A 56761-nucleotide genomic window follows, 5' to 3' on the forward strand; every position below is an offset into this window, starting at 1 on the left:
TCTCGCAGTGCAGACCTTGGTTCAACGCTCTGTTAACGACCGAATTCGGCCCTTAATGACGAATGCTGCGGTTGCGGGAAAGTCTCGAGCCAACTTCTAGCGAAGATGTCGCGAACGGCCCATTGCTGCCGTTCACGTCCACCTCTGAATGCTGCGGTGCGGCCTGCCGAAGCGGCCGCTCGTGCATCGCGCGGCATTTTGTAGGCTGAAACGTCGGCGTGCGGACAATGCACCATTTCGCTGCAGTTGCGCGCAGGTCTGTTTTCCTCCGCATTGTCGACCTTAACTATGGATTGCACATTTTCGGGCCACCCGCCCTTGATCCAGCAAGGTAGCCGTTCCATGACGCCAATGGTTCGAAAGTGGATCGTTGCCTGCGGGCCACGAATGGGTATTAACTCTCTGTTCTCGAGAGGACGGTTTTTTAATTATAACGCGACACCCAAAACTTCCCTCAAGCCTTACAAAAATGATCTGGAAAGAAAATGTTACATGGCTTCTCGAGATCAAAACTATGTTCTAACCTGATGGTTCATTTGAGCGAAAATGGCGTTCTCGGCATCGCGAAGTGCTTGTTGCGGCGGTTTCCCACCAAACACGGCATTGTGGACCTCTTGCCCGAGTGACTGCTCAATAATGCTGAACTGTGGGACAGGGGGCCGCGCCCAGGTCACCAGTTCATTCCGCCGCGCCATTCGATCTACCATACTTACAATAGGAGACGAGGCCAGCGCCTCAGGGTCCGCACAGACCGAGAAACGCGGTGCGACGGGAAACCCGTTCTTCACATGTGCCTTCATCGCTTCGGGAGAGACCATCCACGCAATTGCATTCATGATCTGGCGGCGGCGGGACGGCGCCACATTCGACGGAATTGTCATGAGAAACCCGCCGATCGGAGCCGAAATCCGCTGACCCCGGCGCGACGGCGGCGGCAAATATGCGACCCGCCGTGCGACTCGTGAACTCAGCTCGTGCTCGAACCGCGCGGCGCGCATCGTCCAGCAATAGGCAAGCCCGACACTTCCTGACATGAAATAGTTTATTCGCTTTTCCCAATCAACATTGGCGATGTCAGGGGGAGAATAGGCAACCAGTTGCTTCATATACTCGATGACCTCTACCGCATCTTCGGTGTTGATCTGTAGCTTTAGCTTCTCGAACTCATCGAAATGCCAGCTTTCCTGATTGTGCAGTGGCATGTCGATGATTGTCTTTTGACCGGCCGCGAGAAAAAACATGAAGGAATTGGCAATCGGCATGCCCCGTTGGCCGTTCCAGGCGATGCCGTAGAATTCGTTTGCCGGATCATGCAGCGCACGAGCGGCATTGATCGTCTCATCAAAGGTCTTGGGATAGCTCAGCCCTTTTTCTTCGAATAAATCACGCCGAGCGGCCAGAATTTCGATCGTGCAATAAAGCGGGATGCCGTATTGCGTGCCGTTCCAGTTGCCCGTCCCCCAGACAGACGGGTGGAAATCCAGGGCATTGATCGCGGCATCGTTAACCAAGTCGTCCAGCGGCGCGAGGTAGCCTTTCTCAGCAAGTTCTCCCAGCCATGGCATATTGATCGAGACAACGTCATACGCGGGTTTGGAGGCCGCAAATACCTTGCGCGAGTTTTTGTAAAGGTCCGGCAGGCGTTGCAATTCGAAACTGCTTTTGCGGCCAAGATCGTTGCGAAAATCCGACCACATATTGCGCATCGAGGTAAAATAGTTGTCGTCGTTCAACAGAAACTGAATGTCGCTCGGCACTTGATCATCGATGTCGTCGCTTTTGATCGGCGAGATAATCTGCGATGCGAAATAACTGCCGCCGAAATAATATTCATTTGCTTCAGACCCCCGACGCAACCCAAAGGTCTTGGCGAGGTGTTGTTTGACGTGGGTCGCATAGGCCATGAACGCAGCGAGTAGGTTGTCCGACGGTTCAAGAAAGTGCGTTTTGAGGCCGCCTCCGCGCGGCACCTGCCGGATCAGGACATCCTCTATCATCCGGGTGACCATGCGGTTGCCCGTGCTATAGGGAACGCCCGCTAACGCAATTAGACCTGACTTGTCGATGGGTTTGTGGCGCAGTTGTGCGTCGACGAGTTCGAGAACGATGTTCCAGTAAACATCAGGCTTTGCGGTCGGCAGTCCGGTATCAAAGGGAGTCCGAAGTTTTCGCAGGAAATCAACGATCCGAGACAACTCATGGCCCGTAATTTCTGATTTTCCGATCTGAGGCGGGTCCTTTGACAGCACGGTGATTTTCCTATTGCGATGACATGTTCGAATGCCATTTCACCAAAGCGAAGAAATCCGCATCTTTCAAGCCCGCATTAGCAGCGGCGCGATATTGTTCCAAAATAAGTCCCGTAGTGAGAAGCGGAACGCCATTTAAACGCGCGGCATCGCTGATCAGCGTGAAATCTTTGATCATCTGCAGAACGGTGAAGGCCGGGTTGAAATCGTCCGCCACAACCGTTTCAGTCTTGTATGTAAGAAGGGGCGAGGCTACCGCGCTTTCGCCAATCACCTCCATCATGCTGGCCCGTGTCAGGCCGCCGCTTCCCCCCAAAGACAAGGCCTCGGCAAGAAGCGCGGACAAGCCGCCCACTAGCGTATTGATCACCAATTTCATATAACGTGCTTCATCCTCAGCACCGAGGTAAAATTGACGTTTTGACATCATTTCAAGATAGGGGAGCACTGTCTGCCAAGCGTCCTCATCTCCTGACGCCAGAATGGTTAAAGTCGCATTTTCAGCCATCACAGTACTGCCGGACAGGGGTGCGCGAAGGTATGAAATCTTGGCTTTTTCAAGAATTTTTGCCACTTTAGAGGACACATCCGGCGATACGGTGCTCATATCCACAAAGATAGCCCCTTTGGCGAGAACATCAGCCAATCCCATTTTACTTGGCGTGCCGCTCACAACGCTCATGAGCGCCTGATCATTTGGGAGTGTCGAAAACACTATGTCCTTGCCAGCCATGTCGTCAAGCGACGCCCCAGCAGTTGCGCCTTTTCCGATTGCTGCAGCCACAGCGTCCGCGTCTGGATCGATAACGCAGACCTGCGCAGAGTTGCCCAAAAGGTTCTGAATCATGGGGCCACCCATCTTACCGGCACCAATCCAACCTATGTTGTGATTGCAGTTTCCAATGCCCATGATTTCCCTCCAATGGCGACGACTTCGCGACTATATCTAGCATCTCACTTCGGAGGCTCTGCTTGAAATTTATTCGAAGCGGAGAAATTAGGCCACAAACCGACAGTCATCATTGCTATGGTCTGGGAAAGGAAGCGTGAGTCTTGGGAGGGAAAAACATCATGACGCTGTCGTTTGACGCCAATGGTCGATCCGCCATAACGAGCGATCACAAACAAGCCCAAGTGCCCGAACGATGTGCGCCGCTTGCGCTCATTCCTACACATCAGACAACATTGAGGTCCAACTTATGAGAGCGGTTCGTTTCCACGCAGCAAAAGATATCCGTGTCGAAGATGTGCCAGAGCCATCGGGCAAACTGGCCGCTGATGACGTTTTGATTGCACCTTTCGTAACCGGTATTTGCGGGACAGACCTGCATGAATACCTTGCCGGTCCGATCGTGACGCCGGTTGAACCCCATATCTATACAGGTGTGACGAACCCCCAAATTCTGGGGCACGAGTTCTCCGCCAAAGTACTTGCCGTTGGCGATGCTGTGAGCCATGTCGCGGCGGGGGATCGCATATCGATCCAGCCACTTTTGTCGCCGCGCAATGACTATTACGGCAAGCGCGGGCTTTATCACCTGTCGCCCTCGATGGGCTGCGTTGGTCTCAGCTGGGCTTGGGGCGGGATGGCTGAAAAGGCCGTCATCAAAGATTACAATGCGCAGCCGATCCCCGATGGCATTACGAACGAACAGGCCGCGATGATCGAACCTGCTGCTGTGGCGCTTTATGGTGTAGACCGTGGCGGTGTGACCGCCGGATCAACCGTGCTTGTGTCGGGTGCCGGACCAATCGGCGCGCTGACTGTTCTGGCCGCGAAAGCGGCAGGCGCCGCGGTTATCATCGTGTCAGAACCAAACCCGAACCGCCGTCGGATCATCAAAAATATCGCCCCTTATGCGCATGTCATTGACCCCGTCGGTGGCGACATTCTGACAGCCGTCGCTGATCTGACCGAAGAAGGTGTCGGTGTTGATGTCGCACTGGAATGTGTCGGGCTGGAGGTGTCTTTGAACACCTGTGTTCAGGCAGTGCGCCGTCAGGGTAAGGTCGTTCAGGTCGGCCTGCACATGAAGCCCGCAAGTATCGACGCGATGCTTTGGGCGCTCAAAGACATCACGGTCGAGGCCACGTGGTGTTATCCGACACAAATCTGGCCACGCATCGCACGTATGATCGCGGCTGGTATTTTTCCCGTCGAAAAAGTGATTACCGCCCGCATCGACGCCAGCGACGTTGTGGAAAAGGGTTTTGAGGCCCTTCTTGATCCCGCAGGCGAACACCTAAAAATACTTGTGACCACATGAAATTGATACAGAAAAACGGAAGTTCAAACCTATGACCGCAAATAAAATCGCTCTCATCGTTGGCGCAACAGGCCTGTCAGGCAGCTATACGGGGCGCCTGCTCAAAGAGCATGGCTGGACGGTCGTGACCATGTCGCGCGGTGATGTTGATCTTGATTTCTCGGACCGGCACATCGCGGCCGACCTGAAGGATGCAGCAGGCACCAAGGCCGCATTGGCCGCAGCGCAGGACGTGACCCATGTGTTCTATTGCACATGGTCGCGCGAGGCCAACGAGGACGAAAACGTTCGCGTCAACGCTTTGATGATCCGCAATCTGTTCGAAGGCATCGCCGACGCGCCAATCAAACACGCCGCATTGGTCACCGGGTTGAAACACTACCTTGGGTCATTCGATGACTACGCCAAATTTACACCCTACACGCCCTTCCTAGAAAGCAGCCCGCGCCTTCCGGGGCCGAATTTCTACTATGCCCAAGAGGATGTTCTGTTTGAGATGGCCAAAAAGCAGGGCTTTAACTGGTCCGTCCACCGTCCGCATACCATGATCGGCCTTGTGATTGGCAACGCGATGAACATGGCCGTGACTTTGGCCGTTTATGCGTCGATCTGCAAACACACAGGCCAGCCTTTCGTATACCCTGGCTCGCCTGAGCAATATAACGCTGCCACAGATGTTTCAGACGCACGTGTCGTCGCCGCACAATTGATGTGGGCCGCTGACACACCTGAGGCTGCCAATACGCCGTTCAACACGGTGAATGGCGACATTTTCCGTTGGACGTGGCTGTGGAAGCAAATCGCGAATTATTTTGGTCTGGAAGCCGCCGAATACCCCGGCCACCCGACCCCGCTAGAGACGCAAATGGCCGATGGCCCCGCAATTTGGGCTGAGATCGTTGCCAAACACGGGCTTCAGGACATTCCCGTGGGCAAGCTTGCCTCTTGGTGGCACAGCGACGCGGACCTTGGTCGCGATATCGAATGTTTCACCGATATGACCAATAGCCGCGTGCTTGGCTATGACACCTATCAGCAGACGCCTGCCAGCTTCACGGACGTGTTCGACGAACTGCGCGCCCGCAAAATTATCCCTTCCTGAGTTAGCAAAAGGACAGGTTCCATGCATTACGTTATCCACTGCCTTGATCATGACGGTGCCGTCGAAAAACGGCTTGCCAACTACGAAGATCACAAGGCTTATCTTGGGTCTGCACCGGTGAAGACCGTGATTTCGGGCCCTCTTTTGGCCGATGATGAAGAAACGATGATTGGCAGCTGCTTTGTGATCGAGGCCGATACGCTAGCCGAGGTTGAGGCATTCAACGCCAACGACCCGTTCAAAAAGGTCGGGCTTTGGAAAAGCATCTCGATCCGGCCCTTCTCTAAACGTGTTGACAACCGCTGATGGCTGGTCCTGTCAAAATCGCCCTGATCGGCATGGGATGGTGGGGTCAGAAAATGCTGGCTGTGCTGTCGTCAGCACCCGATGACATTGCTGTCGTGCGGGCTGTTGAACCAAACCAAGAGACGGTGCGCGATCTGTGCGCCGCAAAAGGCATCCCGTTGTCGGCAGATTATGCCGATGCATTGAATGATCCAAATGTCGAAGCCGTGGTGCTTGCCACGCCCCATTCGCTGCACACTGATCAGATCAAGGCCGCTGTGGCCGCAGGTAAGCATATCTTTTGCGAAAAGCCGCTGGCCCTGACCAAAGCAGAGGCCGAGCAATCTGTGGCACTATGTGCCAATGAGGGACTGGTGCTCGGCATGGGTCATGAACGCCGTTTTGAACCGCCGATTGCCGATTTGCTTGCCAAGGCCGACGCCGGTGTCTTGGGCCGTATTCACCAGATCGAATCCAATTTCAGCCATGACAAATTCGTCTCGCTGGACAGAGATAACTGGCGGCTAAAAGCGGATCAGGCCCCCGCTGGTGGTATGACAGCGACGGGCATTCACTTGCTTGACCTGTCCGTGCGCCTGCTTGGCCCTGCGGAATCGGTGCTGTGCATTTGCGAGCAGTTGTCATCGGACCTGCCGCAAGGCGATACGGTTGCCGCATATGTGAAATTCAAAGGTGGTGGCACGTCGTATGTGTCAGCCTCGCTCGCCAACCCGTTCATATCCCGCTTTGCCGTCTTTGGCTCAAAGGGCTGGATCGATGTGCGCGACAAAGCCCATGTTGAGGCACCCGATGGCTGGATCGTGACCTCAGCCATGGCCGGTGGACCCATCGAAACCATTGAAATCGCCCCAGCTGAACCTGTGAAAGACAATCTTGTGTCCTTCGCCCGCGCCGTGCGCGGCACCGAGACCTATCCGATCACAGCAGACCACCTAGTCAACAACATCGCGCTTTTGGAAGCGGTGTTCAAATCTGCCCTGAGTGGCGCGATCGAAACTGTGGCCTGAGCGGCCAACTTCCGTAAGGAGAACACGATGAAAGCTTTGATTTTTGACGAACCCAACAAATTGGTAGTGGCCAATGTGCAGTCACCATCGATCACGGAACACGAGGTGATGATCCGCTCGACCCGTGTGGGCATCTGTCATTCGGATTACGAATTGCTGTCAGGCAACTACATCATCCCCATTTCATACCCCGTAACGCCTGGCCACGAATGGGTAGGCGAGGTTGTGGAAGTTGGCAAAAGCGTCAAGGGCTTTGCCGTCGGCGACCGTGTTGTTGGCGAATGCGTGATCAACACGCCAGAGCGAATTCACCATTTCGGATTTTCGATGGACGGCGCGGACCGTGAATTCTTTGCCGCGCGCCCCGAATGGTTGCACAAGCTGCCCGACGGTGTCGACGATTCCAAAGGCGCACTGATCGAGCCGTTTACCTGCGGCTACTATGCCGTGCTGCGCAATGGTGGTGTGGATGCGTCCCAGACGGTTGTCGTCTCGGGCGGCGGCACCATCGGTCTTGTCTCTGCCGCGGCAGCGATTGGCATGGGCGCGCGGGTAATCGTGGTTGATCCGGTGCCACTGCGCCGTGAAATCGCGATGAAACTGGGGGCTGATGCCACTGTTGACCCGACCGCTGGCAATCCGTCGGAAGCGATTGAAGAGATGACAAAAGGGGGCGCTGATCTGGTGGTCGAGGCCGCAGGTCATAGCGCATCCTTGACCCGTGTTTTCGACTATGCGCGCCCAGAAGGCTGCGTATCCATGGTGGGCATCAATATTGGTCAGTCCTTCCCGGTTGAACTTGGGAAAATCCAGATCAAGGACCTGACAGTGCGCGGTTGCATCGGGTCACCCGGTGTTTGGCCCGCAGCGATCCGGTTCCTTGAAAAGACCGGTATCGATCTGTCGCCGATCCAAACCCATAATTTCACGATTGATGATGCCAAGGCCGCCTATGATTTGGGCAAGCAGCCAGACAAAGCGGTGAAAGTAACCTTGGAAATCGCCTGAACCCATTGAGGCCAAGAGACAGAGACACGCAATTATGACGCACGCAAGCACCCAGACAGCACTGATCGACTATACCAAAGGGGACAAGTCCCTTCCGCTGACACGTGGGTTTATCACGGTTGTCGTGTCGACACTGGCGTTGATCGGCATGTGCTTGGTCTTTGCGCCCTCGGCGGTGTCCACGGGCGGATTGATGGGCAGCCTTCCCTTTGCGGCGATTATTGCCATCGTTGGGCTGGGGCAAATGTTGGTCGTGCAGCAAGGCGGCTTTGATCTGTCGCTTGCTGGCGGCGTATCTCTTGCCGTTGTCATCACGACCCACATGCCTGCGGGCAACGACGCGGACCTGTTGCCTGCCATACTGTTTGCAATCTGCTGTGCCGTCGCGGCAGGGGCAGTCAACGGCATACTTGTCGGCTTCATGCGCCTGAATGCAATCGTGGCCACCATCGGAGTCAATGCTCTGCTCTATGGGGCCGTCTTTGCAGTGTCAGGTGGTGTGCCCAAGATCACCACGCCATTGATGGCGAAAATCGCAGGCGGTAAGACGGCTGGCATCCCCAATTCTGTGCTGTTCGCGCTGGTGATCCTGATTATCGTCTCTTTCGTTCTCAAGAGAACCGTTGCAGGGCGCAAGTTTGAAACCATCGGGGCAAACCCGTTGGCGGCCCGTGCCGCTGGGCTTCGTGTGAGGCTCTATCAGTCGATGGCCTATGTCTTTGCGCAGCTACACTATTGCGTTGCGGGTATTCTGATTTCGGGCATCACCCGAGAACCAACAGCGTTTCAGGGCGATGCCCTTTTGTTGCCGTCAGTTGCTGTGGTGGTGCTGGCGGGAACATCGCTTTTGGGTGGCCGCGGCTTTCCGATTTCAACTGTGATCGCCGCCTTTTTTCTGAACCAGCTTAGCCAGTTTGCACTGGCTGTCGGTGTGCCGTTTTCGGCGCAGACCATCATCCAGGCGCTCGCCTTGGTGTTTGGCATCGGGGTCTATTCGATCCGCTGGAACAACAACAAGACCAAACGTGCTCATCAGTCCAATATGGAGGAAACGGACAATGATTAAGACTTTAAACATGAAGATGGCCCTATCGACAATGGCCGTCACACTAGCCGTCGCTGGATCATCGGCGATGGCAGAAACGCCGTCCTGGTGTGGCCCCAATGAGGCATCTCTTGCTTTGCTTGACGGCTTTGGCGGGAACAGTTGGCGTCTGGTGACAACGGCCTCTGGTGCCGAAGAAGCCGCGAAATGCCCGACCATCACGCAGTACGAATATGCAGATGGCCAAGGCGACACTCAAAAGGCGATCTCTGACATCAACGCGATGGCCGCACGCGGCATCGACGCAATGGTGGTCTTTGGGGATTCAGGTCCTGCTGTGCTGCCTGCGCTGACCAATGCCTATCGTTCAGGCACGATCGTTGTCCCTTACCGGGTGAACGTGGGCGGCGAAGCTGGAACAAACTACACAAAGTTCATCGGGTCGTCCTTCTTTGATGATGGTGCGAACTGGGGCAACTGGATCAAGAGCGTTCTGCCCGAAGGTGGTAACCTGTTGTTCCTGAGCGGCCCGGCTGGAAACAGTCAGGGTGTTGACGAACTGGCAGGTATGAAGTCGGTTTTGGATGACAGCTACGTGTTTATCAACCAAGCACCATTTGCCGTCACAAACTGGGATCCGTCACTTACACAACAAGTTCTGTCGGCTGAAATTGCCAAGAACGACAAGATCGATGTGATCGTGTCCGACTTTGGCCCATCTCTTGTTGGTGCGTTGCCCGTGTTCGGCGAATTCAACCGTTCGATCCCGGCCCTTGCAACATCCGACGGCAACTCGCTGTCTTGCTTCTGGGAAGAGAACCAAGCCGCAAACCCAGACTTCAAACTGTTCACAGTAGCCACAGGCAATGACAACGTCCGTCTGGCTGTGCAGTGGGCCGTTGCTGAAGCGACAGGTGGCACGCCACCAACAGCCGAAATCTTCAGCGCCCCTGTGTATGAGGACTCGGTTTCTGGATCACCAAACGCCGTCACATGCCGCGCTGATCTGCCCGGGTCGATCTATCTGTCCGCCGAAATGGACGATGACGCTCAGGCTGCAGCGGTTGGTCAATAACGAAACGGACGCACCCCCGGCACATACGTTTGCGCCGGGGGTACGTCACCCTTCTTCTTATAACGCTGTGCCAGATATGACGGGACTATGATGATGCTTGCCCCAGACAGACCCCACACCAGTATAGAATCCGTGTCAGCCCAACCGGCAGGCGATCCGACACTGCGTCTGACGGACATCACCAAGCTGTTTTCGGGCATTGCCGCTTTATCCGACGTGTCGGTCGATATTTATCCCGGCGAAGTTCATGCAATCTTGGGCGAAAATGGTGCCGGCAAGTCGACACTGATGAACTTGATTACCGGTGTGTTGCAGCCCCAGATTGGCAAAATCGCTTTTCAAGGCGAACAGATTTCACCCATGACCCCGGAAAAAGCGGTTTCACTTGGGATTTCAATTTCCTATCAGCATCCGGCAATCCTTGAAGACCTGTCTGTGCTTGAAAACCTGCGCGTGGCGCTGCCAGAGAAGGTATTCGATGGCCGCCCAGCCCAAGCGATCGCCAAAGATATGCTGGATGATGTGGGCCTTTTTGTCCCGCTGAACATGCGAGCAGCCGCGCTGACGGTCGCACAGAAACATCTGCTTGAGATTGCAAAGGCGTTGGCCCTGCAGCCCAAGGTTCTGATCTTGGATGAACCGACAGCCGCGCTGGACCAAGACGCGACTGATATGCTGTTCGGGCGTATCCGCGAAGTCGTGGCCAAGGGCACTGCGGTTATCTATATTACCCACCGCCTTGCCGAACTGCGTCAAATCGCTGATCGCGTGACAGTCCTGCGAGATGGCAAGATGCAAGGCACCGCAATGGTGCGTGAAATTTCAGACGATGAGCTGCTTGGCATGATCGTGGGGCGCACTCTTGCGTCGGCGTTTCCCCCAAAGTGCGAAGATCCGTCGCCCCAAGTCAATTTTGCGGTTTCGTCCCTTTCCGGCAAAGGGTTCAAGGATATCAGTTTCGTGGTCGGGCGCGGCCAGATCATTGGCGTTGCCGGAGTCGATGGAAACGGCCAAAGCGACCTAATGCGCGCACTGGCTGGCCTGTCGGCATGGTCAGGTGACGTTACACTGAACGGGGCAAACCTGTCGCACGCTGAACTTGCTCGCCAGACCGCCTTTATGCCGTCTGACCGACATGCTGAAGGTGTAGCACCGGATCTGACGGTACGCGAAAACGCCACCTTCACGGCCCTTAATAAGTTCAGCAATGCAGGCGTGCTGAGCAGGAAAAAAGAGGTGGCCGAAGTAAGCCGCGTTTTCAATTTGCTTTCCGTAAAAACGCCCGGCCTTGATGCCAACATCATGTCGCTGTCAGGCGGCAATCAGCAAAAGGTGGTCATGTCGCGGGCACTGATGTCGAAACCGGGTTTCATCATCGCCGATGAGCCAACGCAGGGCGTCGATGTCGGCGCGCGTTTTGAGATTTACCGCATCCTACGCGAGGTGTCGCAGTCCGGCACGCCGGTGATTGTGAATTCGTCCGATGCGGCTGAACTTGAAGGGTTGTGCGATGTTGTCATCGTGATGTCGCGCGGTCGTGTTGTGAAAACACTGCGCGGCGACGACATCACCGAACCCGCGATCGTGCAAGCCGCTGTCGGTGCTGAATCCCACGCAGAGGGTGTGGGCACCATCGTTAAAAGCAGAAAGGCCACAGGCAGTCGTCTGCGGCATTTCCTGCAATCGGATAATGCGACTGCGGTGCCGCTGGCAATCGTGATTGTGCTGCTTGCGCTTTATGTGTTTGGACAGAACGACAGATATTTGTCGTTCTTCAACATTTCCAACATTCTGATACTCGCTACGGCCCTTGGTTTCATTGCGATGGGTCAGACCGTTGCTCTTTTGATGGGCGGGATCGACCTTTCGGTGGGGCCGCTTGCAGGTTTTCTGGTGGTGGTCGCGTCATTCTTTGTGAATGATGGGCAGACGCCCGCGATGATTGCGCTTGGGTTTGTCCTGATATTCGCTGGTGGCATCGTTGTCGGATCCATCAACGGCGCGCTCATCAGGTTTGCGAATTTCACACCGATTGCGGCGACCCTAGCAATGTATATCGGCCTTCAGGGGATGAGTTTCGTGCTGCGTGACGGCCCGGGCGGCTATATCAAGTTTCCCGTTATGGATGTCATAACTCATAAAATCGGCCCCATTCCCGTGGCCTTTATTGTTTTGGTCGCCTTTGCGCTGATTGGCGAATATCTGTTGCGGTCCCGGCGTGTGGGTTGGACGCTTCGGGCAATCGGGTCTGACGAAGGCTCCGCCCGCCGGATGGGCATTCGTGTCGACCGCGCCTTTGTGCTTGGGTATATCGCTGTGTCTTTGCTCACGGCGTGCGGTGCCGTGATGTTGATGGCCCAGATCGGCGTCGGTGACCCTGCGCAAGGCGTCAGCTACACGCTGGCCAGTATCACCGCTGTAGTTCTGGGCGGCACCAGCCTGCGCGGCGGCCGTGGGACATTCATAGGCACAGTTCTTGGTGCGGTCTTGCTGACAGAAGTGCTAAACGCAGTGTCGTTTCTCGGGCTGTCACAGATGTATCAATATCTTTTCCAAGGTGGGCTGATCCTGACAGCGGCAGTAATCTATTCCACTGCCCGCGGACGCGCAGAAACGTAAAACCCCAGACCGCAGTAAGAAAAAAGGTTCCATCCATGACAACTCCTTTCGTCTATCAAAGTTCAGCTTCAAGGGTCATTTTTGGGGCTGGCACTGTGACACAGCTGGCGGCCGAACTTGAAACACTTGGATGTACCCGTGTTCTGGTTTTGTCGACCCCCTTCCAGAAGGGCGACGCAGAGCAGCTTGCCCGCGATATCGGCACGCTGGCGGCTGGCGTCTTTGCAGATGCCACGATGCATACCCCTGTTGACGTCACCGAGCTTGCCCTTGCGGCCTTTGAAGCGGCAGGCGCTGACGGCATTGTGTCCATTGGTGGCGGGTCGACCATCGGGTTGGGCAAGGCGATGTCGTGGCGCAACAAGGCACCGCATTTGGTGGTGGCCACCACCTATGCAGGATCAGAGGTCACAGATATTCTGGGGCAAACGGAAAACGGCGAAAAAACCACAATCCGCGATCCCGCGATCCGTCCCGAAACCGTCATTTATGATGCAAATCTGACTCTTGGTCTGCCTGTCTCCATGAGCGTTTCCAGCGGGCTAAACGCCATCGCTCATGCTATCGAAGGGCTATACGCGCAGGATCGCAACCCTGTGACCAGTTTGATGGCGGTCGAGGCGATCCGCGCCATGAAAAGTGCCCTGCCTCGGATCATCAAAACCCCTGAAGATGTCGCCGCACGGTCAGATGCTCTTTACGGCTCTTGGTTGTGCGGCGTCGTGTTGGGGTCGGTCGGCATGTCGCTGCATCACAAACTCTGCCACACGCTTGGCGGTACCTTTAACCTACTCCATGCCGAAACCCATGCGATCCTGCTTCCGCACACAGCGGCCTTTAACGCCGTTGCAGCAGGTGATGCACTCGCCCCTGCTGCGGCCCTTTTTGACGGCGATCTTTGCGGGGGGCTTTACGATTTTGCCGCAGAACTTGGCGCACCGCTGGCCCTGCGAGATTTGGGGGTCACACCGGATGATTTGGAAAAGGCGGCCGATCTCGCCGTAAAAAAACCCTATTGGAACCCGCGTGAGATCACGCGTTGCGGTATTCTAGACCTGCTCTCGAATGCCCTTAACGGGACGCGACCCCAGGCACATTGATGACAAAGGAAACCCAATGACCGAACATCCCAAAATAGATTATTTCACCGAAGACCGGTCTGTCGATGCGGTCACGTCCCGGGTCGGAGATGAAGCGGATGCGCGACTGGCGCATGTCATGAATCGCTTGGTGCACCACTTGCATGCCTTCGTCAAAGACGTGGAGGTCTCCCAAGACGAATGGGGGCTGGCCATCGATTTTCTCAACCGAACCGGTCAGATCAGTGACGACAACCGTCAGGAATTTATACTTCTATCCGATGTGCTTGGCGTCTCCATGCTGGTCGATGCAATTAACAACCGCAGGCCGGGCGGAGCCACCGAAAACACCGTACTCGGCCCGTTCCATATTGATGGTGTGCCAGAATCTGCCATGGGCGCAAACATAACCAAACAAGGCGGGGTCGAGACCTGCTTGTTTGAAGGCACTATCATCGACTTGAACGGAGCGCCGATAGAAGGCGCTCGGATCGATGTGTGGTCCGACAACGAAGACGGGTACTACGATGTGCAGCAACCAGACATTCAACCGCAACATAACAATCGTGGCGTCTTCATAACTGGCACGGACGGACGATATTGGTTTGAAGGGATCAAACCTGTCTCCTATCCAATCCCCGATGACGGGCCTGTTGGTCAGTTATTAGCACAGCTCGGCCGCCACCCTAACCGACCAGCGCATATGCACTTTATCATCAGCGCTGAGGGCTATGATCGTGTCACAACACATACTTTCGTTGAAGGTGATCCCTATCTCCAATCGGATGCAGTGTTCGGTGTAAAGGCTTCGCTCATTACAGGGTTCGAGCCAGTGATTGATGGGTCGACCAAGTGGCGCTCGACCTATGATTTCAGGCTGCACAAGATCACCTGATCAGAAGCCTGTGGAAGGGGATACCAGATGACGTCGGGCAATATGGGCGGCGAGGTCGTCACTGGGGCAGCGCGCCGAGTCGGCCTTGCAAAGCCTGAGAATCGACGGACGGCGGCATGATCATGCAAAGAAGTCGCAAAGCGTACCGATCTACCTGAACTGGAGAAAAAATGACGACACCGTTTAAGAAAAACCCTCGCATCGCCTTTATCGGGACCGGTGCACAAGGTGCGTCAATCGCGGCGGATTTCACGCTCGCGGGTCTTGATGTGACCTTCATCGACCAATGGCCTGCCCATGTTGAGGCAATGCGCACCAATGGCCTGACGGTGAACATGCCGAACCGTGTGTTGCATACACCGGTAAAGGCGCTGCATCTGTGCGAGATAGCCGAGATCAAGGAGCCCTTTGACCTCGTTTTCATGGTGGTAAAGGCCTATGACACCCGTTGGGCGGCTGAAATCATCAAGCCGGTTCTGGCGCAGGATGGTTTCATTGTCGCCTTGCAAAACGGCATGACCCACGAAGACATTGCCAATATTGTTGGTGCCCATCGCACAATCGGCGCGGTGATCCAGATCGCTTCGAATATGTGGGAACCGGGGATCACCAACCGCCAGAACGACACTGATACATCATGGTTTGCCTTGGGCGCGGTTGATCCCACACAGCATCACCGCGTCGAAGGGGTCGCCGCTCTGCTGCGAAACTCTGGAACGGTCGAAGTTGTGCACGACATCCATTCGACTAAATGGATGAAATTGATCGTCAATGCTGCCGAGTTGATCCCGTCAGCCATCATTAACGCAGCCCTGCGCGACGCTGCAGAGGATAAGGCGTTTCTCGAGGTGATGCGCCTTGCAGGATATGAGGCTATGGCGGCGGCTTTGGCAGATGGTGCGACAATCATGCCCATAATCGGCATGCCACCCAGCATGAGCAATGACCCCAATACCTACGTTGACCAGATATTCGATAAGGTCCTGTCAACGTATTCACGTGACGATACGCTGACCTGCTCGCTTCAGGATTGGCGCAAGGGCCGCCGCGCCGAAATCGACGAGGTCAACGGAATTGTCATCGAAAAGCTCAAAGCCGCTGGAAAAGATGCGCCAATGAATGCCCGTGTCGTTGAAATGGCGTTTCAGATCGAGGCAGGATTATTGCCGCTCTCCAAAGACAACGCCGCCGCTTTGATCGGCACCCACAAAGCGCTGACCTCAAAGACATAGACAATCGACACACTTTTGATCGGAGGAACGACCATGACTGAACAACTCACCGTAGTCGCACATTTGCGTGCCCTCGACGGACAAATCGAAGAGACAAAGGCCTTTCTGAGCGGCCTTATCGAACCCACCCGCGCTGAGCCCGGGTGCATTGAATACTGGTTGCATCAGGATGACGAAGACCCTGCCGAATTTACCTTCTACGAAAACTGGACCAGTCGCGCCGAGTGGGACAAGCATATGGAGATGCCGCATCTTCAAGCCTTCGCAGACGTCAAGGACAAGGTGTTTGAGCTGCAAAAACTGCGCCTGATGAGCATGATCAGCGATGCTGTGAGCACAAGATGACAGGCGGTCTTCCGGGGCTGGCAGGCAGCGATCATGTCGGATTCACTGTACCCGATATTAACGAAGCGACGCGGTTCTTCGTGGATGTGATTGGCTGCGAAGTGGTTTTTGAAATTGGTCCTTTTGTCGCTGACGATGATTGGATGGCGGTGCATCTGGGCGTGCATCCCCGCGCCATTATTAAGACCCTTCGCATGTTGAAATGCAAAAACGGACCCGCGTTTGAACTCTTCGAATATGATCTGAAAGGTGCGGCACAAACCCCGCCAGCCAACAGCGATGTGGGTGCCGCCCATCTTGGATTTGTTGTCCAAGATATCGACGTGGCAGTGGCATATCTCAAAGAACATGGCGTCGACGTACAAGGCGCGCCCACCCATATGACCGAGGGCCCCTCAGCAGGGTTGCGTTGGGTCTACTTCCGCGCACCATGGGGGATGCAGCTTGAGCTGGTCAGCTATCCCGATGGCATGGCCGTAACCCGCGCCAATCCGTCCGCACTTTGGTCCCCAGCAGAAAGCTAGGTCTTATGCCCAATGTTAAAATTTACGTGGACGAGGACATCCTCGGAGAACACAAGGCTGCTTTGAGGCAAATTCTTGAGCCACTTCGTGAAATCGTTGCACAGCATCTCGATGTGCCCCACTCCGCATGTCAGTTGGCGTTACTTCCGGTTATTGCAATCAAAGATCAGCCCGCAATGAACGTCGAGATTCACATCATGCCTCGCGTAGGCCGAACCCAAAAGGCCCTGGAGGCAATGGGGGCTGAGATTCAGCAAACATTGCACGATGTGACAGGTAGGCAAGTTGCGTTTCGATGCTCGCAGCTTGATCCAACAACCTACGTGACGCTCAAATAGCAACTTTGACGGCTTGGACCACCCAATTATACCTAGACAGCATTCTTCGTCAGCGTGCTGAGTTTAAGAGATCAGAGGCTTATATGACCAATCCTTGCATTATCTGTGTTGCTATCACTGGGTCCTTACCCAACAAAGACAACAATCCGGCTGTGCCCATTTCGATCGAAGAACAGATAGAAAGCACACACCAAGCATTCGAGGCGGGGGCGACAATCGCACATTGCCATGTGCGTGACGATGAGGGCAAACCGACGTCTGACCCAGAGCGATTTGCGCGGCTCAAAGAAGGGCTTGAGCGTCATTGCCCAGGCATGATTGTTCAACTGTCGACTGGCGGGCGTTCCGGTGCGGGGCGTGATCGTGGTGGGATGCTGTCGCTTTCACCCGACATGGCGTCCCTGTCTGTCGGGTCAAACAACTTCCCCACTCGGGTCTATGAAAACAGCCCCGATCTGGTTGATTGGCTGGCGTCCGAGATGCTCTTGCACGACGTGAAGCCGGAAATAGAAGCATTTGACCTTGGACATATCGTTCAGGCCACCCGCATGGCGGCTGATGGGCGGCTTCGAGGGCCATTGTACGTTCAGTTCGTCATGGGAGTGCAGAACTCCATGCCAGCTGATGAGCCAATTTTCGATTTTTACATCAAAACCCTCAAACGCCTCGCACCCGACGCGCAATGGTGCGCTGCAGGCATCGGTCCGGCACAGTTGACCATCAATGAATGGGCGATCTCCAAGGGAGGCCATACACGGACTGGGCTTGAAGATAATGTGCGGCTGGACCGCGAGCGCCTCGCGCCATCCAACGCTGCGCTTGTCCAACGAGCGATTGATCTTTGTGAAAAGTATGAGCGCCCGGTCGCAACATGGCGACAAGCCCGCGATTTGCTCGGACTACGAATGATCACGGTGTAACCAGACCTAGGTGCATATTCCAGTATCCGGTAGTTTGGGCTCGGAGCCGCCATTACCTGCGTTTGCACAACTGAAAAAAACTGGCTGATGCCCTGAGCGTCCGCTTTCTTCGCACTGCCCTTTCGATTTCGCACTTGCAGCGAAGGTCGGCTCTCCGCCCTTATTGTCAAAATGTGCATGGTGCAGAAATTGACCACATTACTCTCGCCCATGGTTGCCGTGAACGGCCCAAAGCTGACCTTGGCACCTTGCGAAACGAATGGCAGGCCTGAGTCCTAAACGTTTATCGGCGAGATGCTCGTTTAGGAGTTGTTAACTTTATTTTAATATTAACGATCTGCGTAATAGCAGGCTTCTTTTGGTTTAAATGTGGTTTGTTATTCAAACTTTGACATCCGCTGGGGTTGGGCTTGTACATCAAATCAACGGGGTGCCGCAATTGGGAATGACAAAAGGCGACGTATTACTGCGCAACAATGTCACTGTGATTGGATCGGGAGAGCACACGCTTCTCATGGCGCATGGCTTCGGTTGCGACCAGACTATGTGGCGTTTTCTAACACCGGAACTCTCTAAACATTTCCGAATAGTTCTGTTTGACTATGTGGGGAACGGAAAATCAGATATATCGGCATTTAATGCAAAGAAATATAGCGCTTTGGAAGGCTACGCCGAAGATGTGACAGATATCTGTGATGCCTTGGATCTCAAAAAAGCGACACTCATCGGTCATTCAGTTAGCTCAATGATCGGATTGATTGCGTCCCTACAGTCTCCGGAATACTTCAAAAACCTTGTTATGGTATGCCCGTCACCGTGTTTCTTGAACCTCCCGCCTGACTATTTTGGAGGATTTGATCGCGCCGACTTGGAAGAGCTTATCGACCTAATGGACAAAAATTACATCGGTTGGGCGAACTACCTCGCTCCCCTAGTTATGGGTGCGGACAAGGGGTCGGAATTAGTCGGAGAGCTTTCGGACAGCTTTTGCTCAACAGACCCTGTCATCGCCAAAACGTTTGCCAAGGCGACGTTCTTTTCGGACCTAAGGCACCTGCTACCTGAAGCGATGCACCCAGTTCTTATCCTCCAAAGTAGTGTTGATGCGCTCGCGGGAACTTCAATCGGCGAGTTCGTTAAAAAGGAAATTCCCAAGGCGACACTGAAGGTCATTGAGGCCGAAGGCCATTGCCTGCACATGACTCACCCAAAAGAAGTCGGTCAGAATGTGACGGAATTTCTTAGAGTTTCGACCTGATGACGGACCTGACAAGTGTCGAACTGGATGATCTGCCTTTTGGGTGTATTGTCTCAAACAATCATCGCAGAATCATTTTTTCAAATCGGTATATCACCGATGAGTTGGGATGGCCTGTCGAGCAAGTTGTCGGCCAGGCTTCTACCACCATTATGTCGCCTGCTTCTCGGCTTTTCTGCGAGAGCTATGTTTACCCGATGCTTCTCGAAAGTGGCGAATGCCTTGAAATACAACTGACATTCTTAAGCAAGGACGGCGCTCGTCTACCAGTGATTGCAAATGCTAAGACCCGCAAGGATGGAACAATCATCTGGGGGTTCTTTTTGGCCGTCAACAGAGACAAACTATATCACGAGTTGGTTCAAGCCAGAAGCACGCTGGAGGAGCAATCGATCCGCCTTGCAGAAATGGCCACAATAGATGAGCTAACCAGCCTCATGAATCGTCGGGCTTTCAATCTAGAAATTGAACACCAATTCGCCGCCTGCGAGCGAAGTGGTGATTCATTGTCGCTTCTGATCCTTGATATAGACGACTTCAAAAGGATTAATGACACCTACGGTCACAGCCACGGCGACAATGTGTTGCAAGCCTTGGGTTTATGCCTTTCAAAGGCTTGCCGAGAAACAGAAACAGCAGCGCGCTTCGGTGGCGAAGAGTTCATTTTTACGCTAAATGGTACCGACAGCGAGGGAGCATTTTCATTTGCTCAACGCATACACGATCAAATTGCCAATGATGCAAATCAACTGCGTTCCATTACCGTTAGCATTGGGATTGCAACCCGAATTGGGCACTTCGGCCCCTCATATCTTGACTTGTTGAAGCAAGCGGACGCGGCCCTATATCGAGCAAAAGCACTCGGAAAAAACCGGACTGTCAATGGTGGGAATTTCCCCTCGTCACGATTATATTCGACGGGCGCTGAAAAAGGGAGTTGTTGATCTCATAGTTGGAGGATCACTAAGTAAACCTCTGCAGTTGCAGTAAATGACGGCAAAGCCTCACCCATCAATGCCGACCTTGCCGCCTTGCGCGACGAAGCACCACTACGAGCCCATATTCTTAGATGCTGCGGAGTGATTGAACGTTGGCTTTCGTGACCAGAGCCAAGAACTTGAAAAAGTCGCACGCAGTATTACGAAGGGTTTTGGTGTAAATTAAGTGGCTTGGATTAGACATCTACAGCCTTCAGAAAAATTAGACGCCAAACCGTCTAATTGCTATTCAAGCTGGAATGCTACAGATTGCTCGAACGAGCTCTCGTAATTGTCGAGACGCCGTTCCAAACATAGAATATTCTTCCGGTTACGTTCAACGTTGAGGTTAAGATAATGGCTGTGATGATCCAGTTTGCTGCGAGTGAGCCATAAATGATTAAGTTGGCATGGGTTTTGCCCACAGTTCTTGCCGTGCTTGCGGTCGAGGTTTCCTTTCGCACAGGAATGGCAATTCCTATTCCGTTTCTCATCATCGTAGTCTGCGTGGTGATTGCTGGATCGATGGGCGGACAACGTTCTGGGTTGATTTCCGGACTGATTGCGTCCCTTTTTGTCTTTAATTCATACCTCGTTGGATTTGGACCTGCCACTTTGACAGGGAGTTTGCTGCAAGTTGCCCTTGGGTCGGTGTTATTCACGCTTCTGGGCACTTTACTTGGGCGCCTACGAGAACAACGCGATACAGGCATGCAAGCGCTGCGTGACAGAGAGAAGACCCTTGAAACTTCCCTGAACGAACAGACCGAGGAAAAGAACAAACAGGTCACCATTGTGGCTGAAAGTGAAGCGCGGCTAAAAACAGCAATCCGCATTGCGCGCATCGGCCTCTTTTCTTACGAAAAATCAACTGGAACTTGTACGTTCTGCTCAGAACAATACGCCGCACACTTTGGTTTGATGCCGGACGAATATATCACCAAAACTTCGGGGCACAGCCCAGATCTTAGCCATATACATGCGGATGATCTCCATATTATCGTAAGCGCAATCGCTCGATTGAATGACGGTGAAGACCAAGTTTATGAATACCGCGCTATGCATCCGGATCATGGGATTAGGTATATCTCCGAAATAGTAGAGCCCGTTGTTGATGGAAACGGCAAAGTACTCGCAAATATCGGCACAAGTATTGACGTGACCGAGCTGCGCCTGGCCGAAATGCGCCTGCGCCAGTCGCAGCGGATCGAAGCCGTTGGCACTTTAACCGGCGGTGTGGCGCATGATTTCAACAACCTACTTGCCATCATCCTTGGAAATCTGGAGTTGTGCCTTGAAACAGGTCGCAAAGACGATTGGAAAGCCCGCATCGAGACAGCTATTGATGCGACCAACCGTGGCGCGGGCCTGACCAAAAACCTGCTTAGTTTTTCGCGCCGCGCACATCTGAAGCCAACGCGACTTAATCTGAATCACAACGTGCAAAACACGATGTCCTGGTGCGCCCGCGTCTTGCCCAAAACGATAAACATCGAGACGTCGTTGCAGGCCGGACTATGGGATGTTGAAGTTGATGAAACATCTATAGAGACCTCGATTATCAACATCCTCTTAAATGCCCGAGATGCGATGCCTGAAGGCGGCAAGGTGACAATCGAAACCGCAAACATGCGGATTGGCGAAGAATATATGTTAGAGCGGGGTGAGGATATTGAACCGGGTCGTTATGTCATGTTGGCAATTAGCGATACCGGCCACGGCATCCCTGCCGAAAAGCTAGAACATGTTTTTGAGCCTTTCTTCACCGACAAAGGCGTTGGCCGTGGATCTGGCTTAGGGCTTTCGATGGTACACGGTTTTATAAAACAATCCGGAGGTGCTATCCGCATTTATTCAGAAGTTGGTGTCGGGACAACATTCAAACTTTACTTTAAGGCTACAACTCAGGCTTTAGTTCCCCCCAAAAGAGAGCCGCACAAGCAGTTTCATATTCCCAGCGAGCGAGTTGAAATTCTCCTTGCAGAGGATGAAGAAGAAGTTCTGCTCATTCTGAAACGCATTTTGGCGAATGCGGGTTACTCAGTCACAACCGCAGCCACAGGCGACGAAGCTTTAGAAATTTTCAATACTGACCTTCGGTTTGACCTTCTTTTGACAGACATCGTGATGCCAGGGAGCCTTCAAGGTCCTGCATTGGCTAAAGCCATTCGATTGATTGATCCCAATTTACCCTGTATCTTCTTGTCAGGCTATGCCTCTGAGGCGACGGTGCACGGCAACGGGCTTAAGCCGTCTGATATCCGCCTAATGAAACCCGTAAGCCGACAAGAACTCCTCAGTGCGGTGTCCAAAACGCTAAGCTCTGTCGACCAGAGCAATTGAATTAAATTGGGGTTGGGGGGAATCGGCCGTTTTTGTCGATCTCCTGAAAGCAATAATTGGCGCAGGCCTCATAAAGGTTCATTTATCCACATAGCAGACCTTCGTGCATTCCGCAGCAAAAGTCCGGTTTCCGCACTTAGTTCCAATGCCGCACTTGAAAAATGAGTCCGCTTCCGTCCCTCAGCCTCGCAGATGCTGCGGCGCAGCTTTCGCATTGCGGCCATTGGTGCATCGCGCATCATTTCAATTCAACTCCTATAGTCTTTCGGCGACCATCGCTTCCGTTGTGATTTTACCACTCCAGCGATTTGGTCGCCATTTTTATCGCCTTACGTCACTTTTTACCTGTGATTGATATTGCAGGTTTCCCGTTCTGGGAACCCGCAGTTGCAGAGACTTTCTGCTTCTCTTTTTTGGGTTTTTTGGTCTCTTTTTTGCTGTTTTTACCTTTGGCCATCGTCTGCCCTTTCAATGTGCAGCAATCCGATGCCGTAATGGCTTGGGTTTTACTGCGGTCGTTCACTAATTGTCTGTTTGAGGCACTCGGTTGTGCCTTATGTGATTGCCTACGTTGCGGTTATCGCATTCTTTATTTCGCTCTCCAAGCTGCGGTGCCGATTGTGGCGTGCAACTGCAATTGTAGCAACAAGTTTGAGTTTCTATCGGCCCGAAGCCGACCTTCACGACAATCTCAAATGCTGCGGCGCAGTCCACCGAAGCGGACATTGATGCGTTGTCGCAGCATTATTAAGGCTCTAAGTTCTGCTAAGCGGACAAAGCACCATTTCGTTGCGCTTGCGCCAATGACCGCTCTTCCGCCGAAAGTTCTCACCGCCGCAAAAAAATCCATTAGGATTGCGGACACCCTCTGTCTTGTTCCTTCGGTTGTCGGAACTGATCTTGACGCTCCAGCTAAAAAAGGTCGATTGATCCAATAGATTCACCCCGTCCCTAACGCACAATGTTCATTGCGCCTGCAGCGGCACGACCATCCTGAAAATTGCTCACGACCTGACCAGCCAATTGGGCGACGGCACCTGCATTGAGCGCGCTATCCCATTCTTCTGGAGTGGCTTGTGTCCAATCATCGGCCGTCACCGCGAGCGCAATCAGGGTTGTCACAGCGCCAAAAGTATCTGTCATGACTTGGTTGCCGCGTTGGGTGCGGGCGAATTGCTGCAAGGTTGGGGCTTTCCACGCACTTGTTGGGTTGCCGTCAGGACCTCTTACACGGGCCAACGCCTGTGGGAGCTGGTTAGGTAAATGGGGGTTAGTATTGTGTCGGCGCATATAGTCGTAAACAGCGCGGCCCGGAGTTTTACCTCCTCTGATGGATTGCAGCATGGCATCCCGGTGGAGCGCCCATAAATTTCGCGCCACATTCCATTGTTCCTGAGGATGTCGAGCCATATCGAAATAGAGAAATGCATCTTGTTTGACTTGAACGCGTGGCATGTCATTTCCTGCCAAGGCTAACCTTCCGCCAAAACGTCGCAATAGATTTGGATGAAAATTTGAAGTGGCAGCTTCAAAATGTAAACGTTCCATCAACCTCAAATACTGGGAAAATCCATTTTTCTCTCCTGAAAGGTATTATAATTTAAAATTAAATCACATGAAAGTTGGTGTTGGGAACAGTAATTGTAAAACAGCATATTGCATACCCCCTCAGTTGGGGGAGGGAGACGACGGCCAATTTTCTGGCGACCTCGACGCGATTGTTCACACTCAGCTCGCGATAACCCTCGGCCTCTTTTACCTGAACATTCAGATAAGTCTTTGTAGAAATTTTGGTGCGCCAGGCCATCAAAGCCGACTTTGGTGTTTCATGCAGCAACTATAGAGAAGGGCTCTTTTCGGACTTTAGCTGCAAAATGAACCGAGGTCGGGTATGCGGGACTTAGTTGCCGTTGACACAAACCTCGCGCCACAAGTAGATGATCGAGTTCACACGGCTGTTAAGCCAATTCGAAAGAGAAACATTGAACCAAATATCAGCCATAATCTATCTTGCTATTTGCCTAGGCATAGTTGGATTTCAGGTCTGCATTATTGCAGGTGCACCTTGGGGAAGGCTTACCCAAGGTGGCTACCACCCTAAAAAACTCCCTACGCGAAACCGCGTTGGTGCGGGTTTCTCAATCATACTTATGATCTTTATGGGTTTGTCGATTCATTCGGCCGCAGGGTCTTGGCCAAACTGGCCTATCTGGTTGGGTTGGCTCACATTGGGAATTACCGTCGTCTCGGTCATCATGAACTTGATAACCCCATCTGCGCCAGAGCGGAAACTATGGGCCCCAGTTACGTTGGCGATGCTCAGTCTTGCTGTCTTTGTCATGTTTTCAAGTTGAAAAGAACCCTGAAATGACGAACCACAAAGGGCTCACTGCCGACCTTCGCTGCGTTTGCACATCGAAAAAAACTGGGTCGCAGCCCCGGGTGTCCGCTTTATTCAAGTTGCCCAATTTAGTTTGCGGGCGCAGCGAAAGTCCGGTTCCCGCCCACATTGTAGATCGACGCGAACGGCCCAAAGCCGCCGTTCGCCTGATTGCCCAACGCCGCAGTGCAGCTTCCGCATTGCGGACATTGGCAATTGCAAAGGGGCGCACTACTATGCCTTGAGTAGTCATGAGGGTATTGATGGAACGAGAACCAAACTTGATCATTTCGGGTGCGTCGCAACGCATCATTGAAGACGGCGTCTCCTTTAAGGTGGACATTTACAAATTCGAAGGCGGGGATGGCTGGTCGCTGGAAGTTGTCACAGAGGACGGAACTTCGATTGTCTGGGACGATTTATTCGAAGACGATCAGGCTGCGCTTGAGGAAGCAGCAACAACTATTCGTAAAGAAGGCGCTGTGGCATTCGTCAACGGCGGATCGAACGTCATTCCTTTCAAACATTGAGCCGCGTACGAACGGCCCTTAGCTGCCGTTCGCGACATCTATGCTATGCTGCGGTGCGGCCCATCAGACCGGACCTTCGCCGCAACTGCAAAATCAGATGAAAGGTGAATTCACAGTTCGCGGAACAAAGCTGCCCTTGGGTAGTCTGAGATTGATGTCCGCTGATAAAAAGTCGTACCACAATAAACGCTTAGCTTTCAGAATGACCAATTGCGATAAGCCTGCGAAACGGCGTATTCAACGATCCGACTATGACGCATCCGTACATTGTCTTGAAACCCGTACCCCATAAAGCGAGCTGTTGTGATTTCTTCGTTGTTGTTGCCACCGTAACGCAATTTGAAAATACCTTGGCAGCTATCATCCGCGGGTTGGTCAAGGATCGTGCCGTGATAGGCGTAGTTAACGGGAAGAGATTTCTCGCGGGCTTGTCACCAAGCAATCGCTTCGTTCAATCGCGCAAAACCTGAACCGCTCGCCTTCAACGCGAATTGACGGTGCGTAAGCTGGGCAAGACCAGGCTGCATCGAAAGCTTCAACGGCAAGCTGAGGGACGAATGCATAAATGAGATATTGGTTGGCACATAGCGCGATGCCAGCAAAACACTGAAAAAATGGCAAGAGAATTACAACTAGTGCAGGCCCCACTCAGCTTTGGCAACCATGACTCCAATGGAATTCTTGCAGAGAAAGATGATGGACAAGATGGCCACGTGAGGTCAAAGATTTAACGCCAAGAACTCCGCGCAAGCTGGAGGGAACTTGGGGCGCAGGTCAGCGTCAGTCAAAAGTCTTCGATTACAGAATTAGATTTATGTTTCAGCAGTCTTTGTTTTAACGCCATTTCTCTAAGTGGCTGCTGAAGTTCCTTCTTTTTGCGACGTGCTTCCAGCAATCGCGTGGCTCGTTCGAAATCTGGGGAACCCTTGGTCAACTCATGTTCGTGGTAAAGCAGCAAGAGTTCTGCATCCTCGCTACTCGCTTCGTCAGCCTGCCCAAAAGCATCGAAAATCTCAGAAATCCTAAGTGCCGGAATTTTACTATAGTACTTTTGCGTCACGGCTAGGTCGTCATGCCCCATATTTAGTGACCAAGCCTTCTGCTGCTCTAGCGTTCTACAATGCATCCAGCTTAGTTGACCAACGCAGTATTTCGCGAAATGTGGCGATAAACGCATATCAATAAAATCACCGGCTAACTTAAACGATTTGGAAACGGCATGTATGGATTTCATCACAGTTATGCTCGCAAGGTTAAATGGACGAACCGGTGCAGCAAGGTGTCTTTGATCGGGAAACAGCGCGTCGTCCTCAAGATACCCAAGACCAGTCAACTCATTCTTCCATTCTACCCCGGTTTGCAGAAAAATAGGAGGAAATGGAAAGAATTTAATTCGCAGGCTCTTCCCGTTTTTGGTCCTCGAAACACCGGCATCTTGGACGATTTCTCCTGTTTCAGGTAAGAAGTGCTTGATCCGTAGAGAGGTTACGGTGTCAGCTCTCAACGCCCCCAAAAATGCTATGGCAAGCATTGCACGATCACGGCGCTCTTTTCGCGAGCCATGCGGCATCGACTCTACCATTATCGTCGCGTCTTCTAAGCTCGGCACTGCCTCGCCTTCATCTGTACTTACAGTTGCCTTGAATTTTTTAGGGAGTTCGAAGTAGTTCGGCAGAGTGCGGTCCAAACGACTGCAACCCTTTTGGGACAACAGCCAGTTGCCGAAAGATTTGACATGTGACGCACGGTGCCTAACAGTAGAAGCGCTCAATCGACCATCCTGTGCCTGTGACTTGAGATGTTCGCGATAATCTGACGCGTCGGATATAGTCAAACGGGAAAACTCCTTTCCCACTAAGAAAGCCTCAAAGTCTCGTATTGCTGAAAGGTGTGCGTTGACGGTCTTTGCATCATATCGGCCAGCGTACTGAAGCCATGCTGAGATGATGCGGTCATTTTGGCAATACAAAGGCGATCCGTCATTCCCAATACCACCTAAGGCCTTTGCATTATCTTCGTCTAACGATGCCAAGGTCGTATTGGTATCGGCGCAGGCCAAAATTCGTGCGGTGTCTTCTTGATTTAGGCGTTTATAAACTTTCCTTTCGCAGTCAGGGCACGTGCCTGACAGGGCAACTCCTGACTGGGTCTCATCTTGCTTACATACCGAGCTGGGGACAGGGAAAACTCTTCCTTTGCAAGAAAAACACTTAAATTGGCCTACGCGAAGCTTTGAACTGGTAGTTAATAGTCGAGAGGAAATGAACCGGCCAACTTCTTTGCCATTAAAGACTTGCGGGGTTTCGGAATCTGATGGCTTCAGCCCCTCCTTGACGAAATTTGATACCGTATTCCGGCAAATACCGAATAATTCCATGAGCTCAATTACCGTATAAACATGATGTTTTTTCGGCCTGACGTTTTTGTAGTTGCGGCTCATTTAGCTGCACCGAAAATTGGAAAATGGCATCTTTTTGGGGCCAAGGTTTCGTTGGGCTGCTGGCAGCGACCAAGAGGCGATTTCAATTAGCCACTTTTGCGTCTTTCGCCAGCTCACCAAGCGATTTCTGCGAACATCGGTCTTTAATCGCGGCGCGTTCATATTTCAAAATCATACAGCGCACGGATGTCCTCAACTTTCCACACCGTCGTTCGAGGACCTAGCTTGTACGATTGCGGAAAACGACCGTCTTTGACGCCCTGCCACCATGTAGATTTGGACACGGGGATTGGCCCGTTAGGTGCGAGAATTTGGGACAGCCGGACAAAACCTGCGCTCGGAAAGCCATTTACGTGTTTCATGATCAATCTCCATCTATTGTGATGGAACCAAGATCATTGCAGTCCGGTTTCTTTTGGTATGATCGAAAAAAATAAAATAAGCTTTTGAAAGCAAAAGATAATACTAATTTTGATCGTATATTCTCAACATTTCCGCTTTTACATCATCGTCGAGTTGCGAAAATCCCGCACGGATGAGCTTAGTTAGGTTTTGGGCATCAATGCTGAAACCAACAAAGTCACCAGCCTCAACAATGGCTTTGGCAGCTTTAGCTGCATCCTTAGGGGTCTTGAGGCCATAATGATCAATCGCGACCACAAGCAAAACTTTCTGAAACAGTGCTCGAGTGTTCCCGTGCAACGGCTTGTCGTCAGTGTTTTTTACTTGCTTAGATTTTTCATTAGGAATGCCTGTCAAACGGCGCTTGATGACCTCGCTCAATTGGTCAGAAACGCTCAAGTTTTTATCACGGACCCACGCACAAAGGTCAGCGAGCTTGATCGAAATCGGGCCGTCTTCTGGATCCCCAAAGTTTCGTACAAGAAGCTCAAAACGGTCTTCCAGGAATTGAAGAATTTCATCGATTCTATTGTCTATTCCGTACGCCCCAAAGAGGGCGTCATAATCCGTTTTCCTTGGGTCAACACCAACCAATAGCAGAGCGGCTTCATTAATTGTTACGACATGTGCTGCCATCCAATATTCGATATCAAAAAGGTGATTTCTCTCACTCCAACCTGAACCGAACCAAGGTGGGCGGCACTTTTTGAGCTGTTCCAGGTTATAGTAAAGCTCAAAATGCAAGCTCTGAGGACTGGTCAGGGGGTTAAGGATGCTCTCACCGTTTTTTAGATAAACGGCTCGAAGCTCATCAATAGGTTTGTTTTCCAACATAGAGCTGACCTTGACGCAGTATGATTTTAGTCGTTTCTCAAAGTCAAAGTGCACTTGAGGATATTGGGGGCCGACCCCCGGCATAAGTTCGGCAGGATGCCAATCGGAAAGGTTGCCGAGAGCACGCTTAAGAATTTCTGCTATCAGTTCTTTCTGCTTTTGTTCACTTATAGTCATGTGCCCATGGTCCCTGAATAGATTGATAGCTGATCAACCCACCAATCGACCACACCGCCCTTGATAACCTCTTTTTGGCCCGCAGTTTTATTCTTAGACCCAAGAATAAAATCGCGCCCATTCTTGATCGAGCAACCTATCAATGAAAAGCAGGGATAACTCGCGAGAACCATCTCAAAGTCCCCCATTTGTCCCCTACAGCAGAAATAGGGCCGCAAATCCAGAGAGGACGCAGCATGAACTTTCGACCAAGCGATTGAAACTGAAATAGAAAAAATGGTGCCCCCACACGGACTCGAACCGCGGACCTACTGATTACAAATGCCTTGGGGGAGAATGTAACCGGGTTGAAAACTAAGTATAAATCGCAGGCATCAAATCGCGTTACAAGGATGTCACAAGGTTCGCTTAGAGTATTGTTTTCTCGAGGTTGTCTCAAAAAATCGATCTTGCAAACGGTACATCACGCTTGGCTTAACGGTAAGGTAGCAACTTCCTGAACACACATTCATGTCCGAAAAAGGCAAGTTTTCGGTTGATTGGGCAACATAAAATTGCAATTTTTTGGTTAGCTCAACCGAACCGTGCACCTCAACTGCCTATGAGCGAACTAGCCAGCTCCTCGCCGTTTTGCTTTTATTGGAGTGTTTATCTAGCCACTGCAGTGTCTGTTTGTCTTTAGAAAATTGACGGACCAATAAGTAATACAAAACCGCTCTATCAATGTGTTTATCTGATCGCCCATGCTGGTCGATGACCGAGTGGATCGTAGTCATTAAATTCGGATTGTCTGGCAATCCCAACGACTTGATCAAGAATTGGTTTTTTACTTTCTCGAGATCTGTGGATATGTTTGTTGTGATAGTTGCTAATCTTCTATTATAGATGCTAGGGCCGCAAGCGATTGTCACCCTTTTAAGAAGGTCTATATCTGGCTCGAAACCAACTTTTCTCCTCAAGTCTTTGGCATATTTTTCGATCAATTGATCGCGCTTACCTCCTGCGTACACACGTGTTCCTCCTCCCGTATAAACACGCGTTCTCGGCGTCCAGTCATCTGATTCAAATACCGTCGCAAATTTTTCGGGCAAGCCTTCAACAAATGGCTCCAGGCGTAAAAAATTACTGGTGTTAGCCACCAAAGTCAGTTGATCCAGAGTTATTTTGGACCAAACGTCCAACGCCGACAGCCGAGTGGCCAAAGACGTTATTTGGTCTTTCTCACCTTCGCCTCCCGTAAAGTTAGGCGAGAGATATTTTTGGAGTTTGGATAGAAATAAGTCGCGGCCTATATCGGAATCCAGAGTTGATAGCAGCCGACGCTCTTGGGACGGCCGCAATGTCATTAGGTCATATTCCATAATAGCCTCACTCATCATGACACAGATGGAATGTAATATACATCAACGGTGATCCCGTAGGCGGAAAATGCGTCTGCCACATTCTGCAGGTGTTTTTCAACTCGGTGCGAGCCATATCCAAATCGGCCTGAACTGTTGGTAATAACCCAACCGTCAACACCATACTCTGGGTCCGGGTCATATAGTATTTCGCCGCCAATTCGGGCTTTTTTGGTTTCACATTCGATTAGGGACGGATGCCCCAGTTTATAATAGCCGGTTGGCACTTGAATGCCTCTGGCCAATGGAAATTTTCTCCCACCAACCGTATCTTCATAAACCTCCTCGAGAGCCAGGTGAATTCGTCCTTGGCCATCCAAGACCCAAAGGATCGGCAACATTTCGTGCGCGACTTGGGCAATCCGGAGGCCGTCAGTAGCCGCGTTCATGTATTTCAAAAGGCTACCTGCTGACACATCAGAGAGTTCTGTAAGACTGGCCGGCCTCATCAACCGCTCAAACTCACCCACTTTGCCAGCAGCTTCCAGTAGATCGCCAAAAAAATCATCAAGAGGACACTTTGGGTTGTCCACGAAATTCTTCGGGTAATACGTACTTATAGTCTGATCTGGCAAACTCGGCTACCTATTTGGTTCGATACTAACGCATAGCTGCCAACATGAATCAAAAGTTTCACTTCCGCAATACTTTGCTCGACATAGAGCGATTGAACGGAGTGTAGAAGGGCGTAACATTGGAGCAGGTAGCGGGCATCGAGCCCACATCTCAGGCTTGGGAACTCGATAAACAACTTAAACGTTCACTCGGCCTCCTGCAAGCATTCGGTTTCGCGTCAACATCACCACTTGGCTCCAACTCATTGCGTTCTGGAAGTTTGCGTCCTTCGCGGTATAGCCTTTTGGACGCCTGTTCCGATGGAGCGACATGTGATCCCCAAAATCATGATCAATTGAGCCTCTCGAGAGTTTTGGGCGTGAGGCAGCCCGAAGAACTCGATGCGTTGGACGACAGATATCAGGAGGATTCAACTGGAAGGCCATCTTACCATCGGTTACCGTTCCAAAAATTTTGGAAAGGTATTTTCATGGCCAAGGTATCATCGATTTTTCAGCCGCTTACAGCTGCTGACGTCCATGCAATTCATGTTAATAAATTGCTCAGTAGTCCTTGGGCAAATCGTTTTACGCTTTCGTCTGCATTTTTGAACTCATCAGGTGTCCTTGCATTCTCTGCAAGTTTGTTGCCCGTTGCCCATTGTACGAGATTCTTTATCGGCATTCGGAATGGCTCTACAACCGCCCAAGGAATCTCTCAGTTGCTAAAGGCAGGAGCGGAAGTTTACGCGGTAGATACCGCAACAAAATACCGATTGTTTCATCCTAAGGCCTTTGTCGCCTCTGGCCCGGATTCTGCTCTTGCAATAGTCGGTAGCGCCAATCTTACACATGCTGGCCTACACAACAATATCGAGATCGGCGCACGTTTGGAACTCGATTTGAATAATCATGATGACGCGCTTTTCCATTCAACACTTTTGGACCAATTTGACGATTTACCAGTTAGCTTCCCGATGAATTGTTTCAAAATTTCGAGTGCCCGACAAATTGTTGAGCTTATGGGCAACGGCCATTTGGAAGACGAAAGAGACCAAACCACACAAACTGTTGTTGGAGTTGCTAAACACAAAGGTAAAATTTCGCCGAAACCCAAGATCAATCTGCCGTCAGTTCGGCCAGCCAAGCTCAAAATTCGCAGGAAGAAACATGTCATTGCTCCACCGCCTATCGCAGGTGTGGGAGCAACCAAAGCTGTGCCTCACTATGGTAATCTAGTTTGGGAGAAACCAAATATTCCGAGAGGTGACCTGCAATTACTCAATGTAGGTCACGGATCAGGTGTATTGCGCCTGACGCAGGCTCGTTTTGAAGTCAATGGAGCTCGGATCGATCAAACCACTTACTTTCGGAATAAGGTTTTTAGCAATTTGCCTTGGAGCGTTGATCCCGTTGATCCTGGGAAAGAAACAGCCTCCGCTACGTTCGCCTTGGTGGTTCAAGGAGTGTACGCAGGTGATTTTGAATTGCGTCTCAGCCACAAGCCTGCATGGGAAGCCGGGCAAGGGAACTATACCACTGGTTTGCATTGGGAAGACGCGAAGCCGGTAATTTCACGTCCGGGATTAATTGGCGGAACATTAAGGTTATTCAACCCAGCCATTGCTGGCGGAGCATTCATTATTGAGATTGATTGATTTCTAGTTTCTCTGACGACGGTTTTTTAAGCGTTTCCATGCAATGTGAAGTGTATCCTGCTCTTCTTGTGTCAGGCCAACTTCGGACAAGATGATGGCATCACGTTGTCTCATTATTTCGGTCGCTTTGATACCTTTACGGTACATTCCGTCCAGTTCTGACAAGGTATCCAAGGAATTTGTGGATACAGGAATGACTAACCTCTTGATTTCTGACGGAACAAGTTCAATGACGCCGCCTCCGTAGTGGCGACCTTCTAATTCTGCCGACAACGCAGTGAGTGAATTCACAAAGCTCGCAACTAAGCATTGGGCGGACACGACTTTCGGGTCTTTGATCGTGATCCTGTAGGCTGTGTCGGTTGTATACGCCCGCGCGTCATTCAGAATTATTCGAGGCGTGTCGTGCGCGCGCTTTAGCATTGCTACCTCAGCGGCCCAAACCGAAGGTACCACATACCACGGTTCACGAATTCGGCATTTAAAGCGCTTGTGCAGTTCATCTTTTTCGCCGGATTCAATATACCGCCTGACATTGAGCGGAAATTGGTCTTTTGAAATTTTTGGGAAATGGAGGAAGTTTGTTGGTAGACCAGCCCGAGCGTTTTCAACCAAATTCTCTTTCGCTATCACCACTCCTTTTACATGCGAACTCCTGCCAAACATAGGTTTTGAAAATTCATGGAGCCCATATTCCGTGACTGTCGCATCAGGCACCAGAAAGAACTTATTTGCACCAGTGACAATCCCTACCTCGGCCTTCGCTAATTCTGTAAAGCGGAATACTTGACTCAATTTCTGAGCCTTGGAATATACTTTTAATTCGTCTGGAGTAAGCAAACCTTCCATCCACTTTTCGCCCAGATCAATGGATGAAATATATGGGAGATTGTTTTGGAAAGCTGATGCACATCCGTTTACGAGATCGCCGCTCTTCGCACTAGGAAATGCAATATCCGCGCACTTCATGTCACTTTTTCCAGCTTTTGTAGCAAGTAGCAGAACAACGCCTTGGAGTACTTCGCTGGAAAAAAGTTCTTCTAAGTGAACCACCGCTACATTTTCACATTCCTTTCTGAGGAATGAACGGAGAGAACCGGCATGGATCACGTGCATTAATTCAGAAGGAATTACCATGCCGAGGCGCCCGCCACTGCGCAGCAATCGGATGCTTTGCACCACGAAGGGCACCCAAGCATTAGTGTGTTTCGTAAATTTCAGTCCTGCGTCTCGAAAGATCTCTTCGGTCGCAGCCTGATGCTCGGCATCAAGATACTGGTATCGAATAAACGGTGGGTTTCCCATGACGGCGTCAAATCGGGTACCCGTTTCGATTGCACCTTGAGAGAACGTCAAAAAATCCTGCTGCACACATTCGACTTTGAGTTGTCCAAATTGGCCACGCGAAGATTTTTCTCTGACTGACGCCAAAGCCACCGGATCAATATCGATTGCGGAAACTTTAGTGCTAGAAGACATCGAGCAAAGCGATGACAACGCTTCCATGAACGCTCCGTCTCCACAACTTGGTTCAAGGACTTTGTTTGGCTGAATATCTGCAACCCAGTTAGCCAGAAACGCAGCAATATTCTTGGGAGTGTAGTAGGCACCTGCCAACTTCTGTGCAGTTTCGTTTTCTTTGAAGTTCATAAAGTCCTGCTCGCGTCGACATCTGGGATGTGTGTTATGGGCTGTCACTACTGGTTGTAGTCTACAGCACAAAAATGGAAATATGAAGCAGCATATGGCGTTGGATTTCCCACGAAGGGCACCACAAACAGAACTAAAAAATCACTAGTGGTTGGGTTATCGAGAGCTATACCGTGGCTGGCAACGTTTCGCCCGTCAACGGGCAAAAGATCCCGAGACCCACGTCAGCATCGCCTAAAAACCGGGTCGCTCGTCAAACTTAAGGCACATCGACCCGGGCGATTGCAGCGAACGCGACGAGAGGGTGTGTTAGAACGGTGCTTTGCTGGTGTCTTCAGGTGGTGTGGGTGGATTGGGCTCCGGGGGCGGGTTCACCTCATCGACGAGCTTTTGCGGGACTTTCAATCCGAATTCTACCGCTTGCTGGACGATGCGCGTTTTTCTTGTGCCCCATTTTATTTGAGCTTTTTCCGACATGACTTTGCTTGGTGGAAACAACGTACCATAACCCAAGTCATGAAGGAGCTCCGCGAGTTCCTTCGCGACTTTCTTGTGCCGCTTCACCAGTGGGTTGTTGCTAGGTATGTTTTTGTTCTGTGCCATGCCCGCTGACTAGCAGGCAAGTTTGGCGATTCTATGGCATCACGCCCAGCCGAGCAGCCGATGTTCACCGCCCTGATACGTGTCGAGATGGGTTGCGCTGAGATAGGCCAAGGCTGTTGCAATCGCGCGGTCGGCGTGGTGTCCCCTGCCCCCGCCTTGCAGAACGAGATTGCCAGCGGAGGTTGACGCTAATTCGAACGAGGCGATTTCATTGAGCAAGTCTTGTTTGCCGTCGAGGTCGTGCGCGATAGTGAGAACGCCTGTTTCGAGTCCCACGGCCATGTTCTCGAGCAGGAGTGTTTTCGCGCATGTCACGTCTTTGCCTTTGCGTGACAAGCTCGTGCCAGCGGTCATGACGACGGCAAAATGCTCAATGCCTGCATTGTCCAATGTCGATGAGAATGGCGCGCCGAGACCCGACGCGTCAATGGCAAGTGACCAATTTGGGATTTGACTGAGGCGACGAACGAGGAAGTCAGCAAGGTCAGTGTAAGAGTACAGCTGAACCGTCTCCTGAAACACGACGGTGCAACGACGCTCACCCAATTCCTGTTCAAACCCGCGCCCTGTGAACTGCGGGAAACATTCGTCACGAATAGCGACAATGGCTGAGGGGTCATTGCGCCCAAGGTCCATGCCGACATGGTGACGAACCCAGCCGTTGACGGTCATACCAACGGCGGCGGGGTCCGCATTGGAGGGCAACACAACGCGGCCATCTAGGAGATGTTGATACTCGGTCATGTGAGCTCCAATGCTTTGACGTTCTGGTTGGATGCGTTCTCGAGCGTGTCCCAAGAGATCAGCGGTGTGCCTGAACCGACGAACTCGCAAAGGTGTTCACGCCGGAATGTGGTGTCAGACATCGTGGCCTTGTCGAATGCGACCTGCGATGCTCGGCGCGGTATGTCGATGGATCGCGCCGTAATGCGCTTCACCTGTTTGTTGCTCGTCCACGTCTCATAGAAATACCCCTGACGCAGGTTCGGTGTGGACAGCAGGAAAATGCGACCCGTCTCCTTCCGCATCGGGAAGAAGGCGGTCAGTGCGTTGTCGTCAAGAAAGCACGCCTCGTCGGCAATGATGGTGTCTGCGGTCATCCCGCGCGCCTGATCGGTTGCAGGCACAACTATGATCCGCCCGCCGTGCGATGGGTGCGCTTCCAATTCGGTCTGTGTCTGCCGCACGATTGGCGGGCAGAATGGGTCGGTGTTTTTGAATTCCAAGATGCGTCGGAATAACTCAGTTGATTGCCGCAGGGATGGTGCCGTCAAAATCACAGTCTTGCCGACCGAGAAATCGTCATACCCAAGACCACCCGCCGACGTCGACTTGCCCGACTGCCGACCGCACAACGCAAGGACCATTCGGTCCTCCTCGTTTAAACGCGGATCAGTTTTGAGCAAAGTCTGTTGCCAAGGATCGGGTTCGCCGATGGCGAGCCGAAACCGTTCGACCGGGTCAAGCGAGACAGTCAATCCTTGCAGGAAGGAAAGTAGGTGTGGGTCTTCAATCATGTCGGCGCGTCAATCACGTTTAGGACTTTCATCTCCTCCAAGAAGTCGGTCTTCGCTTCGGGATGTCGGGCAAGAACCGTCAGGATTATTTGACGCAGTTGGATGAATTGCGGGCTCTCGTTCAGGTTCAGATGGATGTCCATTTTCTTGTTTAATTTGCCATGCAGGTCGGCCAAAGCCATCAGGGATTGGCGCAATTCTTTCAGCGCACCGAGTTGCATCATGCGATCCTCATCACCCTTCGCACCTTCTAGTAGCGACTTGAGCTCGCGCAAAACCCATTTGAGATCGTGGTCAGTGTCCTCACCAAACTCGTTGACGATAGCTGCGTGCTGCATCGCCGTTTTGACTTTGGCATCGTGCATGGCCTCAGCCAAGTATCGCAATTTCTCGTCCTCTGGGATCGACGAAATGTACCGCGCCACTGACGTGTCGGACATGTCGAGGTCTTTGCCCGCTTGAAACATCGAAATGCGCCCGAGCAAGATTTCCCTTGAGTAATGCTCCCGTTTCACGGTCGGGAGCATTGCCATTTTGTGAGGGCGTTTTTTGGGTGTCATTGATCGGCGACGATCTCGAGCGGTACGCCCTCCTTCTCGGCCAGAGATTTCGCCTCCCGATATGCGCGAACGTCAAGCGCATCTGACCTTTTGATTTTGATGGAGTCACCGGCCTTGCGCGAATTGAACGTCCCGTCAGGAGCAAGGCGGGACTTCATGTCGCCATCCGCCGCCTCCAAAAGCCGTTTCGTGCTCGCCATGAGTTCATCGTGAGCTTTGCCGCTTTGCGCAATTTCCACGTCGTTTTTCATGCTGGCTATTTTGTCCAAAAGCTCGTCGTTCTTCGAGACAACGCCCTTGATCTGGGTCTCAACCTGTTCGGTGAGTTGGGGGATGATCGCTGCTGCAAGCTGCGGTGCCAGTGCTGCAACAAGAGCTTGGGCTTGGGTATCGTTATTATCTGCCATTTCTGAGTCCTTGTGATTGGGAGCGGATCATGCCCAACCCGCTCCCGTCTTCATCACAAGGAGACAAGATGAGCCTAACCCACTGTCTATGAAATGATATTCAGGCCTATACGGTGACCTCTGCAACCGCAGTTTGAGGTACTGAGGCGAGGACATAGGTAGCGTTTTCCGGCTTGATCACCTCGCCCTTTTGAATGCCGATACGCAGGACTTCGCGGATCGTGAAGTCCGACACGTCGCCGTTGGTCGCAATGATCAAGTCTTTAAAGGAACGAGGCCTATCCAGAAGTTTGAAAACAATTGGTCGCACATCCGAGTATTTGGTGAAGGAATTCTGCTTGCGTGTGGGTTTCTCTTTACGGCGGTAAAGCTTTGCTTCGATGGTTGCCGTGCGGGCTCGTTCAGTCGCGCTTTTCTCGTATTCCCAAAGCGCACGCGCCTCGGCAACTTGGGTCAACGAGCCTCGTGTTTCATAGGTTTCAAGGGCCATGGTGTCACCTTCCAAGACGCGCACAACACGGGCACGCATGTCGTCACCGTCAACACCGATAGCTTCGCAGAGCTCGTTGCGCCGTTTCGCCCATCCGCCGCTCTTTTGGGTCAAGAATATGAGCGCGTCTCGCTTTGCCGTCTTCGCCTCGTCCTCATTGGCCGTCAGTCCGACACTGCCGAACAGGTCGAGGATTGCACGGGACAGGATGGAAAAAACCAACAATTCTTCGGGCGTCGTTCGGGAATGATGCACACCATAGTCGGGATCGGTGAGTGTCATTTTATGCAGCGCCGCCCCTGATTAGGGTCAGGCCAATATCGCCACCGTCTTGTTCAATCATGTCCCGCTCATCATCCAGAGCGCGATTGGCGTCCACCATTTCGCCTTTCTTGAGGTTCATCAGGAGGGTGTCGTGCGAAATCGCGCCCGACTGCCAAGCCTTGATCAATGCGGTCAGAACGGCGGGATCCATTTGAGCTGTCACGAAGTCGCGGTGCAGAACAAGTTTAACATTATCTGCGGTGCTGGCGGCAGTCCATTCGGCGGCGAGTCGCAGGAGCTTGAGGATTCCCGCCTCCACCATGTTCACGCTGCTGTGGAGCAGGGACAATTCGGAGCGGTGACGGAGTTTTGCCGTATCCGTCGTCTCGTTGCGCCCCTTGCCGTCATAGACCATGCGTGCGCCCAGTGTTGCCATCTGGGCGGTCAGGTCGTCGAGGGCGGTCTTCTGCGCGGCGATGCCTGCGCCGGTAAACTCAAGCATGCCCGCCGTCGCGCCCTCAGGCAGAACCCAAAACGCACCCGAGCCGATTTGCGTCGGTTTGTTTTTCTCGTTGATCGCTCCTGAAACCCAAGGCGTCGGTTGGGAGGTCAGGTATAGCGACCAGAAGTAATCGGCGCTATTGCGCCAATGTGCGAGGTTGACGTTCACGAGGTCGAGGAACGGCGGTTTTTCAATGTCCGCTTTCAGATTGTAGGGGGACACAACGACTGCGGGAATATCGAACAACGGCGCGCCGTTGATGGTGGGCAAAATCGGCTCACCGACCATGACTTCTTCGACCGACTGTGTGACAGGACCGTTCCGTTTGGTTGAAACGTGAAAACGCTTAACCGTATAGGCGGGCTCAAGGGTCAGGACGAGGTGTTGCTCGACGCCCGTATCTACCAAGTCGTCGTTGTTTTCGTGCAGGCGCAGGTAGGTCAGTTTCTGACGGCCGCCAACCAACTCCTCTTTCCAATCCAGTATAGATTCCGCGTTGAATGTCGAAATGAAAGGGGCCGATGCAGGTGCTGCGCCGTCTGTCGGGTAATCGAGCAGCATTGCTATGCGACCAATAGACAGAACTTCGCGCATCACGTCCTCCAAGAGAACGTCGAAACTGTTGCCTTCGAACGTCGCCGCATTGCGCATCGCTTCGATGCGTGGAGGCAATTCCAAGATGGGCGCGTTGCGCGTTACCGAGCCGACCATGCCGCGCAAGGTTCGTTCTGCAACGGCGTAGAATGATCCACCCGTCAGATAGCGGTTGTATTGAGCTTGGGTCATGCCTTCAGGCTGTGGCAGGTAAACTGAGCCTTTCGCCTTCAACCGATCTTCACCCGCAATCACATCGCGGATTTTGTCATAGGCTTGGCGTTGCTCTCGGTAGGTGCGGTGATTGATACGGGTCATTTGCTGTGAATACCTCGCGCGATGATGGGCCATGGGATGTCGAAGTGGGATGTGCTCGCGACGACATGGATGCGAACGCCATCAGCGGTGCGGTCAGCGAGCACGCCTGCGATTTCGGCACGCGGATGTTCGTCAGAAGTTTTGGTCGCAGCGATGATCAAGGCGTGCAGGTCATCGTGCGGGATCGGGATATCCAAGTGGTATAAGGTGTGGATATCTTCGCCGATCAGGCGGGAGCCAAGCGGAGTCGTTTGAATCGTGACAGATTGTAGGGGCATTCGAATTCCTTCTTTGTTGGTTTGTCGGCGGGCCCAAAGAGTCGGGTGAAAGGATCAACCCGGTGCGGGCGACCCGCCGACAAGGGCCAAGCGCGCACATATGGAACATACAGGGAACACGCGGTGTGTGTTACCGAAGTTTCAGGTAGCGGTTGGGTGAATGCGGGACGCGATGCAGGCCTGTCTGTCTTGCGCAGAGACGGGCGTTCGTCATTGTCGGGTATCGTGGTGGGGCGGACTCACTGGATGCGCGTGCTTGGGCGGTTACGCTTAGTCTCGCTGCATGTTTCGTCATGCACGCGGCGTGGTGTGTATTCGTAGAATTGTGATCTTCTACATTGGCCCGGGTCCGAGGGGTGTCGCTCTCAGAAAGGGGTGGTCGGGCGCAATACCGCGTTATCCTTGTGACATGCAGTGCGTTACAAGGATTATGGTCGGCATTATGCTGTAAGATCAATGTGTTGATGCACTTGCCCACATGATTGTGTATCAGTTGGCCCAAGTGCATACGGTCAGGGGACGTGCTTCTGCTGGTTGTGTGGCAAGACGCACAGTCGAGGCAATGCAAGGATACCATGCGCACTTCAACGCGCATGCGCACGCGTGCATAATAATAATAATATGCAGAAAGACGCGGTTCGTTGTATTATTATTATTATGCACACGCATGCGCGCGCGTATATCCGCATCGCCATTTACTGCCTCTGTCTCCCACCACCTTTAACTTGGTTATTTCTACCCGCCATTATGGTCGCAGCACTTCGTCCCTGTCCTGTATATTGATTGCATCAACACCAAGGGAGACGGACGACAATGCCCGAACCCACAATGCCCGCGCGGCAAGCAACACAAATTTTCCGATCCATGATCGACAATGGCGCGGCCCGCGCCCGCCGCGATGCGACCTGATCACCAACCCGAAAGGACTCGACCCGATGCCCTTTGATGCACGACCAACTGACTATACCATGATTGCTGCACTCGAACTGCGCCGCCAAGGTGCCAACTACAAACGCATCCGTTCATGGCTGATCGGTCGCACGACCTACCATGAGCGCAACCGTATTTTGGACGATGTGTTCGGAACTATAGTTGCCTGATCCCACCAACAATGCCACCCATATCGCGTTCACGCTTGAGCTCTGCCCAAAAGAATTGGCTACCTTCGTCCCATCCCTTGGCTTCTCGCTCCGTGGGAGCGCGCCAGACGTCGTCGTCCAAGATTGATATGATGCGGTGGTTGGTCATTTCGTAGGTGCGTGAATCTGTATCCCAAGCCAAGCTATTCGCGGCTTTGTACTTCTTATAGTAGAGCGGTTTGTTCAATTCGTGCGGGTCTTCATTGCTCCCGCCCCACATCTTTTCGGCACCAACGGCTTTCTCCCACTGACCATCAGGCGGCAATGACGACGGTATACCGTCCCAGTCATTGGCACGCGCCTCCGCCAACCATTCACATGCGTCATTAAAGCATAAGCGGTGAGTGATATTATCTTCATCGAACGCGGCGTCCCTGTATCCGGGTTTTGGGTCTTGCCAGTCGATGATCTGCGGCTCCGAATACCACGCGGCCAGCATCTGTTTGATCTGGTCATTTGTGATTTCCGAACCTTCTTCTTCAAGACGGAGGACGTGGTACAGGAAACGTTTTTTATCTATCACTTTCTTGCCTTGCATAGTCATTTCTGACGTCTCGGTCGCCACCTTGTTCAATCGCGCGTACCAATCACCGACTTTCTCTTGGACGATCCCATCGAGTTTCGTTGACCGACCCGTGAACCACCCAGTCATTTGAGCGCGGCCAACATCGAACGTGTCAGCCCACCAATCGCGCGTCGCAATTTCTGCCATCCAATCGCGTGGGTTTTCGGGCGGTGGTTTAGGCAGGAATTTCTCTGGGTCGTCGCGCTGCAAGGCTAGCAGGTATTCGAGTTCGGCGACGAGTTCGTCTGGTGATGGTTTGCCATTCAGCGCTTTGTTCCAAGCGCCTTGCGAGCGCTGATCGTCCATTGGGTCGTCCTCGTCGTGATCAACGTGGAGAATGATATGCTTCTCCCGCCTGTTGAACACCAAGAGCTCGTCCTTGTAGAGGAAACGTGCCTTGTACCTGTTTTGATTTGCTCCACCCATCACTGATACTCCTTCATCCACGCAACCAAATCGCTGTGCAGGTATCGAACTATCCGAGAATTTGGTTGAGAATATGACGGTCCGACACCATCCTTGCGCCACCGAAACATTGTTTCGTCCGTGACACTCAGAAACTGTCCAGCCTCGCGGCTTGTCATGACTTGTGGTGGGTTTGACCGTATCAGGTCATTTTGCAGAGTTTTTAGCTGCTCTGAGAGCTGTTCAATAGTCATATTGGTATCCTTGTGATGGATGCCAAATGACTGCCGCGTTTCCTGCTCCTGACGACCATAGTCGTCGCTCACGCGGTCAGCCTCATGTCTCGGTCAGGTCGATGGCCCGGGCATGGAGGCGTATGTCAGTGAGTTTAAGCGTGCTGACGTTTCGGTTCAATAACGGATGAAGGTGCTACCTTAAACTGAGTGTTGATTGCCGAAGCAATCGCCTCTGCTGACCGCTTCTGTTCGTCATGGCTCGGCTCGCCGTAGTGCCCAAGCATGCGCAAATCATCGTCAGTCATTGTCTGCTGCGCCAACCACCGATGAACGTGACGCGGCGCAACTTCGCGCGCCGTTGACATCCACAGGTGGCGTAAATCGCCCGCTGCTGTCAGAAGCAACCGGTCCAACACATCCAAATGCCCGCGCGTGCCGCCAACCATACGTCGTGACGGAAACACCCAATCGCAATCATCCTCCCGAATGACATGCAGGCGTTTAAACAGCCTGACCACGTCGTCGGCGATCACGATCTCCCGCTCGATTTCCTGCCGCTTCAACCTGTCGAATGTCACCGTGCCAGCATCGAGATCAACCTTGTCCCACGTCAATGCCCGCAAGGAGCGACCACGGAAACCTGTGTACCAAGTGATCATCCACGCCAGCCTGATATGCTCATTCTTTATGGCGTCGATCTCGTTCTTTCGATCCAACCAAGGCAAAGACATGTCGAGCTTGCCTGTTTGAACGCGCGACTTCATCCGCGTACCATCCAACAGTGATGGAATCGGCAGTGCGAGGGCACAAAGGCGATTGATGAAACGAACAGTTGCCCCTGCCACTGATGCTGCGAGGTGGGCCGCGTTCGGCGTGTCGATTTGCAAGTTGTTCAGGTATTGATTGATCTCGAGGATTGGCAGTTCGTCAACATGCACATCTGCCCAACGAGCAAGATGCTTGTTGAATGACCCACGGTATTCATACGCGGTGCCTTCCATCATACGAGCCCTACCTGACTGACGCGCTGTCGTACGGTGTTCGATGTACTGTTCCAAGGCATTGCGGAATGTAGGGATGCCCAATTCAGCCTGCGAAACCTCATGCTCCTCGCGCGTGCGGACATTGCCTGTCGAAATATCATGAGCAATCTTGCCCACTCGCTCTTTCGCCCATCGGCAATGCGGACCTTTGTTGGCCCATTGGGCCAATTTGACCGAACGCGTCTTTTGCGATGTTGGGTCCCACTTGTTGACGTACCAAGTTTTGACGCCGCTTTTCGTGACGCAGAGTCGTAAGCCTTTGCATGATGGGTCTGTGAACCAAGTCGTTTTGTCGGCGGACAGCGACTTGAGCGTCGAATCCGTGAACTTAATATGGGGCATATCGTATCCTTGTAATGACTGTCTCGTTACAAGGTTCATGATACGTTCTAACACCAGTCAAACCCAACCACAGATTGCGCAAGCACCTCATTTCATTGAGGTAATTACTTGCAAACTTGGTGTTTGACCGGTGTTTTAATGGTGCCCCCACACGGACTCGAACCGCGGACCTACTGATTACAAATCAGTTGCTCTACCAGCTGAGCTATAGGGGCACTGTGGCGGTGATTTAGCAACCTCGGATGGGGGATGCAAGGAGGATTTTTGCGAAAATGAAGAAAGTTTTGCTGGAACGGGATTTCTTGCTGAAATTCATCATATTCATCTCTCAATGGCTCTGTCTGTGTGTGCGCGCAAGGAGGAGGACGGCGGTCAATCCGACGAGGATGACCAGAATTGCGGCGGGGGCTGCGTCAGACAGATTCTCAAGGCTTGCTTGGTCGTAAACGCGAGTTGCGAGGGTGTTGAAATTAAAGGGGCGCAAGAGGAGCGTGGCGGGGAGTTCTTTGACGCAATCGACGAAAACCAACAGGAGGGCTGTTCCGACAGAGCCGCGAATAAGGGGGAAATAAACGTGCCATAGAGTACCGCCTGCGGTTTTGCCGAGAGAGCGGGCCGCAAGGGGCAAACTGGGGGCGACACGGCCGATAGCGGCGTCTATGGCTCCCTGTGCAATTGCGAAAAACCGGACACAATAGGCGAAAATGATCGCAAATCCGGTACCTGTCATCAACAGACCGATATTCCGGTCGAAAACGGCCTCAGCCCAATCGGCAATGAAGTGGTCCATCGCCGCCATCGGGATTAGCACGCCGACGGCCAAAACAGCTCCTGGTGCGGCATATCCCAAGGTTGTGACGGGCAGGAGCAAGCGGGGGAGTTTTTGCCCTGTCAACCGCACGCCATAAACGAGGAATAGCGCTGCAGAAACGGTGAGAAAGGCTGCGGAAATCCCCACGAGCAATGTATTCCCCAGAGCTTCGATCAAGCCGCGGTTCTGCCACGCCTCAAGATTTGTGAGCGCATGATAGGTGAGCACACTAGCGGGCAAAAGAAACCCAACGGCGAAGGGAATGAAACACAGGAAACTGGCGATCCATGCCCGCACGCCCGTCAGCGGAATGGCAATAATTGCACGGGATTGGCGGGCGGTATTGTGGTACCGGCTGTTCTTGCGCCCTACCCGTTCAAGCGCAACCAATACGAGAACAAGTAACAGCACAACGCCCGCGATCTGGGCCGCGCCACCAGCGTTATTGCTCTCAAGCCACGTATTGAAAATCCCGGTCGTCAGGGTTTGGACCGCAAAAAACTCGACCGTGCCAAAATCGCTAGCGGTTTCCATCATTACAATAGCCACACCTGCCGCAATAGCAGGACGCGCCAACGGAACACCAACGCGCCAAAACCGTTTAAACGGCCCTGCCCCCAATGCCCGCGCCACCTCGTAACTGCCGCCAGATTGTTCGCGCAATGCAGCCCGTGACAGGAGGTAAACATAGGGGCATAGGGCTGCTGTAAGGACAATAACGGCCATATACATCGACCGAATTTCCGGAAACCAGTAATCCAGACGATTGCTATAGCCCATGATATTGCGCAATCCCGTTTGCACGGGCCCCGCATACTCTAAGAAATCAACCAAACCATAGGCGCCCAAATAAGCAGGGATCGCCAAGGGCAGCAGCAGAAGCCATTGAAACCATCGCACCCCTGGAAAAATATACATGGTGGTAAGCCATGCCGCCCCCATTCCTACCGCCGCACTTAGCGTGCCGACGGACAACATCAAGATCAGGGTATTGGCAAAATAGCGCGGCAACGTGGTGGCCAAAAGATGGGGCCAAATGTTTTCAACCGGATGAAAGGCTATCCAGATAACAGACACAATCGGGGCCAACACAAGGGCCGCAATGAGCACGGCCCCCAGCGACCAAACATTTGGTCGCAACCGCGCTAAACCACGCGAGAATAGGGGTTTGTCAACTATGGTGGGGTTCATTTTTTCTCTCATCGCGGAACTGCTAAAGGAAAGCGGTTTGCCTGTCCAGAAAACCACGTATATTACCTTCACAGGTGCCGCGCAACGCGGCCCCAAGACGCATAGGGGCGAAACGCATGCAGATTGCTTTCCATTTGGGAGCACACTCAACCGATAATGACAAACTTCTTAAAGGCTTACTTAAGAACAAAGGGCATTTATCTGGACGTGGAGTTGTGGTTCCTGGACCGGGACGCTATCGCAACCTTATTCGCAAAACCATCGCGGCCCTTGGGGGGGCACGTGCCAGTGTCGAAACCCAAGAAGCCCTTTTGGATACCATTCTCGAAGTAGATCATGCTGACCGTCTGGTTTTGTCCAACGAAAACTTCATTTGCGTCGCTCCGCGCGTGTTTGATGGCCCGAATTTCTATCCGCAAATAACAGACAAAATTACAAGCTATAGCAACTTGTTTCACGGCTATGATCTGGAATTCCATTTAGGAATTTGCAATCCGGCCGTTCTTATTCCCGAACTCTGTTTGCGCACCCCGAAAATGGACTACCTCGATTACCTTGCGGGGAGCGACCCAAAGGCCCTGCGATGGTCGACCGTCATTCAAGCGATTACCGACACCTACCCCCACGCGCCGGTGACGGTTTGGTGCAACGAAGACACCCCCCTAATTTGGTCCCACATTCTCTCGGCGCTGTCAGGGATTGAGGACGGCTATTCCTTTGACGGCGAATACGACCTTGTTGAAGAAATCATGTCGCCCGAAGGGATGAAGCGGTTCTTGGGGTATCTCGAGGCGCATCCCCCCCAAAACGATGTGCAAAAGGGTCGCATTATCGCCGCCTTCCTAGATAAATTCGCGAAACCCGATGAAATAGAAACCGAAATCGACCTGCCTGGATGGGACGACGCCTATGTCGAAGAACTCACGGCGATTTATGAAAATGATGTGCAAACGATCAAACGAATGCCGAGTGTGCGATTCATCGGATTGTAGTTGCCCCTCCGTCTTAAGATTTGAGCAGTTCCCGCGCGACGATGGAGTTAAGGCTCCTAATCAGCAAGAGTGAACCACGGCGTGCCAACCGGTTTATCTAGGGTGCACGTTAGTGTCCGCCTTCGGCCTGTGGAGCGGTCCAACGTGACAGATAGATGCGCTCAAAGACAAAGACTGTAGTGATCCCGATTGCGGCAAAAAGCACGATCACTGGATCCGACGCCAACTTCATCATTGTGAACGCGACAAGAACAATGGCGTCAAACGACAGCGCACATAACAAGATTACCGCGCTCGCACCAATTTCTTTTCGCACGCTTCGGAACACACCCCAATGCACCAACATGTCCATGACGAGGTAGAAAAATGCTCCAAGTGAAGCAATCCGGCCCAGATCAAAAAACACCGCCAGCGTAGAAGCGAGGACCACAGTGTAGACCAACGTATGGCTTTGGATAGAGCCGGACATTCCGAAGTGGCTATGTGGTATCATCTTCATGTCTGTCAGCATTGCCAACATCCGCGAGACCGCAAAAACGCTCGCCATTACGCCAGATGCTGTGGCCACCGCCGCCAATACAACCGTGAAATAGAACCCCAATTGCCCCAATGCAGGCGAGGCCGCCTCTGCCAGCGAATAGTCTTTTGCTGCGACGATCTGTTCAATGGTAAGGTTTGATCCAACGGCAAAGGCAACCAAAAGGTAGATCACAACACAGATTGCAATCGAGATCATGATAGTGCGCCCCACATTGCGATGGGGGTTGGTGATTTCTGAACCGCTATTGGTGATCGTGGTAAACCCCTTAAACGCGAGGATCGACAGCGCTACGGAGGCGACAAATCCGGTGGCACTAAACCCTCCTGCACTGCTGCTCGTTTCTGGGAAACTGAAGCCACCAGACCACAAGGCAACTATTCCAAACAGCGCAATACCGCCGATTTTAATGACGGCCATAACTATCGAAAGGAAGCCGACCGTCCGGTTGCCCGAAATGTTAACAAGAAATGCGAACAGGATCACCCCGACCGCCAATATCGGCACCAGCGGGCCGCCTGCGATGTCGAAGGGCCGCAAGACATATGTGGCGAATGTCCGTGCCACAAGGCTTTCGGAGATGACCATCGATAGGGCCATCAAAAGCGCGGCACCGGCGGCAATGGCACCGGGGCCATAGGCCTTTTGCAAGATCATTGCTATCCCTCCAGAGGACGGCCAAGCGTTAGACATCTTGATGTAACTGTAAGCGCTGAAGGACGTAACGATTGCACCGAGCACGAAAGACAGGGCAAAATACGGCCCGGCCAGCTGGGCGATTTGGCCAGTCAGCGCAAAAATGCCTGCCCCGATCATAACGCCAGTCCCCATGCCAACCGCCCCACCCAAGCTGATGGAGCCCTTTTTTAAATCGTCATCGCGGTGTGAATGTGTCATACATCTGCCTCTATTTTGGTTTGCTTGCTTGGTCCCGCCAAATCAATATTACAACAAAAATCACGTTGATTATTACACATGGCCACAGAACCAGTGGCCGCATCGAAGACAGCCCTGATCACACTTAGACTTTTGGGTAAGGCTGGAGTTTCCAATACCCGCCAGAAGCTGCGGCAACTTGTTTTACTTGCGCAGATATTTGAGCAGCGCGGCTATCGCCAAGACGGCAAGAACCAGTACTAAGATCATCCACAGGCCGCCAAAGCCCATTCCAAAACCATTCATTCACTTTCTCCTTTCTAAGTTTTTGTCGTTAGCGACACGCTAAGAAGCCCCATCTCTGATGCATCTATCGCCTTAATCATGCGTCCCATCGTCCTCCATGTGCGCCACCACAGGACAAAACCTGCCTCAAGAGGGGGGTGGGGATCGTTCAAAGTGTATGACCAATCCCTTGCTCCCTGCCATAGAGCCACCAGCCATAAAGCAGGCCACCAGCGATGGCTGGTATGACGCCCGACAAGATGAAGAGTGTCCCGTTTTCCGGCCCACCGAAATACTCGAATTTCGCATCGACGCGGCTACAAAGCCATGCGCAATAACTGCCAACAGTGGTTACTATGGCCGCCCCCGTCAGTATTGCAGCCTTGCCCGATGTGCGGCCCTCGACCAACAACAAAGTTGCCGCGCCAATTGCCGCCCCCATCGCGATCCCGCAAGAGGCGACCCAGACGGCCTTAGCGGCCAGACTCCCCCCAGGGAACAGATAAACTCCCCAGAAAAAGAAATAGAAGATTTCGGCTACGCCGATTAGGGCAAAGGCCGTAGCAAAGATGTAGATCATGCGGTTCATCGGTTGGTTTCCATCAAAATTTTAACCGGCGCAGTCGAAGCGCATTCGCGACTACGGAGATTGACGAGGCTGACATTGCAAAGGCGGCAAACATCGGGCTGATCAAAATTCCTAGGAAGGGGAACAAGATACCCGCCGCTACCGGCACACCCGCCGCGTTGTAGATCATCGCAAAGAACAGGTTTTGGCGAATGTTGCGCATCGTTGCATGCGACAGACGGCGCGCGCGCACGATACCGTCAAGGTTACCTTTGACCAGCGTGAAGCCCGCACTTTCGATTGCCACATCGGCCCCCGTCCCCATCGCAATACCAACGTCGGCCTGCACCAATGCGGGCGCATCATTCACGCCATCACCCGCCATCGCAACCTTGCGGCCTTCGGCTTGTAACTCGCGAATGATCCGCGCCTTATCCTCGGGCAAAACATCCGCGCGAATTTCGTCGATACCCAAACGGGCAGCGACCGCTTTTGCCGTACGTTCGTTGTCTCCAGTGGCCATGATGATCCGAAAACCCAATTCATGAAGGGCTTTTAACGCAGCAGGTGTCGTCTCTTTGACCGGATCCGCCACACTGACCAACCCTGCAATTTCATTACCCAAGACGACGAACATTACAGTTTCACCTTCGTCGCGACGTGCGTCCGCCTTGGCAATCAAGGCGTCGGCTTTCAGCCCCATGTCGGTGATCAGGGCAAGATTTCCAAGCGCCACCGCCTTGCCGTCGACCACCCCTTTGACGCCCTTGCCCGTGATCGCTTCGAAGTCTTCAGCTTTAACCATGGCAACACCACGGTCTTCCGCACCGCGCACAATAGCTTCGGCCAAAGGATGTTCAGAACCGCGCTCCAGCGACGCCGCAAGTCGCAACACCTCGGCCTCGTCATGCCCCGGTTCTGGCAGGACCGCGACAAGACGTGGTTTGCCTTCCGTGAGGGTGCCGGTTTTGTCCACAATCAGCGTGTCGACCTTTTCGAACCGCTCCAGCGCCTCGGCGTTTTTAATCAGTACGCCCGCCTGTGCGCCGCGCCCCGTGGCGGTCATGATGGACATGGGCGTCGCAAGGCCAAGGGCACAGGGACAAGCAATGATCAACACGGCCACGGCCGAGATCAACCCATAGGAAAGGGCTGGATCTGGTCCCCAAAACGCCCAACCGAAAAAGGCCAAAATCGCGGCGAGGATCACCGCTGGGACGAAGTATCCGGCAACCGTATCCGCATATTTCTGGATTGGTGCGCGCGAACGTTGGGCGCTTGCCACCATCTCGACGATCTGACTTAGCATGGTGTCGGCGCCAACGCGTGTCGCCGCGATCACCAGAGAACCCGTGCCGTTGATTGTGGCGCCAGTGACCATGTCGCCTGCGACTTTTTCAACAGGAACCGGCTCACCCGAAATCATACTTTCATCTATGGAGGAGTGTCCTTCGACGACAGTGCCATCCACAGGCACCTTGTCGCCGGGAACGACGCGCAGGTGATCGCCGACAAGCACATCCTCCAAAGCCACTTCTTCCTCAGTGCCATCGGGACGGATCACGCGGGCCGTTTTGGCGGCCATATCAAGCAGCGCTCGTATCGCCTTTCCCGTGCCTTCACGGGCGCGCAGTTCCATCACTTGACCCAGTAACACGAGCGTCACAATTACGGCCGCGGCCTCGAAATACACGCCGACATGGCCATCCGCACTGCGAAACCCGTCGGGGAAAATGCTCGGTGCCAAAACGGCAACTACACTGAAACCATAGGCCGCCGAAATGCCCATTGCGATAAGACTGAACATGTTCAGTTTCATTGTCCGAAATGAGGTCCATCCACGGGTGAAGAACGGCCAGCCAGACCAGAGGATCACTGGTGTAGCCAGAACGAATTCGATCCACAAAGTGGCGCGTTCGCCGAATATCTCCCGAATCCAACCAGCACCAACAAACGGCGACATGGTCAGGATCAGCAACGGTATTGTCAGCACAGCGCCGACCCAGAACCTGCGCGTGAAGTCGATCAACTCAGGGTTCGGACCATCGTCGGTCAACGTGGCAGATTCAATCTCCAATCCCATGCCGCAGATCGGACAAGAACCGGATTTGGTCTGACGGACTTCCGGATGCATCGGGCAGGTATAGATTGTTCCGGAAAAATTCTTGGGAACCATATCCTTTTCCGCCACCTCAGCGGACTGTGAGTCTTGTCCTTTGGTGTGTTTCATCATGTGAATATTCCTAACCGGATTTCTGTTTGTCTTTCGGGGCGCCCCTCTGTGGTTTAGAAAGGGAATGAATCTACCATATTCGCGAGCCTGTTGTTCTCGTGGCCTCCGCCAACAACGACGCTTTGGAAATTTCGTAGCTGGGGTGAAATATTGTATTCGTCGTAACGATCTGAGTGGCCCCAGCGGCCAGAATATCGTCGCACGCGTGTGCGCATCGGGTAATCCGCTATCCAACGGGACCCCTCTGCCGCACCCCCACAGTCAACACATTCGCATTGAACAATTCAACCTGTATACCTCGATTATTTCGAGTGCGACTGCCGACCACGATGAAGGTAGGGTCAAAGGGATATTTACGCAAATTATGAGGCTTGACCTTCCCACGTGGGAACCCCCACGTTTACCCAAAACCAGCAAAAGGAAAACCCATGAGCAAATTCACCGTTCCAAATATGACTTGCGGCCACTGCACCGCGGCGATCAAAAAAGCTGTCACCGCCGCAGATTCCGCGGCTATCCTGACCTTTGATCTTGAGGCACATGTCGTTGAGGTCACAAGCCGCCTAGATAACGAAGCTTTGGCGACAATTCTCAAAACTGAGGGCTACGCGAGTTCTCCTGTGTCCAGATCTTGTTTCCACCATCCTTGACCACAAAGGTGGTGGAAACGAATTATCGTCCTTGGATTACTCGCCTTTAGACCGCTCGGCCTGCGATAACCGCGCCCGTTCCGACCAGTTTGATTTTATAAATGCGAGGATATCCCAAATTTCTTCGTCACTGAGCTGGCCCTCAAAACGCGGCATTCCACTTGTAAAACCCGTTGCGCCAGAAGCCTCCAGCACAGCCTGCCCTCCGAGTTTTGTATATTCAAACAATAACGCGTCACCGTGATGCCATGTATGGCCGCTTTCGTCATGCGGCGGTGCCGGAAGCATGCCGTTTTCATTTTGGCTGCGCCAGTCAGGCTGCCCCTCAAGATCCTTGCCATGACACGATGCACAATTCTCGCTGTACAAAGCAGCACCAGCCTGAACGTTTGAATTTGAGGGCTGCTTCAATGGGGGCGTGTCTGTGCCAACAAAGAGGAATGAAATGGCCACAAAAGCGATCACGGCAAGGCCACCCAATCCGGCAACGAGGATGGCAGTTTTGTTGCCCTTTTTCATAAATCCATTCCTTTTCCTGTTCACCGAAATCCTCACACATTCTAATGGTTCGCGCAAACTCGCTACGAGTTTAAAACGCAAAGGAGCCCAATCATTCCTGCCCCTCTCGCACGGCGTCAACATATTCTGAAAGCTGCGCCTGTTCGACGAATCCGGGGACGAGTTGGTTGCCGATCACAAAGGAAGGGGTTCCGTTGAACCCTAAGGTTTGACTAAGGCTCATGGAACTGGCGATATGTTCCGCCACTTCTGGGGAGTCCATATCCTGCCGAAGCACGTCCACATCAAGACCAATATCCTTTGCAATTGCGAGAACGCTCTTCTCATCGGCGCGCCCCTTCATACCCATGAGCGCCCAATGAAACTCTTCATATTTTCCTTGATTGCGCGCAGCAAGCGCCGCTTTGGACGCAAATACCGAACCCTCGCCAAGGATGGGCCACTCCCGATACACCAAGCGCACATTTGGATCTTTTTTGAGCATGGCTTGAACTTCACCCATTGCACTTCGACAGTAGGGGCAATTGTAGTCAAAGAACTCAACAACGGTCACATCGCCGTCCGGATTGCCTAAAACCGGTGCATTTGGGTCTTGTTCCAATAGAGCTCGCTGACTTGTGAGCACATCAGCCACGGCCAATGACTCGCCTTCCAAGCGCTGTTTTTCGAGGATCGCAACCGCTTCCATGACTATTTGCGGGTTTTCAAGAATGGCCTCTAGGGCAAGTTCCTTTATCCGCTCGTCGCTCACCCCATCTGCATACGCTGCAAAAGGGACCGCAAGACACAGCGCCACCGACGTGGTTAAATTCCTGATGCTCATACTAAGTCTCCTGTTGGGGGAAATTTGATTTTGAGAACGCGAAAATGGTTTTGCATCACGCCACCTCAATCCACGTCATCATGCCAGACGCGGCATGCGACAGCATATGACAGTGGAAAAGCCACTTCCCCGGGTTGTCCGCAACAAAGGCGATCTCTCGTGATTCATCCCCAAAGATCAAAAGCGTATCCCTGAGAGGGCCTATTGTACCGTCTTCGGCAATCTCGCGAAAATGCATGCCATGAAGATGCATTGCATGGGGGAACACGGTGTTGTTGGCGATGCGCATTCTTGCCGTTTCGCCCCGCGCAAGGCTTGCAAGAGGCGTCTGCGTCATGCCCACCACACCGTTAAAAGACCAGAACTGATTGGCCGCCACAAGCTCGCGGAAATCCATGCGCTCGCCGTCCAAAACGGCCGTCTCCAGACGCCCCATCGCGCCACCTTCCATATCAAGAGTGATGCGACGCGCGGTTTCCAGATTTGGCACGTCCATATTCGGGTTGGGGGGCAAGGGCACAGGTGCCCCTCGTTGTTCTTTGGAAGAGTCGAGGGCGTCAACCACGCTAAACGCCGCTTGAGAATAGCCTTGATCCTCTTCAATGCGCACCAGATGCGCGGTTTCACCCATAGGGGCGGTCACATCGACAAATAGATCAACGCGTTGACCAGGGGCCATTAAAATCATCTCCGGAATCGGCTCCGGGGTTTCGAGGGGCATACCGTCCAGCGCCATCACCCAGCCCTCAAGGCCAGACAGGCCTAGCTGAAAAACCCGTGCATTTGCGGCGTTGATGAGACGCAAGCGCAGCCGTGTATTTGCGGGCACCTCCCACGTTGTGTCAAAGCTTCCGTTCGTCGCAATAAAATTGCCGCGGCGTCCTGCGTGGCTACTATTATGGGGGGCGTCAAAATCGGGGTCCAGTTGGCCAGTTTCCGGATCAAGCAGCCAATCATCAAGGATCAGCACCTCATCGCGATCCACGTCGGCAGGGGTTGGTTCTTCGACGATCAACGCGCCATAAAGGCCGCGCGCAACCTGCTCGGTTGACCGATTGTGCGCGTGATACCAATAGGTGCCCGCATCTGGCGCAACAAACTCGTAGTCGAACGTTTCGCCCGTTGGCACCGCTTCTTGGGTGAGGCCCGCAACGCCATCCATAGCATTTTCTATGCGCAGGCCGTGCCAATGCATCGAACTTGCTTGCGGCAGTTCATTCACAAATCGCCGCGCGACGGGCCCGCCTTGTGGCACACGTATTTCAGGGCCAGGCAGCTTGCCGTCATACCCCCAAATATCGGTCTTGGGGTATTCGGGCGGCGCTAGTTGAACGCTGGCAGGGCGTGCGACAATCCTTTGCATATCTGCGGTTTGCGCGCGGCCAATTGTCGGCACCATTGCCGCAACGCCAAACGCGGCACCCATTTGCAAAACATCACGTCGTGTTTGTGTCATTTCTGTTCCTTCATAGGAGAGGGGTTCGTCCCCTCCCAACTTCCAATACGTGATGCGCAATCAATTACCCGCCGCTATGATCATCCAACAAGTAGATGGCCATTGCGCGATGATCCTCAGGGCTCAAGAAGCTCGTGCCATACAAAACAACTTCCCCCATGGAATCACCGAAGGCATCCCCGTCGGGCTTCACACCTGTGCTCAATGCATAGGCAAGGTTATCCACCGTCCAGCCCCGCATTTGCAGGGTTTCGTAGTCAATTGCCGGGGCTTTTCCGCCACCTGGCAAAGTGGCGTTGCCCTTGAAGTGTTCGGTGTCGGTTTTTCGCGCTCCCGCAAAGTTTCGTGCGGTATGGCAGGCGGCACAATGCGTGGCACCCCCAACAAGAAGCCTCCCTCGATTCCACAGTGCATCATTGTCCGGATTTGGCTTGGTGCGAGGTGGTTTGAGGAATGCCGCGCGCCATAGTTTAAGGCCCCAACGTTGGTCAAACGGAAACGCCATTTCGTGGGGCTTTGAAGGTTCCGCAACTGGGGCCACTGTTTGGTAAGCTGCCCAAAGGTCAGCGATATCCTGATCGGTGAAATTCGCATAAAACGGATAGGTGAACGCCGGATAATAGGCCTCCCCCTCAGGCGAGACCCCTTGGCGAACTGCCACCGCAAATTCTTGAATGGTCCAATCGCCAATCCCGTGAACAGGGTCGCCAGTTAAGTTTGGAGAATACAATGTGCCAAAGGGGGTTTTCAACTCGACCCCTCCCGCCAAAGGCGCCCCTCCTGCTTCAAAATCAGTGTGACAGGCAATACAGCCACTTGCACGCGCAAGATAGGCACCGCGGCCGACATCCCCCTCAAGAGAAATTTGCGCAGGACTGTTACCAATCGGCCAGACAACGAGCGCCCCAATGACCACGGCCCCAAGAGCCGCAGACCCTAGAGCCAACTTGAATACCCATCTCATTTATTTATTCTCGGCGCGGTATTTTGTATGGCACGCAGTGCATACTTGAGACACAATCGTGAAGGCTTGATCGGCTGGCATCGCCGCGATCTGTGCGACGGACATGTTGGTTGCAGGCGAAGCCCCCATCATTCCCCCGCCGCCCATCATATCGCTGGCGGATTTACTTGTATTGCCACCCATCATAAGTCCATTGTCCGCAGCCTTGGCCAATCCTTCAGCTGCCACGCCAAGCCGCTCGGCAAGTTCGGAGAATTCGTCCCAATCTGACCATACGGTTGCCTTGGCCTCCGACGGTGCTGCCCCCGAACCCTCCGGAAACAACGAAGTCATTTCTTCGCCAGAATGCTGCAAGAAAAGCGCCGCCGCTTGTTTAACTGTCTCTGCGTTGTAGTCAGTTGTACCCTGCATCATGGGGGCGACGGATTTGACAGCCTTGCCCATCGCATCCATGGCATCCATACGCTCTTTTACGATCCCCATCGCGCCGCCATGCGCAAAGGCGGCAATGGCGGTAAATCCTACGACTATGGATGCTAATATAGGTGTTGTTTTCATCTGTTTTCTCCGTGAAGGTTTTTTGGAACAAGTTTATTTCAAGACCAGTATCGCGGAGGGGGACTTTCATGCAAAAGCAACCAGCTTTCGCCATAGGAGTGAACAAAAAAAGAGTTGGTTTGCATCTGTCGTAGAGTAATCAAAATTTCAGTATTTAGGAAAAATACGGCTGGAACAAAGCAGTCTATTCCGGGATGGCAATAGCCTGATTGTGCTTCCAACTCCTTGTGTGCATGCGATGGATCAGGGGACTCGTGTGAAATTGAAACAGAAGCCACATCCCTTGGATCCTCATGAGCACTCAAGTCTCGGGGGAAAACCGTAAACACAAGGATGGCGACAAGCGTCACCACTTTGACGATCCCAAACAAAACCAGAGAGCCCTTTGACACCATCAATTAATCCCGTTCTCACGCTGCA

Annotated in this window: 56 protein-coding genes and 1 tRNA gene (1 of these 57 cut by a window edge); 24 read left to right on the top strand and 33 right to left on the bottom strand. The window is 52.8% G+C overall.

From position 1 onward, the window contains the following. Nucleotides 1–512: 512 nt before the first annotated feature. Both AB9F26_RS17045 and AB9F26_RS17050 read right to left on the bottom strand, forming a co-directional pair. Complete coding sequence (locus AB9F26_RS17045) at nt 513–2249, bottom strand: extracellular solute-binding protein (protein WP_369768553.1); 1737 nt, start codon at nt 2247–2249, stop codon at nt 513–515. Nucleotides 2250–2259: 10 nt separating this feature from the next. Then, complete coding sequence (locus AB9F26_RS17050) at nt 2260–3159, bottom strand: NAD(P)-dependent oxidoreductase (protein WP_369768554.1); 900 nt, start codon at nt 3157–3159, stop codon at nt 2260–2262. Nucleotides 3160–3448: 289 nt separating this feature from the next. On the opposite strand from AB9F26_RS17050, the gene AB9F26_RS17055 reads away from it, so the two are divergent. From AB9F26_RS17055 to AB9F26_RS17140, 18 genes are all read left to right on the top strand, one after another. Further along, on the top strand, nt 3449–4516 hold the full coding sequence (locus tag AB9F26_RS17055) for a 2,3-butanediol dehydrogenase (protein WP_369768555.1): 1068 nt from the start codon (nt 3449–3451) through the stop codon (nt 4514–4516). Between the two features lie 31 nt (nt 4517–4547). Continuing rightward, entirely contained in the window at nt 4548–5618 is a 1071-nt protein-coding gene (locus AB9F26_RS17060) for an SDR family oxidoreductase (protein WP_369768556.1), read from the top strand. Between the two features lie 21 nt (nt 5619–5639). Then, complete coding sequence (locus tag AB9F26_RS17065) at nt 5640–5924, top strand: YciI family protein (protein WP_369768557.1); 285 nt, start codon at nt 5640–5642, stop codon at nt 5922–5924. Then, nucleotides 5924–6931, top strand: a complete 1008-nt coding sequence (locus AB9F26_RS17070) for a Gfo/Idh/MocA family protein (RefSeq protein ID WP_369768558.1) — start codon at nt 5924–5926, stop codon at nt 6929–6931. The genes AB9F26_RS17065 and AB9F26_RS17070 overlap by 1 nt, the downstream gene beginning before the upstream one ends. A 27-nt stretch (nt 6932–6958) precedes the next feature. Continuing rightward, nucleotides 6959–7939, top strand: coding sequence for a zinc-binding dehydrogenase (locus AB9F26_RS17075; RefSeq protein ID WP_369768559.1), 981 nt, complete (start codon nt 6959–6961; stop codon nt 7937–7939). A 34-nt stretch (nt 7940–7973) separates the two neighbouring features. Then, entirely contained in the window at nt 7974–9005 is a 1032-nt protein-coding gene (locus AB9F26_RS17080; RefSeq protein WP_369768560.1) for an ABC transporter permease, read from the top strand. Then, nucleotides 8998–10059, top strand: a complete 1062-nt coding sequence (locus tag AB9F26_RS17085) for a substrate-binding domain-containing protein (RefSeq protein ID WP_369768561.1) — start codon at nt 8998–9000, stop codon at nt 10057–10059. Before AB9F26_RS17080 ends, AB9F26_RS17085 begins: the two co-directional genes overlap by 8 nt. A gap of 132 nt (nt 10060–10191) precedes the next feature. Continuing rightward, the gene (locus tag AB9F26_RS17090; protein WP_369768562.1) at nt 10192–12678 is read left to right on the top strand and encodes an ATP-binding cassette domain-containing protein; all 2487 of its coding nucleotides are present in this window, start codon (nt 10192–10194) and stop codon (nt 12676–12678) included. Between the two features lie 35 nt (nt 12679–12713). Beyond that, nucleotides 12714–13778: a maleylacetate reductase gene (locus AB9F26_RS17095; RefSeq protein WP_369768563.1), complete on the top strand. Its 1065-nt coding sequence runs from the start codon at nt 12714–12716 to the stop codon at nt 13776–13778. Between the two features lie 16 nt (nt 13779–13794). After that, nucleotides 13795–14652 (top strand): dioxygenase, encoded by an 858-nt coding sequence (locus tag AB9F26_RS17100; protein ID WP_369768564.1) that lies wholly within the window; start codon nt 13795–13797, stop codon nt 14650–14652. 170 nt (nt 14653–14822) lie between these two features. After that, nucleotides 14823–15884: a ketopantoate reductase family protein gene (locus AB9F26_RS17105; protein ID WP_369768565.1), complete on the top strand. Its 1062-nt coding sequence runs from the start codon at nt 14823–14825 to the stop codon at nt 15882–15884. A gap of 33 nt (nt 15885–15917) precedes the next feature. Continuing rightward, on the top strand, nt 15918–16229 hold the full coding sequence (locus AB9F26_RS17110) for a putative quinol monooxygenase (RefSeq protein ID WP_369768566.1): 312 nt from the start codon (nt 15918–15920) through the stop codon (nt 16227–16229). Continuing rightward, a complete protein-coding gene (locus tag AB9F26_RS17115; RefSeq protein WP_369768567.1) occupies nt 16226–16753 on the top strand; it encodes a VOC family protein in 528 nt (175 codons plus the stop codon). The genes AB9F26_RS17110 and AB9F26_RS17115 overlap by 4 nt, the downstream gene beginning before the upstream one ends. Before the next feature lie 5 nt (nt 16754–16758). Then, on the top strand, nt 16759–17091 hold the full coding sequence (locus tag AB9F26_RS17120; protein ID WP_369768568.1) for a hypothetical protein: 333 nt from the start codon (nt 16759–16761) through the stop codon (nt 17089–17091). An 83-nt stretch (nt 17092–17174) separates the two neighbouring features. Beyond that, nucleotides 17175–18011 carry a 3-keto-5-aminohexanoate cleavage protein gene (locus AB9F26_RS17125; protein WP_369768569.1) on the top strand — a complete coding sequence of 279 codons (837 nt, stop codon included), beginning with the start codon at nt 17175–17177 and terminating at the stop codon, nt 18009–18011. A 367-nt stretch (nt 18012–18378) separates the two neighbouring features. After that, nucleotides 18379–19269 (top strand): alpha/beta fold hydrolase, encoded by an 891-nt coding sequence (locus tag AB9F26_RS17130; protein ID WP_369768570.1) that lies wholly within the window; start codon nt 18379–18381, stop codon nt 19267–19269. Next, nucleotides 19269–20213, top strand: a complete 945-nt coding sequence (locus tag AB9F26_RS17135) for a GGDEF domain-containing protein (protein ID WP_369768571.1) — start codon at nt 19269–19271, stop codon at nt 20211–20213. Before AB9F26_RS17130 ends, AB9F26_RS17135 begins: the two co-directional genes overlap by 1 nt. 429 nt (nt 20214–20642) lie before the next feature. Further along, nucleotides 20643–22589, top strand: coding sequence for an ATP-binding protein (locus AB9F26_RS17140; RefSeq protein WP_369768572.1), 1947 nt, complete (start codon nt 20643–20645; stop codon nt 22587–22589). 334 nt (nt 22590–22923) lie between these two features. Here the strand turns inward: AB9F26_RS17140 and AB9F26_RS17145 are convergent, their stop codons facing one another. The 3 genes from AB9F26_RS17145 to AB9F26_RS17155 all read right to left on the bottom strand — a co-directional run bounded on the left by AB9F26_RS17145 (nt 22924) and on the right by AB9F26_RS17155 (nt 24930). Then, a complete protein-coding gene (locus AB9F26_RS17145; RefSeq protein WP_335585895.1) occupies nt 22924–23046 on the bottom strand; it encodes a hypothetical protein in 123 nt (40 codons plus the stop codon). A 494-nt stretch (nt 23047–23540) separates the two neighbouring features. Then, entirely contained in the window at nt 23541–24044 is a 504-nt protein-coding gene (locus AB9F26_RS17150) for a hypothetical protein (RefSeq protein WP_369768573.1), read from the bottom strand. Nucleotides 24045–24762: 718 nt separating this feature from the next. After that, nucleotides 24763–24930, bottom strand: coding sequence for a hypothetical protein (locus tag AB9F26_RS17155; protein ID WP_369756550.1), 168 nt, complete (start codon nt 24928–24930; stop codon nt 24763–24765). 302 nt (nt 24931–25232) lie between these two features. Here AB9F26_RS17155 and AB9F26_RS17160 point away from each other — a divergent pair, with 302 nt between their 5' ends. Further along, complete coding sequence (locus tag AB9F26_RS17160) at nt 25233–25499, top strand: hypothetical protein (protein WP_369768574.1); 267 nt, start codon at nt 25233–25235, stop codon at nt 25497–25499. A gap of 415 nt (nt 25500–25914) precedes the next feature. Further along, nucleotides 25915–26004, top strand: a complete 90-nt coding sequence (locus AB9F26_RS17165) for a hypothetical protein (protein WP_369768633.1) — start codon at nt 25915–25917, stop codon at nt 26002–26004. A gap of 279 nt (nt 26005–26283) precedes the next feature. On the opposite strand, the gene AB9F26_RS17170 is transcribed toward AB9F26_RS17165, so the two are convergent. From AB9F26_RS17170 to AB9F26_RS17190, 5 genes are all read right to left on the bottom strand, one after another. Further along, nucleotides 26284–27939, bottom strand: a complete 1656-nt coding sequence (locus AB9F26_RS17170; protein WP_369768575.1) for a tyrosine-type recombinase/integrase — start codon at nt 27937–27939, stop codon at nt 26284–26286. A gap of 158 nt (nt 27940–28097) precedes the next feature. Then, nucleotides 28098–28301 carry a helix-turn-helix transcriptional regulator gene (locus AB9F26_RS17175; RefSeq protein ID WP_369768576.1) on the bottom strand — a complete coding sequence of 68 codons (204 nt, stop codon included), beginning with the start codon at nt 28299–28301 and terminating at the stop codon, nt 28098–28100. Between the two features lie 103 nt (nt 28302–28404). Further along, complete coding sequence (locus tag AB9F26_RS17180; protein ID WP_369768577.1) at nt 28405–29352, bottom strand: hypothetical protein; 948 nt, start codon at nt 29350–29352, stop codon at nt 28405–28407. A 599-nt stretch (nt 29353–29951) separates the two neighbouring features. Then, nucleotides 29952–30713 (bottom strand): DUF2853 family protein, encoded by a 762-nt coding sequence (locus tag AB9F26_RS17185; protein WP_369768578.1) that lies wholly within the window; start codon nt 30711–30713, stop codon nt 29952–29954. Nucleotides 30714–30727: 14 nt separating this feature from the next. Then, nucleotides 30728–31285: a hypothetical protein gene (locus AB9F26_RS17190; RefSeq protein ID WP_369768579.1), complete on the bottom strand. Its 558-nt coding sequence runs from the start codon at nt 31283–31285 to the stop codon at nt 30728–30730. Between the two features lie 512 nt (nt 31286–31797). Here AB9F26_RS17190 and AB9F26_RS17195 point away from each other — a divergent pair. Then, on the top strand, nt 31798–32964 hold the full coding sequence (locus tag AB9F26_RS17195; protein WP_369768580.1) for a phospholipase D-like domain-containing protein: 1167 nt from the start codon (nt 31798–31800) through the stop codon (nt 32962–32964). Nucleotides 32965–32967: 3 nt separating this feature from the next. Here the strand turns inward: AB9F26_RS17195 and AB9F26_RS17200 are convergent, their stop codons facing one another. The 9 genes from AB9F26_RS17200 to AB9F26_RS17240 form a co-directional block, all read right to left on the bottom strand. Further along, nucleotides 32968–34614, bottom strand: a complete 1647-nt coding sequence (locus AB9F26_RS17200) for an N-6 DNA methylase (protein ID WP_369768581.1) — start codon at nt 34612–34614, stop codon at nt 32968–32970. A 309-nt stretch (nt 34615–34923) separates the two neighbouring features. After that, on the bottom strand, nt 34924–35217 hold the full coding sequence (locus AB9F26_RS17205; protein WP_369768582.1) for a hypothetical protein: 294 nt from the start codon (nt 35215–35217) through the stop codon (nt 34924–34926). Nucleotides 35218–35256: 39 nt separating this feature from the next. Beyond that, on the bottom strand, nt 35257–35961 hold the full coding sequence (locus tag AB9F26_RS17210; protein ID WP_369768583.1) for a hypothetical protein: 705 nt from the start codon (nt 35959–35961) through the stop codon (nt 35257–35259). Beyond that, nucleotides 35958–36734, bottom strand: coding sequence for a terminase large subunit domain-containing protein (locus AB9F26_RS17215; protein WP_369768584.1), 777 nt, complete (start codon nt 36732–36734; stop codon nt 35958–35960). Before AB9F26_RS17215 ends, AB9F26_RS17210 begins: the two co-directional genes overlap by 4 nt. After that, entirely contained in the window at nt 36731–37294 is a 564-nt protein-coding gene (locus AB9F26_RS17220) for a hypothetical protein (protein ID WP_369768585.1), read from the bottom strand. Before AB9F26_RS17220 ends, AB9F26_RS17215 begins: the two co-directional genes overlap by 4 nt. Beyond that, a complete protein-coding gene (locus AB9F26_RS17225; protein WP_369768586.1) occupies nt 37291–37701 on the bottom strand; it encodes a hypothetical protein in 411 nt (136 codons plus the stop codon). The genes AB9F26_RS17220 and AB9F26_RS17225 overlap by 4 nt, the downstream gene beginning before the upstream one ends. 106 nt (nt 37702–37807) lie before the next feature. Continuing rightward, the gene (locus AB9F26_RS17230; RefSeq protein WP_369768587.1) at nt 37808–38473 is read right to left on the bottom strand and encodes a hypothetical protein; all 666 of its coding nucleotides are present in this window, start codon (nt 38471–38473) and stop codon (nt 37808–37810) included. 1 nt (nt 38474) lies between these two features. Beyond that, on the bottom strand, nt 38475–39869 hold the full coding sequence (locus AB9F26_RS17235) for a DUF4055 domain-containing protein (RefSeq protein WP_369768588.1): 1395 nt from the start codon (nt 39867–39869) through the stop codon (nt 38475–38477). After that, entirely contained in the window at nt 39866–40147 is a 282-nt protein-coding gene (locus AB9F26_RS17240; RefSeq protein WP_369768589.1) for a hypothetical protein, read from the bottom strand. Before AB9F26_RS17240 ends, AB9F26_RS17235 begins: the two co-directional genes overlap by 4 nt. A 935-nt stretch (nt 40148–41082) precedes the next feature. Here AB9F26_RS17240 and AB9F26_RS17245 point away from each other — a divergent pair. Further along, on the top strand, nt 41083–41247 hold the full coding sequence (locus AB9F26_RS17245) for a hypothetical protein (RefSeq protein ID WP_369768590.1): 165 nt from the start codon (nt 41083–41085) through the stop codon (nt 41245–41247). On the opposite strand, the gene AB9F26_RS17250 is transcribed toward AB9F26_RS17245, so the two are convergent. From AB9F26_RS17250 to AB9F26_RS17270, 5 genes are all read right to left on the bottom strand, one after another. Next, on the bottom strand, nt 41234–42277 hold the full coding sequence (locus AB9F26_RS17250) for a hypothetical protein (RefSeq protein WP_369768591.1): 1044 nt from the start codon (nt 42275–42277) through the stop codon (nt 41234–41236). The two genes, AB9F26_RS17245 and AB9F26_RS17250, sit on opposite strands and share 14 nt — an antisense overlap. Continuing rightward, complete coding sequence (locus AB9F26_RS17255; protein ID WP_369768592.1) at nt 42277–42582, bottom strand: helix-turn-helix transcriptional regulator; 306 nt, start codon at nt 42580–42582, stop codon at nt 42277–42279. The genes AB9F26_RS17250 and AB9F26_RS17255 overlap by 1 nt, the downstream gene beginning before the upstream one ends. A 62-nt stretch (nt 42583–42644) precedes the next feature. Then, the gene (locus AB9F26_RS17260) at nt 42645–43877 is read right to left on the bottom strand and encodes a tyrosine-type recombinase/integrase (RefSeq protein ID WP_369768593.1); all 1233 of its coding nucleotides are present in this window, start codon (nt 43875–43877) and stop codon (nt 42645–42647) included. 139 nt (nt 43878–44016) lie between these two features. After that, nucleotides 44017–44092 (bottom strand) — tRNA-Thr (locus tag AB9F26_RS17265). A 113-nt stretch (nt 44093–44205) separates the two neighbouring features. Next, nucleotides 44206–45879: an ABC transporter permease gene (locus AB9F26_RS17270; RefSeq protein WP_369768594.1), complete on the bottom strand. Its 1674-nt coding sequence runs from the start codon at nt 45877–45879 to the stop codon at nt 44206–44208. A gap of 116 nt (nt 45880–45995) precedes the next feature. Between AB9F26_RS17270 and AB9F26_RS17275 the strand changes: the two genes are divergently transcribed. Beyond that, a complete protein-coding gene (locus AB9F26_RS17275; RefSeq protein ID WP_369756559.1) occupies nt 45996–46871 on the top strand; it encodes a hypothetical protein in 876 nt (291 codons plus the stop codon). A gap of 109 nt (nt 46872–46980) precedes the next feature. Here the strand turns inward: AB9F26_RS17275 and AB9F26_RS17280 are convergent, their stop codons facing one another. The 3 genes from AB9F26_RS17280 to AB9F26_RS17290 all read right to left on the bottom strand — a co-directional run bounded on the left by AB9F26_RS17280 (nt 46981) and on the right by AB9F26_RS17290 (nt 51314). Beyond that, the gene (locus tag AB9F26_RS17280) at nt 46981–48306 is read right to left on the bottom strand and encodes an APC family permease (RefSeq protein ID WP_369768595.1); all 1326 of its coding nucleotides are present in this window, start codon (nt 48304–48306) and stop codon (nt 46981–46983) included. A gap of 433 nt (nt 48307–48739) precedes the next feature. Next, a complete protein-coding gene (locus AB9F26_RS17285) occupies nt 48740–49159 on the bottom strand; it encodes a hypothetical protein (protein WP_335586236.1) in 420 nt (139 codons plus the stop codon). A 13-nt stretch (nt 49160–49172) separates the two neighbouring features. After that, nucleotides 49173–51314 (bottom strand): copper-translocating P-type ATPase, encoded by a 2142-nt coding sequence (locus tag AB9F26_RS17290; protein WP_369768634.1) that lies wholly within the window; start codon nt 51312–51314, stop codon nt 49173–49175. Between the two features lie 485 nt (nt 51315–51799). Between AB9F26_RS17290 and AB9F26_RS17295 the strand changes: the two genes are divergently transcribed. After that, nucleotides 51800–52021 carry a heavy-metal-associated domain-containing protein gene (locus AB9F26_RS17295; RefSeq protein WP_369768596.1) on the top strand — a complete coding sequence of 74 codons (222 nt, stop codon included), beginning with the start codon at nt 51800–51802 and terminating at the stop codon, nt 52019–52021. Nucleotides 52022–52057: 36 nt separating this feature from the next. Here AB9F26_RS17295 and AB9F26_RS17300 read toward each other — a convergent pair whose 3' ends face one another. From AB9F26_RS17300 to AB9F26_RS17325, 6 genes are all read right to left on the bottom strand, one after another. Then, a complete protein-coding gene (locus tag AB9F26_RS17300) occupies nt 52058–52540 on the bottom strand; it encodes a cytochrome c (RefSeq protein ID WP_335586238.1) in 483 nt (160 codons plus the stop codon). Nucleotides 52541–52631: 91 nt separating this feature from the next. Further along, on the bottom strand, nt 52632–53363 hold the full coding sequence (locus tag AB9F26_RS17305; protein WP_335586239.1) for a DsbA family protein: 732 nt from the start codon (nt 53361–53363) through the stop codon (nt 52632–52634). A 55-nt stretch (nt 53364–53418) separates the two neighbouring features. Beyond that, nucleotides 53419–54819, bottom strand: coding sequence for a multicopper oxidase family protein (locus tag AB9F26_RS17310; RefSeq protein WP_369768597.1), 1401 nt, complete (start codon nt 54817–54819; stop codon nt 53419–53421). Nucleotides 54820–54883: 64 nt separating this feature from the next. Then, the gene (locus tag AB9F26_RS17315; RefSeq protein ID WP_335586241.1) at nt 54884–55783 is read right to left on the bottom strand and encodes a cytochrome c; all 900 of its coding nucleotides are present in this window, start codon (nt 55781–55783) and stop codon (nt 54884–54886) included. Further along, nucleotides 55784–56341: a cytochrome c gene (locus AB9F26_RS17320; protein WP_369768598.1), complete on the bottom strand. Its 558-nt coding sequence runs from the start codon at nt 56339–56341 to the stop codon at nt 55784–55786. It abuts the gene before it with no gap. A 394-nt stretch (nt 56342–56735) separates the two neighbouring features. After that, a protein-coding gene (locus AB9F26_RS17325; RefSeq protein ID WP_369768599.1) for a cytochrome c crosses the window boundary here: on the bottom strand, nt 56736–56761 show its 3' end. 433 nt of this gene lie beyond the right edge of the window; 26 of the gene's 459 nt are visible here — the last part of the coding sequence; the start codon falls outside the window, past its right edge; its stop codon occupies nt 56736–56738.

Source organism: Falsihalocynthiibacter sp. BN13B15, from assembly GCF_041205415.1.
GTDB classification, from domain to species: domain Bacteria; phylum Pseudomonadota; class Alphaproteobacteria; order Rhodobacterales; family Rhodobacteraceae; genus Falsihalocynthiibacter; species Falsihalocynthiibacter arcticus.

What these genes read in the sequence shown, in the direction of transcription:
- AB9F26_RS17050 (WP_369768554.1), bottom strand. Translation starts at nt 3,159, where the DNA reads ATGGGCATTGGAAACTGCAATCACAACATAGGTTGGATTGGTGCCGGT.
- AB9F26_RS17055 (WP_369768555.1), top strand. Translation starts at nt 3,449, where the DNA reads ATGAGAGCGGTTCGTTTCCACGCAGCAAAAGATATCCGTGTCGAAGAT.
- AB9F26_RS17060 (WP_369768556.1), top strand. Translation starts at nt 4,548, where the DNA reads ATGACCGCAAATAAAATCGCTCTCATCGTTGGCGCAACAGGCCTGTCA.
- AB9F26_RS17065 (WP_369768557.1), top strand. Translation starts at nt 5,640, where the DNA reads ATGCATTACGTTATCCACTGCCTTGATCATGACGGTGCCGTCGAAAAA.
- AB9F26_RS17070 (WP_369768558.1), top strand. Translation starts at nt 5,924, where the DNA reads ATGGCTGGTCCTGTCAAAATCGCCCTGATCGGCATGGGATGGTGGGGT.
- AB9F26_RS17075 (WP_369768559.1), top strand. Translation starts at nt 6,959, where the DNA reads ATGAAAGCTTTGATTTTTGACGAACCCAACAAATTGGTAGTGGCCAAT.
- AB9F26_RS17080 (WP_369768560.1), top strand. Translation starts at nt 7,974, where the DNA reads ATGACGCACGCAAGCACCCAGACAGCACTGATCGACTATACCAAAGGG.
- AB9F26_RS17085 (WP_369768561.1), top strand. Translation starts at nt 8,998, where the DNA reads ATGATTAAGACTTTAAACATGAAGATGGCCCTATCGACAATGGCCGTC.
- AB9F26_RS17095 (WP_369768563.1), top strand. Translation starts at nt 12,714, where the DNA reads ATGACAACTCCTTTCGTCTATCAAAGTTCAGCTTCAAGGGTCATTTTT.
- AB9F26_RS17100 (WP_369768564.1), top strand. Translation starts at nt 13,795, where the DNA reads ATGACCGAACATCCCAAAATAGATTATTTCACCGAAGACCGGTCTGTC.
- AB9F26_RS17105 (WP_369768565.1), top strand. Translation starts at nt 14,823, where the DNA reads ATGACGACACCGTTTAAGAAAAACCCTCGCATCGCCTTTATCGGGACC.
- AB9F26_RS17110 (WP_369768566.1), top strand. Translation starts at nt 15,918, where the DNA reads ATGACTGAACAACTCACCGTAGTCGCACATTTGCGTGCCCTCGACGGA.
- AB9F26_RS17115 (WP_369768567.1), top strand. Translation starts at nt 16,226, where the DNA reads ATGACAGGCGGTCTTCCGGGGCTGGCAGGCAGCGATCATGTCGGATTC.
- AB9F26_RS17120 (WP_369768568.1), top strand. Translation starts at nt 16,759, where the DNA reads ATGCCCAATGTTAAAATTTACGTGGACGAGGACATCCTCGGAGAACAC.
- AB9F26_RS17125 (WP_369768569.1), top strand. Translation starts at nt 17,175, where the DNA reads ATGACCAATCCTTGCATTATCTGTGTTGCTATCACTGGGTCCTTACCC.
- AB9F26_RS17130 (WP_369768570.1), top strand. Translation starts at nt 18,379, where the DNA reads ATGTGGTTTGTTATTCAAACTTTGACATCCGCTGGGGTTGGGCTTGTA.
- AB9F26_RS17135 (WP_369768571.1), top strand. Translation starts at nt 19,269, where the DNA reads ATGACGGACCTGACAAGTGTCGAACTGGATGATCTGCCTTTTGGGTGT.
- AB9F26_RS17140 (WP_369768572.1), top strand. Translation starts at nt 20,643, where the DNA reads ATGATTAAGTTGGCATGGGTTTTGCCCACAGTTCTTGCCGTGCTTGCG.
- AB9F26_RS17145 (WP_335585895.1), bottom strand. Translation starts at nt 23,046, where the DNA reads ATGGCCAAAGGTAAAAACAGCAAAAAAGAGACCAAAAAACCCAAAAAA.
- AB9F26_RS17150 (WP_369768573.1), bottom strand. Translation starts at nt 24,044, where the DNA reads ATGCCACGCGTTCAAGTCAAACAAGATGCATTTCTCTATTTCGATATG.
- AB9F26_RS17155 (WP_369756550.1), bottom strand. Translation starts at nt 24,930, where the DNA reads ATGACAAAGACAGCAAGACTGAGCATCGCCAACGTAACTGGGGCCCAT.
- AB9F26_RS17160 (WP_369768574.1), top strand. Translation starts at nt 25,233, where the DNA reads ATGGAACGAGAACCAAACTTGATCATTTCGGGTGCGTCGCAACGCATC.
- AB9F26_RS17170 (WP_369768575.1), bottom strand. Translation starts at nt 27,939, where the DNA reads ATGAGCCGCAACTACAAAAACGTCAGGCCGAAAAAACATCATGTTTAT.
- AB9F26_RS17175 (WP_369768576.1), bottom strand. Translation starts at nt 28,301, where the DNA reads ATGAAACACGTAAATGGCTTTCCGAGCGCAGGTTTTGTCCGGCTGTCC.
- AB9F26_RS17180 (WP_369768577.1), bottom strand. Translation starts at nt 29,352, where the DNA reads ATGACTATAAGTGAACAAAAGCAGAAAGAACTGATAGCAGAAATTCTT.
- AB9F26_RS17185 (WP_369768578.1), bottom strand. Translation starts at nt 30,713, where the DNA reads ATGGAATATGACCTAATGACATTGCGGCCGTCCCAAGAGCGTCGGCTG.
- AB9F26_RS17195 (WP_369768580.1), top strand. Translation starts at nt 31,798, where the DNA reads ATGGCCAAGGTATCATCGATTTTTCAGCCGCTTACAGCTGCTGACGTC.
- AB9F26_RS17200 (WP_369768581.1), bottom strand. Translation starts at nt 34,614, where the DNA reads ATGAACTTCAAAGAAAACGAAACTGCACAGAAGTTGGCAGGTGCCTAC.
- AB9F26_RS17205 (WP_369768582.1), bottom strand. Translation starts at nt 35,217, where the DNA reads ATGGCACAGAACAAAAACATACCTAGCAACAACCCACTGGTGAAGCGG.
- AB9F26_RS17210 (WP_369768583.1), bottom strand. Translation starts at nt 35,961, where the DNA reads ATGACCGAGTATCAACATCTCCTAGATGGCCGCGTTGTGTTGCCCTCC.
- AB9F26_RS17215 (WP_369768584.1), bottom strand. Translation starts at nt 36,734, where the DNA reads ATGATTGAAGACCCACACCTACTTTCCTTCCTGCAAGGATTGACTGTC.
- AB9F26_RS17220 (WP_369768585.1), bottom strand. Translation starts at nt 37,294, where the DNA reads ATGACACCCAAAAAACGCCCTCACAAAATGGCAATGCTCCCGACCGTG.
- AB9F26_RS17225 (WP_369768586.1), bottom strand. Translation starts at nt 37,701, where the DNA reads ATGGCAGATAATAACGATACCCAAGCCCAAGCTCTTGTTGCAGCACTG.
- AB9F26_RS17230 (WP_369768587.1), bottom strand. Translation starts at nt 38,473, where the DNA reads ATGACACTCACCGATCCCGACTATGGTGTGCATCATTCCCGAACGACG.
- AB9F26_RS17235 (WP_369768588.1), bottom strand. Translation starts at nt 39,869, where the DNA reads ATGACCCGTATCAATCACCGCACCTACCGAGAGCAACGCCAAGCCTAT.
- AB9F26_RS17240 (WP_369768589.1), bottom strand. Translation starts at nt 40,147, where the DNA reads ATGCCCCTACAATCTGTCACGATTCAAACGACTCCGCTTGGCTCCCGC.
- AB9F26_RS17245 (WP_369768590.1), top strand. Translation starts at nt 41,083, where the DNA reads ATGCCCTTTGATGCACGACCAACTGACTATACCATGATTGCTGCACTC.
- AB9F26_RS17250 (WP_369768591.1), bottom strand. Translation starts at nt 42,277, where the DNA reads ATGGGTGGAGCAAATCAAAACAGGTACAAGGCACGTTTCCTCTACAAG.
- AB9F26_RS17260 (WP_369768593.1), bottom strand. Translation starts at nt 43,877, where the DNA reads ATGCCCCATATTAAGTTCACGGATTCGACGCTCAAGTCGCTGTCCGCC.
- AB9F26_RS17270 (WP_369768594.1), bottom strand. Translation starts at nt 45,879, where the DNA reads ATGAACCCCACCATAGTTGACAAACCCCTATTCTCGCGTGGTTTAGCG.
- AB9F26_RS17275 (WP_369756559.1), top strand. Translation starts at nt 45,996, where the DNA reads ATGCAGATTGCTTTCCATTTGGGAGCACACTCAACCGATAATGACAAA.
- AB9F26_RS17280 (WP_369768595.1), bottom strand. Translation starts at nt 48,306, where the DNA reads ATGACACATTCACACCGCGATGACGATTTAAAAAAGGGCTCCATCAGC.
- AB9F26_RS17285 (WP_335586236.1), bottom strand. Translation starts at nt 49,159, where the DNA reads ATGAACCGCATGATCTACATCTTTGCTACGGCCTTTGCCCTAATCGGC.
- AB9F26_RS17290 (WP_369768634.1), bottom strand. Translation starts at nt 51,314, where the DNA reads ATGGTTCCCAAGAATTTTTCCGGAACAATCTATACCTGCCCGATGCAT.
- AB9F26_RS17295 (WP_369768596.1), top strand. Translation starts at nt 51,800, where the DNA reads ATGAGCAAATTCACCGTTCCAAATATGACTTGCGGCCACTGCACCGCG.
- AB9F26_RS17300 (WP_335586238.1), bottom strand. Translation starts at nt 52,540, where the DNA reads ATGAAAAAGGGCAACAAAACTGCCATCCTCGTTGCCGGATTGGGTGGC.
- AB9F26_RS17305 (WP_335586239.1), bottom strand. Translation starts at nt 53,363, where the DNA reads ATGAGCATCAGGAATTTAACCACGTCGGTGGCGCTGTGTCTTGCGGTC.
- AB9F26_RS17310 (WP_369768597.1), bottom strand. Translation starts at nt 54,819, where the DNA reads ATGACACAAACACGACGTGATGTTTTGCAAATGGGTGCCGCGTTTGGC.
- AB9F26_RS17315 (WP_335586241.1), bottom strand. Translation starts at nt 55,783, where the DNA reads ATGAGATGGGTATTCAAGTTGGCTCTAGGGTCTGCGGCTCTTGGGGCC.
- AB9F26_RS17320 (WP_369768598.1), bottom strand. Translation starts at nt 56,341, where the DNA reads ATGAAAACAACACCTATATTAGCATCCATAGTCGTAGGATTTACCGCC.